General features: G+C 42.5%; 49 protein-coding genes (2 of these 49 only partly in view). 9 read left to right on the top strand and 40 right to left on the bottom strand.

Annotation, left to right across the window (positions count from 1 at the left end; translation table 11 throughout):
- The 3 genes from J0654_RS06950 to J0654_RS06940 all read right to left on the bottom strand — a co-directional run.
- Nucleotides 1-954: the 5' portion of a M28 family metallopeptidase gene (locus tag J0654_RS06950; RefSeq protein ID WP_207027093.1), read on the bottom strand. The gene continues 381 nt to the left of window position 1, outside the view; the window shows 954 of its 1,335 coding nt (coding positions 1-954); its start codon is at nucleotides 952-954; its stop codon lies off the left edge, out of view.
- 107 nt (nucleotides 955-1,061) lie between these two features.
- Nucleotides 1,062-2,588 (bottom strand): nuclear transport factor 2 family protein, encoded by a 1,527-nt coding sequence (locus J0654_RS06945; protein WP_207027091.1) that lies wholly within the window; start codon nucleotides 2,586-2,588, stop codon nucleotides 1,062-1,064.
- Nucleotides 2,585-4,795 (bottom strand): bifunctional alpha,alpha-trehalose-phosphate synthase (UDP-forming)/trehalose-phosphatase, encoded by a 2,211-nt coding sequence (locus tag J0654_RS06940; RefSeq protein WP_207027089.1) that lies wholly within the window; start codon nucleotides 4,793-4,795, stop codon nucleotides 2,585-2,587. Before J0654_RS06940 ends, J0654_RS06945 begins: the two co-directional genes overlap by 4 nt.
- Nucleotides 4,796-4,898: 103 nt before the next feature.
- On the opposite strand from J0654_RS06940, the gene J0654_RS06935 reads away from it, so the two are divergent.
- Nucleotides 4,899-6,698: a glycoside hydrolase family 15 protein gene (locus tag J0654_RS06935; protein ID WP_207027087.1), complete on the top strand. Its 1,800-nt coding sequence runs from the start codon at nucleotides 4,899-4,901 to the stop codon at nucleotides 6,696-6,698.
- A gap of 66 nt (nucleotides 6,699-6,764) precedes the next feature.
- Here J0654_RS06935 and J0654_RS06930 read toward each other — a convergent pair whose 3' ends face one another.
- From J0654_RS06930 to purL, 6 genes are all read right to left on the bottom strand, one after another.
- Complete coding sequence (locus tag J0654_RS06930) at nucleotides 6,765-8,573, bottom strand: acyl-CoA dehydrogenase family protein (protein WP_207027085.1); 1,809 nt, start codon at nucleotides 8,571-8,573, stop codon at nucleotides 6,765-6,767.
- A 22-nt stretch (nucleotides 8,574-8,595) separates the two neighbouring features.
- A complete protein-coding gene (locus J0654_RS06925; RefSeq protein WP_207027083.1) occupies nucleotides 8,596-9,786 on the bottom strand; it encodes an acetyl-CoA C-acyltransferase in 1,191 nt (396 codons plus the stop codon).
- An 85-nt stretch (nucleotides 9,787-9,871) separates the two neighbouring features.
- Nucleotides 9,872-12,277, bottom strand: coding sequence for a 3-hydroxyacyl-CoA dehydrogenase/enoyl-CoA hydratase family protein (locus tag J0654_RS06920; protein ID WP_207027081.1), 2,406 nt, complete (start codon nucleotides 12,275-12,277; stop codon nucleotides 9,872-9,874).
- 14 nt (nucleotides 12,278-12,291) lie between these two features.
- Nucleotides 12,292-12,741 carry a MarR family winged helix-turn-helix transcriptional regulator gene (locus J0654_RS06915; protein WP_207027079.1) on the bottom strand — a complete coding sequence of 150 codons (450 nt, stop codon included), beginning with the start codon at nucleotides 12,739-12,741 and terminating at the stop codon, nucleotides 12,292-12,294.
- A gap of 124 nt (nucleotides 12,742-12,865) precedes the next feature.
- Entirely contained in the window at nucleotides 12,866-14,635 is a 1,770-nt protein-coding gene (locus J0654_RS06910) for an AMP-dependent synthetase/ligase (RefSeq protein WP_207027077.1), read from the bottom strand.
- A gap of 126 nt (nucleotides 14,636-14,761) precedes the next feature.
- Nucleotides 14,762-18,427, bottom strand: coding sequence for a phosphoribosylformylglycinamidine synthase (gene purL / locus J0654_RS06905; RefSeq protein ID WP_207027075.1), 3,666 nt, complete (start codon nucleotides 18,425-18,427; stop codon nucleotides 14,762-14,764).
- Between the two features lie 543 nt (nucleotides 18,428-18,970).
- Between purL and J0654_RS06900 the strand changes: the two genes are divergently transcribed.
- Nucleotides 18,971-20,563 (top strand): amidohydrolase, encoded by a 1,593-nt coding sequence (locus J0654_RS06900; RefSeq protein ID WP_207027073.1) that lies wholly within the window; start codon nucleotides 18,971-18,973, stop codon nucleotides 20,561-20,563.
- Nucleotides 20,564-20,608: 45 nt separating this feature from the next.
- On the opposite strand, the gene J0654_RS06895 is transcribed toward J0654_RS06900, so the two are convergent.
- Nucleotides 20,609-21,823, bottom strand: a complete 1,215-nt coding sequence (locus J0654_RS06895; RefSeq protein ID WP_207028004.1) for an RsmB/NOP family class I SAM-dependent RNA methyltransferase — start codon at nucleotides 21,821-21,823, stop codon at nucleotides 20,609-20,611.
- Nucleotides 21,824-21,882: 59 nt separating this feature from the next.
- Between J0654_RS06895 and J0654_RS06890 the strand changes: the two genes are divergently transcribed.
- The gene (locus tag J0654_RS06890) at nucleotides 21,883-22,914 is read left to right on the top strand and encodes a WD40/YVTN/BNR-like repeat-containing protein (protein WP_207027071.1); all 1,032 of its coding nucleotides are present in this window, start codon (nucleotides 21,883-21,885) and stop codon (nucleotides 22,912-22,914) included.
- 58 nt (nucleotides 22,915-22,972) lie between these two features.
- Here J0654_RS06890 and J0654_RS06885 read toward each other — a convergent pair whose 3' ends face one another.
- The 8 genes from J0654_RS06885 to J0654_RS06850 form a co-directional block, all read right to left on the bottom strand.
- The gene (locus J0654_RS06885; RefSeq protein WP_207027068.1) at nucleotides 22,973-23,326 is read right to left on the bottom strand and encodes a DUF6515 family protein; all 354 of its coding nucleotides are present in this window, start codon (nucleotides 23,324-23,326) and stop codon (nucleotides 22,973-22,975) included.
- Between the two features lie 111 nt (nucleotides 23,327-23,437).
- Nucleotides 23,438-23,878 (bottom strand): hypothetical protein, encoded by a 441-nt coding sequence (locus tag J0654_RS06880; protein ID WP_207027066.1) that lies wholly within the window; start codon nucleotides 23,876-23,878, stop codon nucleotides 23,438-23,440.
- On the bottom strand, nucleotides 23,871-24,404 hold the full coding sequence (locus tag J0654_RS06875; protein WP_207027064.1) for a hypothetical protein: 534 nt from the start codon (nucleotides 24,402-24,404) through the stop codon (nucleotides 23,871-23,873). Before J0654_RS06875 ends, J0654_RS06880 begins: the two co-directional genes overlap by 8 nt.
- A gap of 33 nt (nucleotides 24,405-24,437) precedes the next feature.
- Nucleotides 24,438-24,980, bottom strand: a complete 543-nt coding sequence (locus J0654_RS06870; protein WP_207027063.1) for an RNA polymerase sigma factor — start codon at nucleotides 24,978-24,980, stop codon at nucleotides 24,438-24,440.
- Between the two features lie 228 nt (nucleotides 24,981-25,208).
- The gene (locus J0654_RS06865; protein ID WP_207027061.1) at nucleotides 25,209-27,032 is read right to left on the bottom strand and encodes an ABC transporter ATP-binding protein; all 1,824 of its coding nucleotides are present in this window, start codon (nucleotides 27,030-27,032) and stop codon (nucleotides 25,209-25,211) included.
- Between the two features lie 3 nt (nucleotides 27,033-27,035).
- On the bottom strand, nucleotides 27,036-28,742 hold the full coding sequence (locus tag J0654_RS06860; RefSeq protein WP_207027059.1) for a phospho-sugar mutase: 1,707 nt from the start codon (nucleotides 28,740-28,742) through the stop codon (nucleotides 27,036-27,038).
- A gap of 59 nt (nucleotides 28,743-28,801) precedes the next feature.
- Complete coding sequence (locus J0654_RS06855) at nucleotides 28,802-29,749, bottom strand: glycosyltransferase family 2 protein (RefSeq protein WP_207027057.1); 948 nt, start codon at nucleotides 29,747-29,749, stop codon at nucleotides 28,802-28,804.
- Between the two features lie 42 nt (nucleotides 29,750-29,791).
- Entirely contained in the window at nucleotides 29,792-30,313 is a 522-nt protein-coding gene (locus tag J0654_RS06850; protein WP_207027055.1) for a DUF4199 domain-containing protein, read from the bottom strand.
- A 159-nt stretch (nucleotides 30,314-30,472) separates the two neighbouring features.
- Between J0654_RS06850 and J0654_RS06845 the strand changes: the two genes are divergently transcribed.
- Nucleotides 30,473-30,745 (top strand): type B 50S ribosomal protein L31, encoded by a 273-nt coding sequence (locus J0654_RS06845; RefSeq protein ID WP_127137783.1) that lies wholly within the window; start codon nucleotides 30,473-30,475, stop codon nucleotides 30,743-30,745.
- 84 nt (nucleotides 30,746-30,829) lie between these two features.
- On the top strand, nucleotides 30,830-32,008 hold the full coding sequence (locus tag J0654_RS06840; RefSeq protein ID WP_207027053.1) for a GlmU family protein: 1,179 nt from the start codon (nucleotides 30,830-30,832) through the stop codon (nucleotides 32,006-32,008).
- Nucleotides 32,009-32,014: 6 nt separating this feature from the next.
- Here the strand turns inward: J0654_RS06840 and J0654_RS06835 are convergent, their stop codons facing one another.
- The 18 genes from J0654_RS06835 to J0654_RS06750 form a co-directional block, all read right to left on the bottom strand.
- On the bottom strand, nucleotides 32,015-32,368 hold the full coding sequence (locus tag J0654_RS06835) for a hypothetical protein (protein ID WP_207027051.1): 354 nt from the start codon (nucleotides 32,366-32,368) through the stop codon (nucleotides 32,015-32,017).
- Between the two features lie 113 nt (nucleotides 32,369-32,481).
- Nucleotides 32,482-33,348 carry a helix-turn-helix domain-containing protein gene (locus J0654_RS06830; protein WP_207027049.1) on the bottom strand — a complete coding sequence of 289 codons (867 nt, stop codon included), beginning with the start codon at nucleotides 33,346-33,348 and terminating at the stop codon, nucleotides 32,482-32,484.
- Between the two features lie 84 nt (nucleotides 33,349-33,432).
- A complete protein-coding gene (locus tag J0654_RS06825; RefSeq protein ID WP_207027047.1) occupies nucleotides 33,433-33,705 on the bottom strand; it encodes a DUF4242 domain-containing protein in 273 nt (90 codons plus the stop codon).
- A gap of 281 nt (nucleotides 33,706-33,986) precedes the next feature.
- On the bottom strand, nucleotides 33,987-34,844 hold the full coding sequence (locus J0654_RS06820; RefSeq protein WP_207027045.1) for a hypothetical protein: 858 nt from the start codon (nucleotides 34,842-34,844) through the stop codon (nucleotides 33,987-33,989).
- A 72-nt stretch (nucleotides 34,845-34,916) separates the two neighbouring features.
- A complete protein-coding gene (locus J0654_RS06815) occupies nucleotides 34,917-35,342 on the bottom strand; it encodes a sulfur reduction protein DsrE (protein ID WP_207027043.1) in 426 nt (141 codons plus the stop codon).
- Between the two features lies 1 nt (nucleotide 35,343).
- Entirely contained in the window at nucleotides 35,344-35,742 is a 399-nt protein-coding gene (locus J0654_RS06810; RefSeq protein ID WP_207027041.1) for a DoxX family protein, read from the bottom strand.
- Between the two features lie 9 nt (nucleotides 35,743-35,751).
- Nucleotides 35,752-37,380, bottom strand: coding sequence for a bifunctional metallophosphatase/5'-nucleotidase (locus J0654_RS06805; protein ID WP_207027039.1), 1,629 nt, complete (start codon nucleotides 37,378-37,380; stop codon nucleotides 35,752-35,754).
- A gap of 67 nt (nucleotides 37,381-37,447) precedes the next feature.
- On the bottom strand, nucleotides 37,448-37,825 hold the full coding sequence (locus J0654_RS06800) for a hypothetical protein (protein ID WP_207027037.1): 378 nt from the start codon (nucleotides 37,823-37,825) through the stop codon (nucleotides 37,448-37,450).
- 101 nt (nucleotides 37,826-37,926) lie between these two features.
- Nucleotides 37,927-38,658, bottom strand: a complete 732-nt coding sequence (locus tag J0654_RS06795; protein WP_207027036.1) for a DUF6090 family protein — start codon at nucleotides 38,656-38,658, stop codon at nucleotides 37,927-37,929.
- Nucleotides 38,659-38,781: 123 nt separating this feature from the next.
- A complete protein-coding gene (locus J0654_RS06790; protein ID WP_207027034.1) occupies nucleotides 38,782-39,531 on the bottom strand; it encodes a DUF6090 family protein in 750 nt (249 codons plus the stop codon).
- Nucleotides 39,532-39,624: 93 nt separating this feature from the next.
- Entirely contained in the window at nucleotides 39,625-40,488 is an 864-nt protein-coding gene (locus J0654_RS06785; protein ID WP_207027032.1) for a polysaccharide deacetylase family protein, read from the bottom strand.
- A gap of 130 nt (nucleotides 40,489-40,618) precedes the next feature.
- Nucleotides 40,619-41,494, bottom strand: a complete 876-nt coding sequence (locus tag J0654_RS06780) for an amidohydrolase family protein (RefSeq protein WP_207027030.1) — start codon at nucleotides 41,492-41,494, stop codon at nucleotides 40,619-40,621.
- Between the two features lie 200 nt (nucleotides 41,495-41,694).
- Entirely contained in the window at nucleotides 41,695-43,740 is a 2,046-nt protein-coding gene (locus tag J0654_RS06775; RefSeq protein ID WP_207027028.1) for an amidohydrolase family protein, read from the bottom strand.
- Between the two features lie 151 nt (nucleotides 43,741-43,891).
- Nucleotides 43,892-44,674 carry a glucose 1-dehydrogenase gene (locus tag J0654_RS06770; protein WP_207027019.1) on the bottom strand — a complete coding sequence of 261 codons (783 nt, stop codon included), beginning with the start codon at nucleotides 44,672-44,674 and terminating at the stop codon, nucleotides 43,892-43,894.
- Nucleotides 44,675-44,706: 32 nt separating this feature from the next.
- Nucleotides 44,707-45,534 (bottom strand): 4,5-DOPA-extradiol-dioxygenase, encoded by an 828-nt coding sequence (ygiD, locus tag J0654_RS06765; RefSeq protein WP_207027017.1) that lies wholly within the window; start codon nucleotides 45,532-45,534, stop codon nucleotides 44,707-44,709.
- 103 nt (nucleotides 45,535-45,637) lie between these two features.
- On the bottom strand, nucleotides 45,638-46,462 hold the full coding sequence (locus tag J0654_RS06760; RefSeq protein ID WP_207027016.1) for an AraC family transcriptional regulator: 825 nt from the start codon (nucleotides 46,460-46,462) through the stop codon (nucleotides 45,638-45,640).
- 93 nt (nucleotides 46,463-46,555) lie between these two features.
- Nucleotides 46,556-48,139 (bottom strand): DUF1593 domain-containing protein, encoded by a 1,584-nt coding sequence (locus J0654_RS06755; protein ID WP_207027014.1) that lies wholly within the window; start codon nucleotides 48,137-48,139, stop codon nucleotides 46,556-46,558.
- 151 nt (nucleotides 48,140-48,290) lie between these two features.
- Entirely contained in the window at nucleotides 48,291-49,592 is a 1,302-nt protein-coding gene (locus tag J0654_RS06750) for an alpha-L-fucosidase (RefSeq protein WP_207027012.1), read from the bottom strand.
- 201 nt (nucleotides 49,593-49,793) lie between these two features.
- Between J0654_RS06750 and mtaB the strand changes: the two genes are divergently transcribed.
- The gene (gene mtaB / locus J0654_RS06745; RefSeq protein ID WP_207027010.1) at nucleotides 49,794-51,122 is read left to right on the top strand and encodes a tRNA (N(6)-L-threonylcarbamoyladenosine(37)-C(2))-methylthiotransferase MtaB; all 1,329 of its coding nucleotides are present in this window, start codon (nucleotides 49,794-49,796) and stop codon (nucleotides 51,120-51,122) included.
- A gap of 52 nt (nucleotides 51,123-51,174) precedes the next feature.
- On the opposite strand, the gene J0654_RS06740 is transcribed toward mtaB, so the two are convergent.
- Complete coding sequence (locus J0654_RS06740; RefSeq protein WP_207027008.1) at nucleotides 51,175-51,468, bottom strand: GNAT family N-acetyltransferase; 294 nt, start codon at nucleotides 51,466-51,468, stop codon at nucleotides 51,175-51,177.
- A 167-nt stretch (nucleotides 51,469-51,635) separates the two neighbouring features.
- On the opposite strand from J0654_RS06740, the gene J0654_RS06735 reads away from it, so the two are divergent.
- Nucleotides 51,636-52,298 (top strand): alpha/beta hydrolase, encoded by a 663-nt coding sequence (locus J0654_RS06735; RefSeq protein ID WP_207027006.1) that lies wholly within the window; start codon nucleotides 51,636-51,638, stop codon nucleotides 52,296-52,298.
- A gap of 47 nt (nucleotides 52,299-52,345) precedes the next feature.
- Nucleotides 52,346-53,311: a lytic transglycosylase domain-containing protein gene (locus J0654_RS06730; protein WP_207027004.1), complete on the top strand. Its 966-nt coding sequence runs from the start codon at nucleotides 52,346-52,348 to the stop codon at nucleotides 53,309-53,311.
- A 165-nt stretch (nucleotides 53,312-53,476) separates the two neighbouring features.
- Here the strand turns inward: J0654_RS06730 and J0654_RS06725 are convergent, their stop codons facing one another.
- Together J0654_RS06725 and J0654_RS06720 are read right to left on the bottom strand one after the other, a co-directional pair.
- A complete protein-coding gene (locus tag J0654_RS06725) occupies nucleotides 53,477-54,370 on the bottom strand; it encodes a hypothetical protein (RefSeq protein ID WP_207027002.1) in 894 nt (297 codons plus the stop codon).
- 203 nt (nucleotides 54,371-54,573) lie between these two features.
- Nucleotides 54,574-55,233 (bottom strand): peptidoglycan DD-metalloendopeptidase family protein, encoded by a 660-nt coding sequence (locus tag J0654_RS06720; protein ID WP_207027000.1) that lies wholly within the window; start codon nucleotides 55,231-55,233, stop codon nucleotides 54,574-54,576.
- Between the two features lie 252 nt (nucleotides 55,234-55,485).
- On the opposite strand from J0654_RS06720, the gene J0654_RS06715 reads away from it, so the two are divergent.
- Nucleotides 55,486-56,970 carry a cytochrome C gene (locus J0654_RS06715; RefSeq protein ID WP_207026998.1) on the top strand — a complete coding sequence of 495 codons (1,485 nt, stop codon included), beginning with the start codon at nucleotides 55,486-55,488 and terminating at the stop codon, nucleotides 56,968-56,970.
- Between the two features lie 229 nt (nucleotides 56,971-57,199).
- Here the strand turns inward: J0654_RS06715 and J0654_RS06710 are convergent, their stop codons facing one another.
- A protein-coding gene (locus tag J0654_RS06710; RefSeq protein WP_207026996.1) for a DUF2892 domain-containing protein crosses the window boundary here: on the bottom strand, nucleotides 57,200-57,671 show its 3' portion. The gene runs 44 nt beyond the window's last position; only the last 472 of its 516 coding nucleotides appear in the window; the start codon falls outside the window, past its right edge; its stop codon occupies nucleotides 57,200-57,202.

The following is a 57,671-nucleotide window of genomic DNA, read 5'->3' as shown; positions in this document are numbered from 1 at the left end:
GTCTTGGTGTTGCTGTGTATAATTCTCGTGGGCCTCCATAATGCGAACACCTGCATAGCCGGCATCGTTAAAAGGTCTGTGGTGGCCACCACGTCCAAATCTATCCAAACGGTAAATCATCATAGGATTCATTTCGGGCATATAGGTTTTGGTGGTTTTGTAAATGTAGCGTGCCAACTGGCGGGAAATCCCATCAACTTCGCCGCCGTAAAAACGCCTTGCCCTGCGTTCTTGTTCCGTTTCGGTAGGAGGTACAGGTTCCGAAAAAATCCTGAAATCCCGGTTGCTCACCACACCATCGACTCCTGTGATATTTCCGATCATATCATTGTTAAGAATACCTACGATATCCCATCCTTTTTCCTTGGCGTAAGCAGCCATGCCTTTACCACCATAAAGTCCTTGCTCTTCTCCGGAAAGCCCTAAATAAATAATGCTACTTTCAAATTTATATTTGGACAATACCCGTGATGCTTCAATAGTCCCTGCCATTCCACTGGCATTATCGTTGGCTCCAGGGGAATCTGATGTGTAGTTGGTAGGGTTGCTGACACGGGAGTCGATATCCCCGCTCATAATAATAAAGCGATTCGGAAATTTGGTTCCGCGCTGTATGGCAACAACATTAACGATTTCCACATCTTTCACGATTCGCGCATTATCACCCTCTTCGATCAAGTTTTTTTGATAGAAAACCTCGAGACAATCGTTACAGTCTGCTGAGATTTTTTCAAATTCCGATTTGATCCATCTTCTAGCGGCGCCAATTCCCCGTGTCTGTGAAACGGTATCGCTCAAGGTGTGTCTTGTGCCGAAGTTGACCAGCGTGGTTACATCACTTTCAATACGTTCAGCGGAAACTGAATTGATAATGTCATATATCCTTGTATCGGTTTGCGCTTGTGAAAATGAAATAAAAAGAAATGTAAATAGTAGGGGGAAGTAATTCTTCATAATTAGTTTGAGTTGAGTTTTCCTTGAAAATTAGAGCTATAAAAATAGGAAAAACTACCCAAAGCTTCTTTGCTTATATACCGGAAGTATGTTAAAAACCCAAATATTTAGTTCTGTAAAAAGGTAACTTTCTCGATTTCTCCGTTTTCCACCTCATAAATAGCAACTGCTCTATAGATAGCACCATTTATGGTTACGGATTCTTCATCGATAACCTTGTTTCCCAATACTATCCTGTTTTTTATTTCACAATGCAGATCAGGGGTGTTTTCAAAAAAAACAGCATATTGCTCCTTTAGCTTGGAGTTTCCCTTTATGTTGAGCTTATAGGGAAATTGGTAGAGTTCAACGTCTTGCGCGTAGGTGTTGGCAAAGGCCTCGATATCCCTTTGATTATAGGCATCCAATTGTTCTTGTACAATGCTTTCCGCATCGGTCAGGGGGCCATCTGGAAAAATAAAGGTCATTGATGAGATAAGTCCGTTTTCAACTTGATAAATGGCTACTTGGTGTCCGTCCCTACCGTCAACTTTGGTAACTTCCTCATCGATAACCATATTTCCCAGGACTATTCGGTTAACTACTTCGACGCTCGACGATTTCACATTTTCAAAAAAACGTTCGTAATTCTCCTTCATTTTGTCGTTTCCCTGATACATTTTCTCATTGGGAAAACGGCTTACCTGCACATTATCCGTAAAGCAGGACACAAAACCATCCAAATCTCGCTTGTTAAAGGAATCTACTTGTTTTTGAATAATTTTTGAGGGTGACCCTTCGGCCACAAAAGCCAACCTTTTTTGGTTTGGACTGATTGCTATTCGGCTGATGTTGTTGATTTCCTCTTGTGGAAACTCTATGATGGTTTCCCAATCGGTATCCGAACCTAAATCCTTGGTCAAAAGTTTTTTGCCAGATCCGGTTATGATGGTGTTCTCATCCAACCAGCAAATATCCTCTTCTTTATCGTAGGTATTGGTTATTTTTTTTGATTCGCCCGTAATGGGATCTAGCGATAATATCTCCCACTCATTTTTCTTTTTGCTGATAAAGCTGACCAAGTTTGAATTGGGTATGTTGTACAACGACCGTCCTACATTTTGATATACGGTGTTTTGTGCATGTTCTTCTAAGTCCAAAACCACAAGGTCCATCCGATTATCCACCAACACCGTAGCAACAATTACTTGATCATCGAACCAAACATGGTATCCTATCTTTAAATCTGATATTGGGGTTGATTCGCTGGTTTCAACATCATATTCGTAAAGGCGTTGAAGCCCATCCACGTCCAAACGAATGGCGGAAATCGCGTTTTTTCCAGGAATCCGAAGGGGGGAATATTCACTGCCCGCTGTAGTATAGGTCAACCAAGATGAAGTGCTTCCCTCATTTACATTGAACCGGAGAATGTCCGTTTGGTCCTCTCTTGTAGAAGCAAACAAAACACTATCGTCATCCCAAAAGGAAGGTTGATTGTCGTAACCTGGATTGTTGGAGATATTTTTGGGGTTACTCAAAACAGGTTTTCCATTAGTCACTTCCAAATCAAAAAGATAGACCTCTGTTTCGGTCTGGGCCCATCCTTGGCCGAACGCCAAAAAAAAGCAAATAATGAAAACCTCGCGTATCATGGTTTTGTAAAACGTTTTAATAATTGCCTAACTCTTGCGGTGTTTTCCACATGGTATTTGGCTTGTGTTTTTTTGAGTCCGACTTTAACGGTAACTGCTGAATCTGGAAGTTCTTGGAACATAAACTCGTCCGTCCAATCATCGCCAATGGCAAAAACAAAGTCATAATCATCTTCACTTAATATACGAGTGGCAGCCCTTCCTTTGTTCACATTGCTGCTTTTTATTTCCATTACTTTGTTTCCGTTCAACACACTAATATCGTCATTACCGATCAAACTACGCAATACAGTATTGAGCTCCGTGGCTCTTTTTGTACCAAAATCAGGATCGGTATTTCGGTAATGCCAAGCTAGGGAATAGTTTTTTTCCTCAATGAATGATCCTGGGGTCCTGTCCACGAATGATTCCAGTACAGGTCGGATTTTGCTCATCCAATCTCCTTTTACCTGTTCCAGTAACTTAAAATCTTCACCGTTTCGGGAGATCCACACGCCGTGCTCCACGATCATATTGTATTTTTTGGGCAAAAACCAACGGGCAAAGGTTTGTTTGTCCCTTCCGCTTATTAAAAATACGGTAGTGTCTTCTTGCTGGTTCAGGTCATCCAAGAGTTCGTAAAGCTCTTCATCGGGAGAAGCTTGTTGTGGGTCCTTGTGGAATCCAGCCAGGGTGCCGTCATAATCCAAGAACAATAATCGTTTTTTGGATTTTGAATATTCTTGTTGGATGGACAATAATATTTCGGAAGACATTTTCTCGGAAATAAAGGCTTTGCCTAGGTCCCTGTTTTCTTTCAAAGCGCTCATAAACTCGTTTGCCCAAACCTCCACGTTGTAGCGTTCCAATCTTTTTTGCAGAAAGGTGTTTCGGGACACTTGCTCTTCCTTGGGCATATTAAAGGCCCTTTTAAGGGTGTCTGCTTGTTGTTCAAAATTGTTCGGATTGATCAATAATGCTTCATTCATTTCGTAAGCAGAACCTGCCATTTCGCTTAAAATGAGCACACCTGATTTATCGGTTCGGGTAGCAATGTATTCCTTGGCCACCAAATTCATTCCATCTCGCAAGGGGGTAAGCCATGCAATATCGCTGGAGGTGTATAGGTCGATCAAGCTTTCAAAGGGCAATGAGCGATAGAAATACCAAATGGGTGTCCAGTTAACCGTAGACAATTCTCCGTTGATACGACCCACCAATTCATCAACCTCTTTTTTTAACAGTTGATATTGAGGCACGTTGGAACGGGAGGGTACTGCCAAGATGATCAATCGAACCTTTTCCTTGTATTCTGGGTATTTTTGAAGGAAATACTCAAATGCATTGATGCGCTTTGCGATTCCCTTACTGTAATCCAATCGATCTATGGAAAGGATGAGCTTGGTATCGGGTGCGGATGCTTTGTGGTTGTCCAAACGGTCCTGTAAATCACTACGCTCTTCCTTGCTTTTGGAATCGTGGAGTACAGCGGCATCCCTGAACTTTTTGTAATCGATTCCCATAGGGAAGGAATCAACCTTGATGACCCTGTTGTCCAGATAAATCTCGTTGAAGCTCACATCCAGTCCTATCAGTCTACGAACGGAGCTTAAAAAATGTCTTTCGTAATCGTAGGTGTGGAAACCAATAAGGTCCGAGCCCAGCAATCCTTCCAAAATTTCTTCACGCCAGGGCAGGGTCCGGAAAATTTCGAAAGAAGGGAAAGGGATATGCAAAAAGAAACCAATGGTGGTATCGGGACGTTTTTCGCGTACCATTTGTGGTACCAGCATCAATTGGTAATCATGGACCCAAATGGTGTCATTATCATCCGAATTCTCGATGATGGCATCCGCAAACTTTTGGTTTACCGCTTTGTAGGTATCCCAATAGTTGAGTTCAAATTCAGAGTACTTCAAAAAATAGTGGAACAGGGGCCAAATGGTACGGTTGCTGAAACCGTAGTAAAACCCATCAATTTCATCCGAATTGAGTTTTACTTTGGCACAGCCATGCTCTTTTAGGGCCCTATCAATATCATCCTCTAGTTCTTCCGGGGTATCTTCATCCGTTAACCCAGACCAACCGATCCATAAGCTTTCACCTCCACTGTGTACGGATTTCATCCCTGTGGCCAGACCTCCAACACTTGGTATTGCATTGATTGTTCCATTGCTAATTTGTAATTGAACGGGTAGTCGATTTGAGATTATGATAGTTTTGCCCATAAAAGGATGATTTTTGACGTATTTTAATTTTTTGTTTCTTTAAAATTCGGGAAATTCGAGCGCAAAACCAATTCATTCTAACCCTTTTGAGAATTTTTGACCTATGGACAATTTGAATTACGGAATTATAGGAAATTGCAGGAGTGCGGCATTGATTTCCAAAGAAGGCTCCATAGACTGGTGCTGTTTGCCTCAATTTGACTCTACTTCGATATTTGCAAAATTGCTCGATGAGCATAAAGGAGGCAGTTTTGAGATACATCCAAAAGGGGATTACAGCATTGAACAGGAATATTATCGCAATACCGCTATTTTGATTACACGCTTTACCGAAGGCGAAAACATTTTTGAGCTGCACGATTTTATGCCCAGGCACCATAAAATGAACGGTAAGTATAAGGCACAGCCCGAAATTATCCGTTACGTGAAATATATTTCTGGAGCGCCGAAGTTTACGGTCAAATATGACCCCAAATTGGAATATGGGTTAGGGGCGACCAAGCATTTTGTAAAGGAGGATTTTATTGCCAGCCTTACCCATAAATTAAAATACGACACACTTTTTATGTACACTTCTTTTGATAAGAAAGGTGTTTTGGAGGGCGATGAGATTATTTTAAAGGAAGATGGCTATTTTTTGATTTGTTACAATGAAAAAATACTTATGCCATCTACCGATACCATGGGATTGGAATTGGAACGGACCAAGGTGTATTGGTTGGATTGGGCTGCGAAAACACCCAACTATCAGAAGTTTAAAGACGATATAATAAGAAGCGCCATAACGCTTAAAATGTTGACTTACGACAAAACAGGGGCTGTTTTGGCTGCAGCCACTACATCGCTTCCAGAAACCATTGGCGAAGTCAGAAACTGGGATTACCGTTTTTGTTGGATTCGTGATGCTTCCATGGTCATCAAGGTGGTTTCCGAGCTAGGACATAAGAATTCGGCCAAACGTTATCTTCAGTTTATTATTGATCTGATGCCCGATAAGGATGAAAAACTCCAGATCATGTATGGTATCAACAAGGAAAAGACCCTTACGGAGAAAACCTTGAATCATTTTGATGGATACAAAGGCTCCAAGCCGGTGCGTATTGGTAATGCAGCTTATAAACAGCGTCAAAATGATATTTATGGTATCCTCATGGATGTGATCTATGAGCAGTTGCGAAACTTTAGCAACGATATTGAAAATGTTGAAGAGCTATGGAGCATAACCAAAGGTATTGTATGGATCGTAGGTAAACACTGGAAGGAGCCGGATAAAGGTATTTGGGAGTTCCGCGGTGAGGACAAACACTTTACATTTTCAAAGGTTTTGTGTTGGGTAGCCTTGGACCGTGCCATAAAGGTGGCCAAAATGTTTGGCAAAACAAGAAAACTGGAACGTTGGACGGCCCTTGAACAGGAAATAAAAGAGGATATCCATCAAAACGCATGGAACAATGATATCAATGCATTTGTTCAAAGCTACGGTTCCCGACATTTGGATGCTTCGGTACTTTTGATGGAGCCATACGGTTTTATCCATGCCAGGGACCCGAAATATGTGAGCACAGTAAAAGCCATAGAGGAAGGTCTAAGCAATGATGGTCTTTTATATCGATATAAAAATGAAGATGACTTTGGACTGCCATCTTCTTCTTTTACGATTTGTACATTTTGGTTTATCAACGCATTGTTCAAAATTGGTGAGGAAGAAAAGGCCCTGGAGCGTTTTGAACGCTTGTTGAGCTATAGTAACCATTTGGGACTATTCAGTGAGGACATCGATTTTAAGACCAAAAGGTTGTTGGGGAATTTTCCGCAGGCCTATTCACATTTGGCACTAATAGAATGTGCTATTAATTTCTCCAAAAAGCAAGGGGACGAAAAAATATTGGAATCCATAGGTTAACAAAAAACGCCCCGATCAGGGGCGTTTTCAAATCCTAGTGGGTTTTTATCCCAACATTTATTTGAATTAGTCAAAGGTATACCCGTTATCTGCGGCAACTTTGTCGGCTATCTGCGTTCTAAGCTTCACAACATTGGGTTGATTTGTATACTTGGTAAAGCGTTTCAGTCCCATCAACATCATTCGTTGTTCATCGCCTTCGGCAAAGGAAACAATTCCTTCCTTGGCTTTTTGTTGGATGATGTCGACTGCCCTGTACAAATACAGTTTGGACATGGCGATTTGCGTGGCCTGAGCTTCTTCACCAAAGCGTTTCGCATTTTTCTCGGTTCTTAGGATAGCAGATTCCGCCATATAAATTTGGATCAAAATATCAGAAGCGGCCATCAAAAGCATTTGATGCTTTTCCAAATCGGGTCCAAATTTTTGAACAGCGCTACCAGCGACCATCAAGAATACTTTTTTCAATCTGGCTATCAGGTCCTTTTCTTCGGAAAGGAGTTCGGAAAAATCCGGTGTATCAAAAGAAGGAATGCCCATTAGTTCTTCGCCCACAGCAGTTGCAGGGCCTAAAAGGTCTACGTGGCCTTTCATGGCTTTCTTTACCAGCATTCCAACTGAAAGCATACGGTTGATTTCGTTGGTACCTTCATAGATCCTGGAAATACGAGCGTCTCTCCAGGCAGATTCCATTGGGGTATCGGCGCTAAAGCCCATCCCTCCGAACACTTGGATACCTTCATCCGTGGTATGCTGAACGTGCTCAGAAACGGCCACCTTCAGAATGGAACATTCGATAGCATATTCCTCTACACCTTTAAGCTCTGCTTCTTGGTGTGAGTTGCCACTTGCTTCGCGAATGGCAATTCTGTCCTCGATGTTTTTGGCGGCACGATAACAAGCTGCCTCATCCACATATGCGTTGGTAGCCATATCCGCAATTTTTGCTTTGATGGCACCAAAGTTTATAATAGGTGTTTTAAACTGAATACGCTCATTGGCATATTTGGTAGCTTCGTTCACGATGCGTCGTTGGGCCTCCAAACAAGCAGCAGCCAATTTAATTCTACCAATGTTTAGGGCGTTCATGGCTATTTTGAATCCGTTTCCTCGCTCAGAAAGCATGTTTTCAACAGGTACTTTGGTGTCGTTGAAAAATACCTGGCGCGTAGATGAGGAGTGGATACCCAATTTCTTTTCTTCTTCACCAAAGGAGATACCGTTTTCAGTATCGTTTTCAACGATAAACCCGGTGATGTTCTTGTCATCTTCGATTCGAGCAAAAACAATGAACATATCGCAGAATCCCGCATTCGAGATCCACATCTTCTGACCTGTGATGCTGTAGTATTTGCCATCATCGGAAAGAACGGCCTTGGTTTTACCTGAATTGGCATCCGAACCTGCTCCCGGTTCTGTTAAGCAATATGCTCCGAACCACTCTCCAGTGGCCAACTTGGGAACGTATTTCTGCTTTTGCTCTTCGGTTCCATATAGGGTAATTGGCATGGTTCCAATACCCGTATGGGCTCCAAAGGCAGTACTGAAAGACCCTGTGGCTCCTGAAATATAATCACAGACCAACATGGTGGAAACGAATCCCATGCCCATACCACCATAAGCTTCGGGAACTGCCACACTGAGCAAGCCAAGTTCCCCTGCCTTTTTCATGCATTCCTCTGTGTATGCGTAATCTTTTTTCTCGAAACGCTCCCAATGTGCCCAAAGCTCTCGGTCTACAAATTCCTTGGTGCTATCGCGCATCATTTTTTGTTCCTCGTTGAGGTCCTCTAGGGTGAACACGTCCTCACATTTGGTCTCCTTGACCAAAAATTGACCTCCTCTCAATATGTCTTTTTCTTTTGTATCGCTCATGATAATTTTTGTTTAGTAATTTTTAGTTTAGGAATTCGAATATACCTGCGGCACCTTGCCCAGTACCCACGCACATTGTGACCATGCCGTATTTGCCTTTCATGTCGCGCTTTCTCATTTCATCAAAAAGCTGAACGGACAGTTTTGCTCCGGTACATCCGAGAGGGTGTCCAAGTGCTATGGCTCCTCCGTTCACGTTTACGATGTCTTGGTTGAGGCCAAGTTCACGGATAACAGCCAAGGACTGTGAGGCAAAAGCTTCATTCAGTTCAATAAGATCTATTTGGTCTTGTTTCATCCCAGCTTGCTTTAAAGCTTTTGGGATGGCTTTTACAGGCCCAATGCCCATTATCCTTGGTTCCACGCCAGCTGCAGCATAGTTCACCAAACGGGCAACTGGTTCCAGGTTCAATTCTTTCACCATTTCCTCGCTCATTACCATTACAAAAGCAGCACCATCACTCATTTGTGAGGAATTCCCGGCAGTTACACTGCCTCCTTCGGCAAAAACCGGTCGCAACTTGTTCAAGGTTGGGATATTGGTTCCTTTTCTTGGACCTTCATCTTTGTTGACGGTGTATGTTTTGGTTTCTTTTTTCCCTGCCTCGTTCACAAAGGTGTGCTCCACCTCAATGGGAACAATTTGATCTTGAAAACGGTCCTCTTCTTGGGCTTTCAAAGCTTTCATATGGGAATTAAATGCAAATTCGTCCTGATCTTCGCGGGACACCTTGAATTGTTTGGCTACAGCTTCGGCTGTAAGCCCCATGCCCCAATAGTAATCTTCATGGCCTTCTTTGGCCGTGGCGTAATCCGGGGTTGGTTTATAACCTCCCATGGGTATGTAACTCATACTTTCAGCACCACCGGCGATAATACAATCAGCCATTCCAGATTGTATTTTTGCCGTAGCTATTCCTATGGTTTCCAATCCTGAGGCACAATAACGATTAACGGTAACGCCAGGTACGTCTTCTATCTCAAGTCCCATTAAGGAGATGAGCCTTCCCATGTTCAGACCTTGTTCGGCTTCTGGCATGGCATTTCCGACGATAACGTCATCAATACGTTTTTTGTCCAGTTGAGGGAGCTCGTTCATCATGTATTCGATGGTTTCGGCCGCCAGTTCGTCTGGTCGCTTAAACCTGAACAGACCTTTTGGTGCTTTGCCCACGGCCGTTCTATATCCTTTTACTATATATGCTGTTTTCATTTTTCTTTGGATTCTGTGTTTATCGGATTTTTGGAGGGTCAGTTTGCTTTATCGATCAATCGACAAATCTAACGTTCCAAATCATCTAATTTCTAAGTGGTTTTCCTGTTTTCAACATGTGCTGGATACGTTCCAAAGTCTTTCTTTCGGTACATAGCGATAGAAATGCTTCTCTTTCCAGATCCAATAGATATTGTTCGGTTACCATTGTCGCTTCAGAAAGATCACCACCTGCCATTACATAGGCCAGTTTATCGGCAATCTTTTTGTCGTGCTCCGAAATGTAATGTCCAGCTTCCATGGAGTCCGTTCCCACCAAGAACATACCCAAGGCCTGTTTTCCAAGTACTTTGACATCTTTTCGCTTTACCGGCTTGGTGTAACCTGCATCTGCCATAAGTTTGGCATAGGCCTTTGCCGTTGCGATCTGACGGTCTTTATTGACCACGACTACATCTTTTCCTTTTTGAAGGATGCCCAAGTCATAGGCCTCATAGGCCGAAGTTGAAACTTTGGCCATTCCGATAGTAAGGAAATACTCTTGAAGCACATTGAGTTCTACATCGTTTTTTCTAAACGTGTCCGAAGCGCGAAGTGCCATTTCTTTGGAACCACCTCCACCAGGAATCACACCAACGCCGAATTCCACCAAACCGATATAGGTTTCGGCCGCGGCCACAACTTTATCGGCATGGAGCGAAAGTTCACAACCACCGCCCAAACACATACCGTGTGGTGCGGAAACTGTTGGGATGGATGAATATCGCATGCGCATCATGGTGTCTTGGAACATTTTGATGGCCATGTTCAGCTCATCGTATTCTTGTTCTACGGCCATCATAAAAATCATTCCGATATTGGCACCAACAGAGAAATTTGCGGCTTGGTTACCAATGACCAATCCTGCAAAATCCTTTTCAGCTAAATCTACAGCTTTGTTCAAACCAGCTAGTACATCGCCGCCAATAGTGTTCATTTTGGATTGAAATTCACAGTTAAGGATCCCATCACCCAAATCTTCGATCACAACACCGCTGTTTTTGAAGACTTCTTTAGTTTTTCTGATGTTGTCCAAAATGATAAACGCATCCTGACCTGGAACTTTTTCCATGGTCTTTTTAGGAATATCATAGAAGTAGGTATTCCCTTCTTTCACCGTGTAGAACGAATCAATCCCCGCTTCTTTCATTTCGGAGACCCACGGAGCAGCTTCCAAAGCTTCCGCCTTGATGAATTCAAGACCTTTGTCGAGTCCTACGGCATCCCAAATTTGGAACGGTCCATGCTCCCAACCGAAGCCGGCCTTCATGGCATCATCTATTTTATATAATTCATCGGTAATTTCAGGAATACGGTGGGTAACATAAGCGAAAAGTGCTCCGAAGCTCTTTCTGTAGAATTCTCCCGCCTTGTCTTTACCATCAACGAGTACAGGGAAACGGTCAATTACCTTATCGATGGTCTTTGTGAGCTCCAAAGTGGCGAATTTAGCACTCTTTTTGGAGCGGTAGTCCATGGTATCCAAATCCAATGTCAGGATTTCGCTTTTGCCATCGTCGCCTTTAATTTTTTTGTAAAATCCTTGTCCAGTTTTACTACCCAACCATTTGTTGTCCATCATGGTTTGGATGAAATCGGGCAATTGGAAGAGCTCATGGCGCTCATCGTCCTTACAGTTTTCACTGATTCCATTGGCCACATGTACAAGGGTATCCAGTCCTACCACATCCACGGTACGGAAAGTGGCGGATTTAGGCCTTCCGATGACGGGACCTGTCAATTTATCGACTTCCTCGACTGTCATTCCCATTTCTTTTACCGCGTGGAAGAGACTTTGAATACTGAATATTCCGATGCGGTTACCTATAAACGCAGGGGTGTCTTTGGCGACCACCGAGGTTTTGCCCAAGTATTGCTCACCATATCCGTTTAGGAACTCTAAAACCTCATTGGAGGTTTTTGGACCAGGTATAATTTCGAAAAGTTTTAAGTATCGGGCAGGGTTGAAAAAGTGCGTACCACAGAAGTGTTTTTGGAAATCATCGCTTCTCCCTTCGCTCATAAATCGGATAGGAATACCTGAGGTGTTCGAAGTAATCAACGTGCCAGGTGAGCGGTGTTTGTCCAAATTCTCAAATACCTGCTTTTTGATGTCCAATCGTTCCACTACCACTTCAATGATCCAATCTACTTTGGCCACTTTGGAAATGTCATCTTCCAAGTTTCCTGTGCTGATTCGATCAGCGAATTTTTTGTGATAAATAGGGGAGGGTTTGGACTTTAATGCAGATGCGAGCGATTCGTTCACCAAGCGATTGCGGACCGCTTTGTCTTCCAAGGTAAGCCCTTGGGCTTTTTCCTTGTCGGTCAGTTCACGAGGAACTATATCCAATAAAAGAACTTCGACCCCAATATTCGCAAAATGGCATGCAATGCCACTTCCCATTATTCCGGAACCGATTACGGCAACTTTGTTTATATGCCTTTTCATGTGCGATTTATAAATTAATTATTAGTTGTTTTTGTATAGATTTTTTTATCTGTAATCAGCTTGTTGATGGTTTCTATGATCCTAAAGAAACCCACCAAATCTTCTTGTGTGGTATTTTCTTTTACCACTTCATTGAAACGCAGCACCACTTCTTTGGACTCCTCACGTTTTTCCAAACCCAGTGGTGTTAAATAAATCAGGACTCCACGTCCATCCTTAGGATTACGTTTACGCTGAATGTAACCTCTTTGTTCAATATTTTTTAAGATTCTTGACAAACTAGTTGCTTCCATTCCCATTTTTGGTCCTAAGGTGGTACTTGGTGTACCTCCTTTTGGATCAATACTTAATAAGGTAAATCCAATGGCCATTGTAAGCCCGTAGTTTTTCGCTTCCTCATTGTACATTTTGCTAACAGCCTGCCAGGTGGCCCTAAGGGCATAATCAATGGTCAAATCTTTCATAGAACTGGTTTGATCTTCTCAAATATATAAAAATTTATTATGCATGCATAATAAATTTAGATTAAATAGTAGCAAAAAAAAAGCCTGCAATGTGCAGGCTTTATATTTTGATGAAATGGATGGATCAATGTCCGTAAATATCATTGTACAGGGATGTGTATTTTTCCTTGACAATTTTTCGTTTAAGCTTCATGGTAGGGGTGAGGTGGCCTTCTTCCACGCTCCAAACATCGGGGGTTAGTCTAAACTGCTTGACTTTTTCCCATTTGGCAAATTCTTGATTGGCCCAATCCACTTCCTCTTGCACGCGCGCAATTACTTTCTCATTTTTAACTATTTCGGTATTGGATCCTAAATTAAGATCATGGCGTTTGCCCCACTCCTTTACAAATTCGAAGTTGGGTTGGATCAAAGCGGCGGGCATTTTTTCACCTTCTCCCACAACCATGATTTGTTCTATGAACCGGGATTGCTTAAAGCGGTTCTCCAACAATTGGGGAGCAACATATTTTCCACCGGATGTCTTGAACATTTCTTTTTTACGATCCGTAATGCGTAAAAACCCTTCTGCATCGATCTCACCTATGTCACCCGTATGAAAATAGTCGCCTGTCATTACTTGAGCAGTTCTTTCGGGGTCTTTGTAATAGCCCATCATTACATTGGGTCCTTTGCATAGGATTTCTCCGTCTTCTGCTATTTTTACTTCGACCCTATCTATAATTTTACCTACAGTTCCAATTTTCCAACCTCTATTTCGTTGGTCGTTTACTGCAATCACGGGTGAAGTCTCCGTTAGTCCATAACCCTCCATCACAGGCATATCAGCAGCACCGAAAATACGTGCTAATCTGGGTTGGAGCGCAGCACTACCAGAAACCATTACAGATAAGTTTCCACCAAGACCTTCCTTCCATTTACTGAAAATCAATTTTCTGGCAAGTCCTAATTTTTTTCCGTACCACCAACCATTTGCACCATAAGGTTCAAATTTAAGTCCCACTTCTACGGCCCAGAAGAACAGTTTCTTTTTTATGCCCGTGAGCGCAGCTCCTTTGGCAATGATGGCGTCGTATACTTTTTCCAATAAACGAGGCACCACGGTCATTACATTGGGCTTTACCTCCTTGATGTTATCACTGATTTTGTCCAGACCTTCGGCAAAGTAAATTTGGATCCCGCAATATTGATAGAGGTAAAGAATCATTCTTTCGAAAATATGGCAAACGGGTAAAAAGCTTAAAGCGACCCCGCCGGATTCAAAAGGTACCCTTTCTTCACTGGAAATTACATTGGATACAATATTATCGTGCGAAAGCATTACTCCCTTTGGTTTACCTGTTGTGCCAGAGGTATAAATCAAGGTGGCCAAATCTTCAGCCTTGACCTTAGCTTTTAATTTTTCAACTTCTTCTTGATTTGATGTGTCAGCTCCCGATTCCAACAATTCTTTCCAATTTTTACAATTTTCAAGTTCATTGAAGGAATATACTTCCTCAAGATTTTTAATCTTTGAGCTTACGGCAAGTACCTTTTCCAGAACCTCTTCACAGGACACAAAACAATATTTGGCCTCGGAATGGTTAAGGATATATTCATAATCCTCTTCCGAAATAGTAGGGTATATCGGAACCGTCTGAGCACCGATCTGAAGGACACCAATATCCATTATGTTCCATTCCGTACGATTGGTCATGGAAATAATGGCAATCTTATCGTTTGGTTTAACACCCATACGCAACAAAGCCCTACTCACCGCATTCGCTTTGTTAATGTACTCCTTTGTGGATGTACCGATCCATTTGCCGTCACTTTTGGTGACCAATGATTTTTCTAAGGGGTATTTTTCAAGCTGATAATATGGGAAATCAAATAATCGGGTAACGGTTTGCATAGTAAGTATGTGTAAAGCGTTTGCAAAATAGCAAATCAGCCTTTAAGAATGAAACAGATTTAACAATTACCTAGGGTAAAATTTGCAAAATCCCCAATTTTTAGCTTACGAAAGTACTATTTAATACTAATCTTCCAAGTTCTCCAACCATTCCCTGGCATTCACAAATGCCTGCAGCCAAGGGGTAACCACATCGGTTCTACCCTTTGGGTAGTGGGCCCAGTTCCATGGGAAGGTGGATCGCTCTATGTGTGGCATGGTCACCAAGTGTCTACCTGTTTTATCGCAAAGCATGGCAGTGTTGTAATCACTTCCGTTTGGATTTGCCGGGTAGCCTTCGTATCCATATTTTGCCACAATATGGTATTGATCTTCCGTATGTGGTAGACTGAATTTACCCTCACCATGACTGATCCATACACCCAAAGTGGTTCCGGCCATGCTGGAAAGCATCACTGAATTGTTTTCTTGGATCTTTACTGAAGTAAAGTTGCTCTCGTGCTTATGGGAATCGTTATAGGTCATTCTACCATGGGTTCCGTGTTCTGGATTGATAAGGTCCAACTCCATGAACAATTGGCATCCGTTGCAAATCCCTACGGATAAGGTATCTGGCCTTGCAAAGAAGTCCTTTAAAGCCTTATTGGCCTTTTCGTTGTACTTAAAAGCACCTGCCCAGCCTTTGGCGCTCCCCAATACATCGGAGTTGGAGAAGCCACCTACCGCACCGATGAACTGGATATCTTCCAAGGTCTCCCTACCTGTAATAAGGTCGGTCATGTGTACATCTTTCACATCAAAACCGGCCAAGTACATCGCATTGGCCATTTCACGCTCGGAATTACTTCCTTTTTCGCGAAGAATGGCTGCTTTGGGTCTTTTTGAGGTCGGAACTTCCGGTATAGTACCATTAAATTCGGTTGGGAAACTATATTGCAAGGGCTGCTCCTTGTAGTTGTCATAGCGGTCCTTGGCCAAACCATTGGCGGTTTGCTTGTTGTCCAACAAATACGAAGTTTTGAACCAAGTATCACGCAAGGAGGTAATGTTCAATCCTATTTCAACACCGTTGTTTTTGATTTTCAAGGTGCTTTCTGATGTTGGGGCACCTATTTTGGAGAATTCAACCCCTGCAGCTTTCAATTTATTTTCTACCGAAGCATCTTTAGCCTGGAACACCACACCAATATTTTCAGAGAACAATAGTTTGATGATGTCCTGCTCGTTCAAACTGGATAAATCCAAGTTGGCGCCCAAATCGTTGTCTGCAAAGCAAAGTTCCAACAAGGTGGTAATCAAACCACCTGATGCCACATCGTGACCTGCCAATAGCTGACCATCTTTGATGAGTTCTTGCAAGGCGTTGAAAGCGGTTTTAAAGTATCCCGCATCCAAAACGGAAGGAGCTTCGTCTCCAATACCGTTCAAAATCTGAGCAAAGGAAGAACCACCCAGTTTATGGCTATCTTTGGATAGGTTGATGTAGTAAATATCACCGCCATCTTTCTGTAAAACAGGCTCCACCACTTGGTTGATGTTATTGCAATTGGCTGCGGCGGAGATAATAACCGTCCCTGGAGACAGTACTTCACCATCCTTATATTTCTGTTTCATGGAAAGCGAATCCTTTCCAGTGGGCACATTGATGCCCAAATCTATTGCAAATTCCGACAAGGACTCCACGGCCGAATACAAACGGGCATCTTCCCCTTCATTTCTGCAAGGCCACATCCAGTTAGCTGATAGGGATACGGATTGTAGACCATTTTTTAACGGTGCCCAAACTATATTGGTCAGCGATTCCGCTACACTGTTTCTGCTTCCCGCAACAGGGTCTATCAAAGCGGAGATTGGGGAGTGGCCAATACTGGTGGCAATACCTTCCTTTCCTTTAAAATCGAGAGCCATTACACCACAATTGTTCAAGGGCAACTGTAAGGGTCCTGCACATTGTTGCTTTGCAACGCGTCCGCCAACACATCGGTCCACTTTATTGGTCAACCAATCTTTACAGGCAACCGCTTCCAATTGCAGTACTTGCTCCAAATAGTCGTGGAAATGTTCCAGGGAATAAGCAAGTGCTGGATATTTTTGTTGGGCGGTCTTATCCTCCATAATCGTTTTGGGAGAGCTTCCGAACATATCGGAAAGTTCCAGGTTCATTGGGGTTTCACCCGTTTTGCCAGAAGTAAATTTGAAGGTGTGGTCGCCAGTAACTTCGCCCACATTGTACATTGGGGATCGTTCACGGGCCGCAACTCGATCCAAAAGGTCCAAATCTTTTTCGCCTATCACCAATCCCATTCGTTCCTGGGACTCGTTTCCGATCAACTCCTTTTTGGAAAGCGTAGGGTCTCCAACGGGCAACTTGTCCGTATCTATCGTACCCCCTGTTTCCTCCACCAATTCAGATAAACAGTTAAGGTGTCCGCCGGCTCCATGATCGTGAATGGAAACGATAGGGTTGTCATGACTTTCAAACAATCCGCGAACGGCATTTGAAGCTCGTTTTTGCATTTCAGGGTTGGAACGTTGTACCGCATTCAACTCAATGGCAGAACTAAATTCACCAGTATCTGCGCTGGATACGGCAGCTCCGCCCATTCCAATACGGTAGTTGTCACCACCTAGAACAACTATTCTGTCTCCTTTATGTGGAGTATCTTTTAGGGCTTGGTCCTTTTTTCCGTAACCAATACCTCCGGCCATCATAATTACTTTGTCAAAGCCCAATTTTCGTGCTTCTTCCTCATGCTCAAAGGTTAGAACTGAGCCAGCGATCAAGGGTTGACCGAATTTATTTCCAAAATCGGATGCACCGTTTGATGCTTTGATCAAAATATCCATCGGAGTCTGGTACAACCAATCCCTTTCTTTCATTCCTTTTTCCCACGGACGGTTTTCCTCCAAGCGAGAGTAGGAAGTCATGTAAACGGCTGTTCCCGCCAACGGCAAGGATCCTTTTCCTCCGGCCAAACGGTCCCTGATTTCGCCCCCTGACCCTGTCGCAGCGCCGTTGAATGGCTCCACAGTGGTTGGGAAGTTATGGGTTTCCGCTTTTAACGAAAGCACCGAATCAAACTCTTTTTCTTCATAAAAGTCCGGCCTGTCCGCACTTTTGGGTGCAAACTGGACCGCTTTAGGCCCTTTAATAAAAGCAACATTGTCCTTATATGCCGAAACAATATCGTTGGGGTTGGCTTCGGATGTCTTTTTGATCAGTTTGAATAGGGAAGAGGGTTTTTCTTCTCCATCGATCACAAAAGTTCCATTGAAAATTTTATGTCTGCAATGCTCGGAATTCACTTGACTGAAACCAAACACTTCGGAATCCGTCAACTTACGGTCCAATTTTTTGGCCAATCCTTCTAAGTATTCCACTTCTTCAACGCTCAACGCCAATCCTTCCTTTTCGTTATAAGCAGCAATGTCATCAATCTCTTGGATGGCCTCTGGAACAATATCTATGGTGAACAAATCCTGTCCCAAAGACCTGTATTTTTGGGAAAGCATTGGATCAAAATCATTAAAACCCTCTTCAACGGCATGGAATTCCTCGATTCGGATAATTCCTGTAATGCCCATATTTTGGGTGATTTCGGTGGCGTTGGTACTCCAAGGAGTCACCATGGCGGCACGGGGCCCAACAAAAAAGGCGTCGAGTGACGCCGCTTCAATCTTAGGCTGGTTGCCAAACAACCATACCAGTTTGTTAGTGTCTTCCTGAGCGATTTCCTGAGCGGTTTGGACGGCAAAAACCTTGGTAGCCTTGTCCCCAAAAAAATGGATCATACAATCTTTGCGTTGAACGGTTTAAGAAAGTGCAAATTTACGATTTTGTAACGTAATCCATCCTACAGAAAAGGTGTTTTGTTAACGAAGTGCTGTTGATAGCGCATTCATCCATCCAAAAGAGGGATAGGTCAATTCCGCATCCTATATAAATTTCTTCTTTCTTAGGTTTGAATCCATATGAAACCCATTAAAAAATCAAACCATCAGGACAAATGGGTGAAAGCTATCTTGGTTGTCTTGGTCTATATCGTTATTGTAATTCTACTGAATGATGAACAGGAGTGGCGTAATTTTCTGAAGCACTTTCTAAAAAACATAATCAGGAGTATTTTTTAATGATTGAATTCCGCATCGCACTTCGACTATACCCAGTAACCGTTCGAAATGACAGCTTGGGGGTGCAGGATGATGTCATTCTAAGCAAAAAGACGAATCTTTACTAACCTATATGGTCAAACAATCCAACATTCCAAAGTTTGGCACGAATTGAAGTTGTTTTTCCTATCTTAGGAGCATAATAGCTAACTCAAAACCAACCTTATGAAAACAACTAAAATCCTGTTATCAGGGATTATGCTGTTCGTCGGAGTAGCCACTTCAACAGCACAGAAAAAGTACTCCAAAAATCAAGTCAAAAAACTTAAAGCCGAGGTAGAGGCCATCGTGGAAGCCAATAAAAAGCAGACACAGGTCATGGTGGACAAAATTTTCAGTTTTGCCGAACTGGGCTTTCAAGAAGAGGAAAGTTCCAAATACCTTACGGGCATCTTGGAAGATAATGGCTTTACCATTGAGCGTTCCATTTCCAATATCCCTACAGCGTGGTTCGCTACTTGGAGCAATGGGGAAGGGCCTGTTATCGCATTGGGCAGTGATGTGGATTGTATCCCAAAAGCATCCCAATACCCCGGTGTGGCTTACCACAAACCCATTGTGGAGGGTGCTCCTGGTCACGGAGAAGGCCATAACTCCGGGATTCCATTGAACATCACATCCGCATTGGCCGTTAAAGAGGTGATGGAAAAAGAGGGCATTGGGGGCACCTTGATTCTTTGGCCTGGAATTGCCGAGGAATTGGTGGCTGCCAAAGCATGGTATGTGCGCGATGGCCTTTTTGATGATATTGATATGTGCATTTTTACCCATGTGAGCAGTAACTTGAGTGTTTCTTGGGGACCTACCCGGGGAACTGGACTGATTTCCGTGGAATATATGTTTGAAGGTGAAGCCGCACATTCTGCCGGAGCTCCTTGGAGGGGACGCAGTGCCTTGGATGCCGCGGAACTTATGAATGTGGGATGGAATTACAAAAGGGAGCATTTGCACCCATTAAAACGTTCCCATTCCATTTTTACCGATGCAGGAGACCAACCCAATGTGGTGCCCTCCAAAGCTGGAATTTGGTTCTACTTTAGGGATGTGACTTATGAGGGAATTATGGAAATGTATGCCGAGGCCAACGATATTGCCAAGGGTGCGGCCATGATGACCGGAACTACAATGACATCCCGTGTGTTGGGTACAGCATGGCCAAGACACTACAACAAAGTGATTGCCGAGACCATGTACGAAAACATTAAGCAAGTAGGACTCCCGGAATGGACAGAGGCGGACCAACAACTAGCTAAAGCGGTTCAAACTCAGGTTGAATCCAGAAAAATAGAAGGGCTGCCTACCGAATTGTCCGAAATAGGCCTACCAGTTTTGGAACCTGTTAGCGGAGGTTCTGATGATATCGGAGATATTTCTTGGAAAGTGCCTACGGTTACCATGCGTTTTCCATCGAACATACCTGGATTACCTGGCCACCACTGGGCAAATGCTATCGCTATGGCTACACCGATCGCACATAAAGGGGCAACCGCAGGGGCAAAAGCCGAGGCTATGACCATTATGGATTTCTTGTTGAAACCAGAACTATTGACCCAAGCTTGGGATTATTTCAACAATGAGCAGACCAAGGAAACAAAATATGAACCTATGATTTCTGCAGATGATATGCCACCAACCTTCTTGAACAAGGATAAGCAGGATATGTTCCGACCAGCTTTGGAAGCATTCTACTATGATGAAACCAAGTATGATACCTATTTGGAACAATTGGGTGTGGAATATCCTACGATAGAGGAATAGGAACTTACTCCAAGATAAGTTGAAGCCCTGAAGGTCGAAAGATTTTCAGGGTTTTTTCTTCAATAAGGCCATATAAAACCCATCAAAACCCGTTTCCGAAGCAAATACGTTTCGCTCTCTAACGAACTCAAAATCCTTTCCACTTTCGGATTCCAAGAACTTTTTGACCTGTTCCGAATTTTCTTGTGGCAGAATGGAGCAGGTGGCATAGACCATTTGCCCTCCTTTTTTCACCATTTTACTGTAGTTCTGAAGAATATCTTGTTGAACTACCATTATCCGGTCTACAAATTCGGGTTCCAGTTTCCATTTGGAGTCAGGGTTTCGTTTGATCACCCCCAAACCTGAACAGGGAGCATCGAGTAATACACGGTCGGCACTATTGTGAAGTTTCTTGATTACTTTGGTGGAATCGATCACTCTCGTCTCTACATTGTGTACACCATTTCTTCTGGCTCGTTTCTTTAGTTTTTTCAATTTACTTTCATAAATATCCAAAGCAATTAACTGTCCTTTGTTCTGCATTTGAGAAGCTAGGTGAAGGGTTTTTCCACCTGCACCCGCACAGGCATCTATCACACGTTGTCCCGGTTCTACCTCCAAAAATGGAGCGACCAACTGGGAAGAGGCATCCTGGACTTCGAACAATCCATCTTTAAAGGCCTGGGTCACAAAAACATTTTTCCGCTCAACAAGCTTCAAAGCATCGGGATAACCCTCTATAAACTCGGTCGCGATATCTTCTTTGGCCAAAAATGATTTCAACTGTGGCTTAGGTACCTTGAGCGTATTGGTTCGTAGAATTACGTCTGCTTGTTGATTTTGGGCGGCAATTTCTTTGGTCCAAAGTTCGGTGCCCAACGATTTTTCCCCGAGTTCATCCATCCAATCGGGAATCGACTCCCTGAACTTTCGGATTTTGGATAATTCATCGAACCTACCTTTAATACGACGTTCGGGGGTGCCTTCCAACTGTTTCCAATCTGGAATTCGGATACCTCGCAATACGCACCAAACACCGAACAATCGAAACAAATGAGGTTTGCTATAAGGTTCGTGCACTTCGGCTATTTCGGAATACAGGCGTTTCCATCTAACAATATCATAGGTGGTCTCAGCTATGAATCCACGATCGCGAGAACCCCAGCGTTTATCGTAGCGCAATACTTTTTCAATCACCTTATCGGCATATTCCCCCTCGTTAAAAATCATGTGAAGGGCATCAATTACGGCAAATACCAAGTTTCTGTGTAAACGCATCATATTAAATAAGGTTGCAAAGGTATGATTTCTCCTTACTTTTGAAGAAAATAAATATCATGAGGTCCATCCTTTCCCTTTTAGTTGTTCTTGTTTTGTTTTCTTGTGCCGAAGAACCTAAAAAACAACCCTTTCAATCTGTGGAAATAACCCCGGTTTTTGAGGACACTGTAAGTATACGGGCAATCACATTTTTAGATGGTAGAACATTGGCCTTTGCAGGTAGCAATGGAATTTATGGAACAGTAGATGTAAATTCCGGAAAGGTCAGGACCAGTACACAGTATTATGATTCCATCACCCCAAGTTTTAGGGCGGTCGGAGGAACTGCTGAGGATTTTTTTATGCTTTCGGTGGAAAGTCCTGCATTATTGTATAAAACCGGTGACCAAGGAAAAATGGAATTGGTATATACCGAAGCGGGTGAGGGTGTTTTTTATGATAGTCTTGCTTTTTGGAACAATACCGAGGGTATTGCTGTTGGCGATACTGTAGATGGATGTCTCTCGATTATTATTACTAGGGATGGTGGGAATTCCTGGACCAAACTTTCTTGTTCGGATTTGCCGGAAGGTATTGAAGGTGAAGGTGCTTTTGCGGCCAGCAATAGTAATATTGCCGTACAGGGGAACAAAGTTTGGATCGGTACCACAGAGGGAAGGATTTATTTTTCCAGTGATAAAGGGTTGACATGGGAAATACAGGAAACCCCAATAATTTCGGACAAACCTACGCAGGGAATTTACTCCATGGATTTTTTTGATGAAAATCTTGGGTTTGCGATAGGAGGGGACTACACCGACCCTGAGGCCAACAAAGCCAATAAGATAAAAACAGTTGATGGTGGCAAAACTTGGGAGTTGTTAGCCGATGGCCGGGAACCCGGTTATAAAAGTTGCGTGCAGTTTGTTCCCAATTCCGACGGAGAAGCATTGGTAGCTATTGGATTTACAGGAATTTCCTATTCTTCAGATGGGGGTGCAAATTGGAAACAGATGAGCGAAGAACCTTTTTTCACGCTTCGCTTCCTGAATGATTCCACGGCTTTTGCTGCGGGAAGCAAGAGCATCGCAAAGTTGGATTTTAAATAAAAAAAGCGGTGATCTACCCACCGCTTTTTGAACTAACTAAAAACTAATCAATCAAAAACTAAACGTTCACGACCACATAGTGCCTTCCTCTTCTTTTGTACCATATGCCACGGTATTGGTATAGCCTCCTCCCATTCCTATAAAACACTTTACTGCCTCTGGGCAAGGTTCTTATTTTAATTTCCCTTGGTGCAGCCGTGACCACATATTTTTCCCCATGGGCTTTATACCATATGCCATCAGCGAAGTAATAGTTTGTTCTCTTGTGAACTATCACTCTTGGTTTGGATACTGTTCTTACCACCGTTCCATGTTTTGGATAAACCTTTACCACCATTCTTGTTTGTGCTGATGCGCCAATTATGGTTCCCAAAAATGCAGCGATGACCAAAAACACTTTCATTCGTTTCATAACATTGGATTTTTATGGGTTTCTGATGGTAAGACTGTGGTTTTTTGGAAAGGTTTAATCAAAAAAAGAAGCCCGGAGGCTTCTTATCATTTTTTGTTGATTCCATACGGGTTATCTTCCTCCACGCCGTTTACGGAACTGTTGGATCATCTGTCTCTTAAAATCCTCTTCGGCCTTCACCAACAACAATACTTTTTTGGCAGGAATTACCGTTCGTAATCTAGTCAAAAATTCCCGATCTGCTTCTTGCTTGTCAGATTGGAGGGCAAGAAGGTGGTCCAATAACATTTCGGACTCGTTTATAGAAAGCTCTTGTGCACGAACGATGTTGGCGTGCAGTTCCGCGCGTTCCTTTCTACGGATGTTCTCCATGGTTTCCTCGTGTGCGTTGTATATGGGCCAAAATTGTTGGGCCTCTTCGCTGGTCAATCCTACTTGTTCTGTAATAAAAGCCACTTTAAGTGTTTTAATACGATTACGCCCAGGCCCTTGGCCATGCATCAAAAAGGTACCGAACAACAAGGTGCAAAGTATAAGTGCTCTCTTAATCATAATCAATGTCTTCTAAATTTAATTCTTCAATGTCATCGACATTCTCATCCAAATACTCCATAATGATGTCGTCTTCCAAATCATCACCGAGTATATCGTTCAACTGTATTTCCTCCAAAGAAACCACCTCTGCAATCTCATAAGAAGTCATTTCCAAATCGGTATGCTCAAAATAAGCCTCTATTTCCGCGTTTGCCAAATCATCAAAAGTCAGGGGTTCTGGATTTGATTCCCAGGTAAGACTGAACATCACTATGAAAATTGCGGCTGTGGCAGCTATACCGTAGTACAAACGTCTATTGATCTTCAATGGAATGACCTTGGGTTCTTTTGTGTTGATTTTGGATAGAACAGTTGGTGTTACTTCATCAAAATAGCCATTGGGAACCGCAAAGCCATCGGTTTTGGGGATTATGGAGCCAGCTTCGTTCGTCTCTTCTTTTCGGATTCGGTCCATAAGCCGATCGTTAAAGCTCTCGAAGTAGCCTTCCGGTGTATTGAAACTATTTTTTTTGTCCTTTTTCATTGTGTTGTTTTGACTGCTCAACTCGTCAAAGGTTTAATTTTCTTTAAGATACGCTTCTATTTTTTTAGCCGCCAAATGGTAGGATGTCTTCAATGCACCTACGGAAGTGTCCAGTGCCTCGGAAATATCGTTGTATTTCATTTCCTGAAAATACTTCATGGTAAAAACCAGTTTCTGTTTGTCCGGCAAGGTTGCCAAGGCTTTTTGCAGTTTGAGTTGGATTTCATCTCCTTCAAAATACACATCGGCCTGAAGGTTTTCTACCATTTTATCCTTCAATTCTTGGTCGCTAATGCCCATTTTCCGTGATTTTTGCTTTAAAAATGTCAAGGATTCGTTGGTGGCAATACGGTACATCCAAGAATAAAGTTTGCTCTCCCCTTTAAACTTCTCAATATTCCTATAGACTTTGATAAAGGTATTCTGAAGCACATCATCCGTATCGTCGTGGTCGAGGACAATCCTTCGGATATGCCAATACAAGCGTTCCTTGTAAGTGTTCACCAACACCTCAAAGGCCTTTGGGCGACTTTCTCCCCTTTGCAGTTCTTGGACTAAGGTTTCCTCGGCGATCAATGTTTCTGTTGTTTGATGCTTTGACTAAGGTACGGGGAAAAGGTTTAATTTTTATTGGTGAAGGGTGAAGGGTGAAGGGTGAAGGGTGAAGGGTGAAGGGTGAAGGGTGATGGGTGATGGATGGGATGATCGTGGTCGAGAAATCTTTTTTTCAGGAGTTAGGAGCCAGAATCCAAATATCCAATCATCCATTAATCCAATTATCCAACAATCCAACTCACTGGTCTATCAAGTGAATGATTGCATCTCTACCAGCTTCTTATAATTTTTGGCGGATTTCATCAACTCTTCGTGGTTTCCCTGTTCCACGATTTCCCCTTTGCTCATCACCACAATGCTATCGGCGTTCTGGATAGTGGACAGTCGGTGTGCAATAACGATGGAGGTGCGATTTTGCATCATTTTCTCCAAGGCATCCTGAACCAATCGCTCGCTTTCGGTGTCCAGAGCAGAGGTTGCCTCATCCAAAATCATGATAGGTGGGTTTTTAAGCACTGCCCGTGCGATCGATAAGCGTTGTTTTTGTCCTCCACTCAATTTATTTCCGCTATCACCAATATTGGTGTCGTAGCCATTGGGCAAATCCATGATAAAATCGTGTGCATTGGCTACTTTGGCAGCTTCCATAATTTCGTCCATTGTGGCATTTTCCTTGCCTAAAGCTATGTTGCTCTTCACGGAATCGTTAAAGAGGATGGAGTCTTGCGTGACCAGCCCCATCAATCCACGGAGTGATTTTTTGGTAATGTTTTTGATGTTGGTCCCATCAATCAGGATTTCCCCTTTATTGACATCGTAGAATCGGGTCACCAAATTGGCCACGGTACTCTTACCACTACCTGATTGCCCAACTAAGGCTACTGTCTTGCCTTTGTCAACCTTTAGGTTGAAGTTTTTCAGTACGTAATCGTCTTCATACTTGAACCCAACTTCGTTGAGTTCTATTCCCGAGGTGAAATCTGTTTTTTCTTCGGCACCTTCAATGTTTTTGATCGGGTTTTCGGATTCGAGTATCTCCAACACACGTTCGGCCGCAGCATTTCCCTTTTTAACCCCATAAGATGCTTTACTGATAGCCTTGGCAGGGGTCAAAATGTTGAATGCCAAACCCATATAAGAAATAAATGAGGCGGCATCAAGGGTTCCTTCCAATAATACCATTCGTCCTCCAAACCATAACAGTACACCAAAAACAACAATCCCAAGGAATTCACTGGTCGGAGATGATAGGTTTTGACGGTTCAACAAGGAGTTGGAGAATCTAAAGAATCTCGATGTGGAATTTTTGAATGTATTGTAGAATTTGGATTCTGAATTAAACGCTTTGATGACCCGGAGTCCACCCAATGTTTCTTCCACAATAGAGAGAAATTCTCCTTGTTCTTTTTGGACCCTATCTGATTTTTTCTTTAGGGATTTACCGATTCTAGAAATGATCATTCCGGCAATGGGAATAAAAATGAATACGAATATGGTCAGTTTTACACTGATCAAAAACATCACAATAATCGTAAAGAGTATGGTAAGTGGCTCTCTGACAATCAATTCCAAAATAGAAAGAAAGGAGTGTTGTATTTCCAATACATCCGACGTGATTCGGGCGATTACGTCCCCTTTCTTTTTCTCGGAGAAGTAGGAGATGGGCAAATCCATGATTTTCTCGTACATCTTGTTTCGGATATCCTTCAGTACGCCATTCCTTAAAAAAGTAATGAAATACATGGCCAAATAGTTGAAGATATTCTTAAAAAGGAATAAAAACAAGATGAGTCCAACGGCTAATAGAAGTCCTTTCATGGGGTCATCACCGGAATATTGGGTCACTTGATAATTCATGTAGTCCATGAAATAATCCTTAAGCTTACCAATACTTTCCAATTTTGGGGGCTCGTTGATCTGCTGGGTCTGATCGAACAGGACATTGAGCATTGGAATAAGTGCAGCATAGGACAATGCACTAAACAATGCATAGAGAATATTGAAAAAAATATTCAGAAAACCGTATTTACGGTATGGAACCGCAAATTGGAGAATCTTTTTAAAGTAGTTCATTCACTATAAATTCAGCTCGGAAAGGATACCTTCAATTTTGGTTTCCAACTGCGAATTTACGGATTTATAATCGGCGGCCTTGTCCAATTTTGTATTTGTACTGATGTAGAACTTTACCTTTGGTTCCGTTCCACTGGGTCGAGCGGCAATTCGGGTACCATCCTCCGTTTCATAAATCAATACATTGGACTTGGGCAAATGAAGGGTAAACTCTTCGTTTGTCTGTACATTTTTAACGATGGATGTGTTGTAATCTTCAATGTACAACAGTTTTGAGCCTTGCACCGTATCTACAGGATTTTCTTTGAAATCCTTTAGCATTTGCTTGATTTCCTCTGCCCCGCTCATTCCTTTTTTGGTGATGGAGATCAATTTTTCCCTGTAAAAACCAAACTCTACGTAAGCGTCTATCAAATCTTTATAAAAAGAACTTCCATTGGCCTTGGCATTGGCAGCAATTTCACAGGCCAATAGGGTGGAGGTTACTGCATCTTTATCCCTTACAAAATCACCGACCATATATCCAAAACTCTCTTCACCGCCACCTATGAATTGGGAGCTTGGAAAGTCCTTTATCATTTTACCGATCCATTTAAACCCTGTCAAAGCTGTTTTGAACTCCACACCGTATGATTTGGCCATTTGTTGCATCATTGGGGTGGAAACTATGGTCGTGGCAATAAACTCGTTGCCCTTAAATCCTTTTTTCTTGTATTGGTCCAAAAGGAACTTGGTCATAAGCACCATGGTTTGGTTCCCGTTCAACAGTTCCATTTTTCCCTCGAGGTTGCGAACGGCAATACCCAAACGGTCGCTGTCCGGGTCGGTGCCCACCACCATATCCGCACCTATTTCCTCTGCCTTGGCGATTGCCATGGACAATGCTTCGGGCTCTTCCGGATTTGGTGATTCCACTGTTGGAAAATCGCCATTGGGCTCGGCCTGTTCCTCGATGATGGTAACGTTTTTATAACCTGCTCGTTTCAATACCTCTGGAATAGCGGTAATCGAGGTTCCGTGCAAGGAAGTGAAAACGATTTTAAAATCATCTTTTCCCTTTGCATCAAAACTGCCGTTACTTACGGAAGCTTCAAAAAAGGCCTCGTCAACTTCTTTATCAATCAGGTGAATCAAGCTTTCATTCTTGTCGAACTTGATGTCCTCAAAAGAAAGGGCATTGATTTCGGCAATAATTTCACCATCCTGAGGAGGTACAATCTGTCCGCCATCGGCCCAATATACTTTGTATCCATTGTATTCTGGCGGGTTATGGGAGGCCGTAAGCACGATTCCTGCATGGCACCCCAAATACCTTACTGCAAAAGACAGCTCAGGTGTAGTTCTTAAATCCGAAAATAAGTGAACCCTAATTCCATTGGCCGAGAATACCTCTGCAACGGTCCTTGCCAAGGATTGCGAATTATGTCTGCAATCGTAAGCGATTACGACTTTCAGGTCGTCGTCAGTGTACGATTTTTTAAGATAATTACTGAGTCCTTGGGTGTTTTTCCCCAAAGTGTATTTGTTGATTCTATTGGTACCAACCCCCATTACACCACGCATTCCGCCGGTTCCAAACTCTAAATCTTTATAAAAACGTTCCTTAAGTTCCTCTGTATCGTTGTTTATCAAGTGTTTGACTTCCTTCTTCGTGTCTTCATCAAAAAAATCGTTTAACCAAGATTGTGCTGTCTCTGTAATGGGATCCATAGTGTCTATCGTTTGTTTAGAGATTTAAAAATACAAAGTTTGTAGGGTTTAAGAATGGCCTAGAGGTTAATTTTGTCGGAGATATTGTAACGCGTGTCGTTTTTTCTAGATCGTACCATGATCTCTCCAATAAAACCTGCCAAAAACAATTGCGTACCTATAATCATGGCAGTCAATGCTATATAAAATTGAGGTCGTTGTGTGATCAGTCTCCCAGTTGGGTTTAAAAATAGTTTGTCGATTCCCAAATAAAGCGAAAACCCAAAACCAACAAAGAACATAAGTACGCCCAATGCTCCAAACAAATGCATGGGCCTGCGTCCAAATTTGGAGACAAACCAAATGGTTATCAAATCCAAGAATCCATTGATAAAGCGTTCTGCACCGAATTTGGTGGAACCATATTTTCTTGCCTGGTGCTGAACCACTTTTTCCGTAATATCTGAAAATCCGGCATTTTTGGCCAAAACAGGGATGTATCGGTGCATTTCTCCAGATACTTCGATGGTTTTTACCACTTTTTGGTTGAAGGCCTTGAGGCCACAGTTAAAGTCATGGAGTTTTACCCCAGAGGTTTTACGTGCTGCCCAATTGAATAGTTTGGAAGGTATGTTTTTGGTGATGACGGAGTCGTACCGCTTCTTTTTCCAGCCCGATACCACATGATGTCCCTCTTGGGTAATCATTCGGTACATTTCTGGAATTTCTTCGGGATTATCCTGTAAGTCTGCATCCATGGTAATGACTACCTCTCCTTCTGTAGCCTTAAAACCGGCATGAAGAGCCTGCGATTTACCAAAATTTTTTAGGAATCGGATAGCTTTTACATTTTCATCAGCTTTGGAAAGTTCTGAAATAATCTCCCAAGACCCATCGGTGCTACCATCATCGATAAAGATGATTTCATAAGAAAAATGATTGGATTGCATCACTTGTACAATCCAATCATGTAGTTCTTTTAGAGACTCACGCTCGTTAAGTAAAGGAATTACAATGGAAATCTGCATTGTTCGATTCTGGAATTCCCTTCAAAAGTAGCATTTTTTGTTTTAGTAATCCGCTTTGGACTTTTTCAAGATCAAGCCTGTGATTAGACCTATGATCAGACCCAGCACGGAGTTCATGATCAAGAGTACGGGATACTGAATCCAAGCAAAGCTTTTCTGCATTTCCACACCTTGTTCCCACTGTTCCTCCGTCATATTGGGGTTTTGGGCCATTGCTTTTGGTTTGGCAAGTTCCATTGCCTTGTCCATAAAGTCGGGCTCAATAAAGTTGGTCAGTATAAATTGATAGACCAAAGAAATTATGGCACCAACCAGGGCAACCCCCACCGCAACTTTTAGAGCTTCGGAAATGGTTAAATAACCACCATTGGCTTTTTTAAACGCTTGGACGGCCAAAAAAATGATTGCCGCTAAGATTAGAATAGAGATTACGATTACGGCAGTGCTTGTCTCGTAGTGCATTTTCTGGGTGTAGAGCATAACTCCAAACACCACAGAAATCAGACCTGATAATAGTCCGTAATTAAGCGCGAATTTTCCAGTTTTTGCTTTTTGTTCTTCCATGATTTTTAAATTAGTGTTGCTTATAGAAGGTTAGTTATTGAATGCTTACATTTGTTACATATAAATTTAACTTTATTTTTTTAGTGATTTTAAGTTGGAGGTGTCAAAGAAATCATTAAATTTGCACCCTGAAAATTCTGAGATTAAGCATTTAAGACGATGAGAAAAGGTATACACCCAGAAAACTATAGATTGGTTGCTTTTAAAGACATGTCCAACGATGACGTGTTCATTACAAAGTCCACTGCTGAAGCGAAAGAGACCATCACTGTTGATGGTGTTGAATACCCTTTGGTAAAATTGGAAATTTCAAGAACTTCTCACCCATACTACACTGGTAAGACCAAATTGGTCGATACCGCTGGTAGAATTGACAAGTTCAAGAACAAGTACAAGAAATTTAAGAAGGAAGATAAGAAGGAGGCCGAGTAGGTCGTACTTTTTAACGAAATATAGGAACGCTCTCGATACTTTTCGAGGGCGTTTTTTTATTTTTATCCTATTCAAAGCTGCGCTATGAACTATATCCTTTCCGACGGTAACCACCGAGAAGACCTGTTTCCCTTTACATTCACACGCCCCGTATCCGAGATTCGGGTGGGTATTTTGACCATTGGCGAAAAATGGGAAAAATGGTTGAACGCTTCTGTGAGCCATCAAACAGAGGAATACCTTTCTGAAAAATTTCCGTTGACTGTTACTGCCGAAAACACCGTGATCAATGGTAGTTATTTGCCCAATGAAAAGTTGGTGGATGCCATCAATAATTTAAAGATGGGCGAAGCTTTGATCGGGAACGACAGCTATATCGCTTACGTTACAGAAAACCTGGAAACAGGCTTTGAGGAATCGGCATACACGGCTATTCTATTTGAAGACGAAGTTTTGACCATAAAAAATACCTGGGATATCTTTTCCAACAACGCAGCTGGCCTCCAAGCTGATTTTGATTTGATCACGAAAGGAAGAAAAAGTCAACCCATACCCGATACGAACCAAGTAAAGAGTCCCGAAAATATTTTTATCGAAGAAGGTGCCACAGTGGAGTTTTGCATTTTAAATGCTTCTACGGGCCCCATTTATATTGGTAAAAATGCCTTGATGATGGAAGGTTGTATGGTCCGCGGCGGACTCGCCCTTTGCGAAAATGCCATTTTAAAAATGGGTGCTAAAATTTATGGAGCGGTAACCGCTGGACCTGGTTGCAAATTGGGCGGTGAGGTCAACAATGCGGTACTTTTTGCCAACTCCAACAAAGGCCACGATGGTTTCTTGGGGAATTCTGTGCTAGGGGAGTGGTGCAATATCGGGGCGGACACCAATACCTCCAATTTAAAGAACAACTATGCACCCGTGCGACTGTGGAACTACAAAACCGGAGGTTTTGCCAAAACAGGGCTGCAATTTTGTGGACTCATGATGGGCGACCATAGCAAGTGCGGCATCAATGTAATGTTCAATACGGGGACCGTGGTAGGGGTAAGTTCCAATATTTTTGGAAGTGGGTTCCCTAGGAACTTTATCCCCAGCTTTAGTTGGGGCGGGGCAACGGCAGGCTACACCACTTTTAGGACCAACAAGGCTTTTGAAGTGGCCGAGGCCATGATGAAACGTCGTCATATGGAATTCAACGATACCGAGGCCAAAATTTTGGAGCATGTGTTCGAGTTCACCCAAAAGTGGCGGAACTACTAGAAAAATCTAATCTTTCAAATATACCAAGAGCATTTTGGTGGGTTGTTTACTTAAATTGATGGCTGAATGCGTTTCTGATTCAAACCAGATAGATGTTCCTGCACTGACCTCCACAACCTGAGACTTTCCTTTTTCGGGGGTTATTCGGACTTTTGCATCGGATAGGACAACGGTTAAATGTGGGGCATGATGGTGCATTCCCTTTCCGCAAACATCGCCATTACTTGTACTGACATGTTCTATTACTTGCATTTTATCATTGTCGATAATGACTTTTTTCCCTGTTTCAGCAGTTACTGAAGTTTGAGCAAATAAGTTTCCGCAGAAAAATAGTAGGGGTATTGATAATACATACTTCATGACTTTGAATTTTAAGGTTACAAAGCCAAATTAGATTGATTTTCAGAAACTTACTTTACTGTAATGATCAAACTTTTTACTTTACCGTTCAATGGGTAAAAGAAAAAGACGTATTATCGATGTTGTTCTCTATACTGGGTAGGGTATAGGCTGTAACGTTCCTTAAAAATGCGACTAAAATGGGACATGTTCTTGAAGCCGCAACTGAAGATGATGTCCCCAATGGATTTATCAGAACTTTGAAGCAGTAATTTTGCTTTTTCAAGCCGTTTGGAAGTAAGCCATTTACCTGGTGTGGTGTGGTAATGTGCCTCAAAATCACGGCGGAAAGTTGCAAGGCTTCGATTTGCAATTTTAGCAAAATCAGCGATGCTTAGTTCGTAGAAATAATTAGCTTCCATGACCTCCCAGATAGGAATTAGGTAGTCTTCTGAAATTTGATTGATGTAGGCCAATATATGCCTATTGTTGGGATGGGAGATTATGGAAAAAAGCAGTTCTTTGAATTTGCCTTCAAAAATGGAATCTGGGAATACTTTCGATTTATCAAAATAGGGTAGGAGACTCTCATAACTGTTACGAATCTGGTCGTTTATTTCGAACTCCTCTATCATTTCTGTACTCACTTCGGGCAAATTGTTCAATGGAAGGTACTGCCTAAACTCCTCAAAAATATTTTTTAGATAATTATCCTTGAGGTAGAGCACCAACACTTTCCAACCAGAAAAATCATGTGTTAATTCTTGATGAAAGGCACCTCGCTTCAACAAAAACCCCTGATCGGCACTCAACTCCCATCTGTGGTCTCCATGTTGAATGATGCGCTTGCCACTAATGGTAAAAGTAAATTGGTTGTGGTTGGAGTATAATTGTAGCACCTGTTCCTTTTGGGGACATTCGTAGTAACAGAACAACAGGTCTTTAAGGGAGAGCTGTGTGAATATATCGGGATTTGCCTTATGTGCCTCGTAAATGTTCATGGTTTAATGACACCGTAAAAAGTCACAGATTCAATAGCGGTGGAATCTGTTGGAATCACATGGATTAAAATCAAACAGAGAATTTTATTCAGCTGTGGTGGGATCGATAATGGTTGCTACCTTATTGACAACATTGGCAGGGAAACCTCCTTGACTCGCATGTTCACGAACCATTTCTTCGTTGGGGGCATTATAAATGCAATAGATTTTGTCTCCAGTGACATAACTGTGCACCCATTGGATTTCGGGTCCCATTTTTCTCAATACCCCGCATGAGGTTTCGGAAATTCCTTTTAATTGTTCCGGAGATAAATCACCTGCTCCGGGAACTTCTCTTTCGATGACATATTTTGGCATGAAGGTAAAGTTTTAACTCCTACTCTTTTGGTTTTTCGGACCCCACCCCGTTTTTAAAATGGTCTCTGGATTCCATTTTTGCTGATATACAAGGTATTAAAAAAAAGGAGTTATATCAAGACCGCTCCATTTTATCAACCTAAAAAGGGAGCTTTTTACAGCATAAGCGTCAAAAAAATGCTTATGCAGGTTCAACTTATATAGAACGCATTAGCTATAACACGCATTACCTTGATGAAGTTTTGTGCCGTCCAGTCTCAAATTTTTTCAAGATTAATGTACTATGAAACCTTTTCCGCAGTAAGGGTGATGTCCGGTTCTGTGAGGGTCAGCGATGTAATATCTCCTTTTTTCATATTGAATGAGATGGTCACCGAAGGTGTGCCATTATAAGTGAAAAGATTATCCCCAACTTTGTACAAAGCACCTCCAAATCCACCAATAGGACCTAGTGACAACAGTTTTCTCATATTTACACCGATAGTGAAACCTTCATTGTCCCCGTTCCCATATTTGTAATCCCCCAGATACTTTTTCTGTTCTTCGGGGCTTACATCCATATAATCTGTGCCGCTAGCGTTGCCCAAGCCGGATAAGTAATCAATGGTCTGCTCCAGGGATTCAATTTCAGATTGGCTCATGTTGTCCTTCATGCGCTCACCGGCATAGGCATGGTCCAACAAGCTAATTCCGTGGGGTCCTGTGGTTTCCTGTATTCCGGGTGTTGCTCCAATAGCTGATTTTACCACATTTAAATGGCCCAACATTGCAAAAGTGAAAAGGGTAGGGCGAGCACCTTTGCTCATCAAATACAGGGCGATATCTCTTCTACCTACATGGGATGCTGCTCCAATGGCCGATTCAAAATCACCAAAACGCCACTCCCATACCGACCTTGACAGTTCAGGTCTTTTACCGACCAAGGATTTTACCCCTTCCAAATCAAAATGGGATTTTCCTACCACCTCTTCAATAATTTCAGGAGGTATATTGGGGAAGTGTTTGGGCACATTAACGGTATTAGGGTCATTGGTTTTACCAGCGGCCCATGTTACAGTTGGAATTGACAATCCCAGCATGGTCAATGCCGATGTCTTCAACAATGTTCTCCGATTGATTCTATTTGTTGTAGTATCCATTTCCTTAAAAGTACCAAAAAAGAAAAAGGGACAATGTTTCCATCGCCCCTTTAACAACAAAACCAGGTTTTTTTACAACGTAATGCTCAAAAAACCATCTTTTTGTAGCTTAAAATTGTATAGGATACCATTGTCCACTACACCCATTTCCTTGGGTAATTTACTGGCGTCCACCCCGAATTTTTTCAAGGAAAAACCGCACCCCAACAGTTTTATCTTTTCACTTTTTGCCATATCCAAAAACGGTTGCATTTGTTCTATGTCAGTAAGACCTTTTACGGTCTCTCCGCAGATGACTACGTGAAACTCCCCGAACTTGGCACCATCACTTGTAGCTAGTTCATCCGCGGCTGATAAAATCGCCTTTAATTGCGGGATTTTACGGGTAAGCACAATGTAGTTGTTCTGTTCTTTGTTGTATGTTGTTTGGGCACTGACTTCGGTAAGCCCTCCAAACAGGGTGATAGCCATTACGGCCAGAGTGATTAATTGCTTCATTTTATTGCTTTTTAAGTTTTGGATTCAGTACAAAAAATAGGAGTCCGCCCAAAATGGCGATGTTCTTGAACAAGGGTCCCACAGTGGACATTTGTCCCACTTGAATGGTCAAAGTAATGGGAATCAGCATAACGATCAATAATATGGCCGCCCATTTGGTACGAAACCCTATAGCCAGGGCAATACCCGCTAACAGCATCACCACTCCAGAGGCAATTACCGAGACTTCTGGTGAACCTAACAAGTTGCCAAGAACGCCAAACTTGGCATTTTCGATTCTAGCTACTGCTTTATCTGTATTGATCAAATGGTTTAAACTGGCTACGATGAAAATCAAACTTACCATGACCCGTAGCACCGAAATGGAGCTACGGCTGACTTCAACAGTATTGTTTTGCATGACCCTGTTTTAATGGAATTGATAATCGGTTCCCGGTAATTGGGACAATACATTTGGACCTAAATCCAACGCTTTGGCCCTTCCATCCAAACTTGGTGCAATGGTGCCTTTTTCTTTGAGATATTCCTCAATGACATCATGGATCGTATAGTCCATCACCTCGGTCTCAACAGTATTGGGCATACGGCAGAGCGTATGTAATGGTTCGCCTTCTCTACGACACGCCGACATGGTATATAGTTTATCGTCCTGAATGGGCTCTCCTCCAATTTTTATGGAGGCTACGCGCTCTCCTTTGGGCTTATTGGCATAAAAGGTAAGTTCCATGCCCGAAAAACGTACCAACCAGCCACCAAAGCGTTCTGTGGGGTTTTGAGCGAATACATTGTGCAGTTCTTTTTCCAACCAATCTTTGATTTGTTGACCGCTGGCCTTTCCAATTTTCACTTTTTCGTTTACGGGGAGCATGCTCCATAGGTCTGCCTTGGTAATAGGGGATTTGCCGCCTTCTTCAACCGAAATTGGCGTACTGAACCGGAATCCGTTGGAAATGGAAACATCCACACCTGTTTTCCATCGGGCAGCATCGGTGATAAAATTGTCCATTGGGTTTTCCACCACAAAATAGCGGTAGAGTGGAACACTCGTATATCCTAAAACCTCATTGGCTTCCTCTTGGTACGGAGCGGTAGCTGTTTCAATGATTTGGGCCACTTTTTCGTCAGCAGCGTATTTTTTGGGGTCTACTTCCAAAAGATCATAAGCTTCGCTCACTACTTGGCCATCTTTTACGGTTAAGGTAAGCTTGCCCACAAAGGAGGCAAAAGCCCCTGGCTCGGTAACCTTGGTGTATTTGGCCTGCAAAGGTTTACGAATGCGTTCGTGGGTGTCGTTCCCGAGCAGGTAGTCTACCCGTTCCAAAGCGGGGTTGTTGGCCAAATCGTATTGTTTACTGATGCCGATATGTGTCACCAAAAACAACACATCCACATTTTGATTATCCTTGAGTTCCGTAATCAGGGCTTCCAAATTTGCATCGATGGGGTCAAAACGAATGCCCTCGCTGAAGGATGGATTCTGACGCACCGGAATTTCGGGGTCGTTATAAGAAATAAATCCGAGTTTTACACCTTTCAGTTCTTTTACAAAATACTGGGGAAATAGGGATTCTCCCGTGGCCTCGTGGTACATATTGGCGGAAATCACAGGGGTGTCGTACTGAGTAAGTACGTCCATCATGGTTTGTTTGCCATACACCACCTCCCAGTTACCGGGAATTAGAAAGTCGTAACCCATTTGTTGAATAATGGGGGAAAAGGCTTTCCCTTCGGATAGGGCGGCATACGCGCTTCCTTGGATGAGGTCGCCACCATCCAAAATTAGAGTGCCTTCGGGGTTTTTACTGCGCTCGTCCTCAAAAAGGGTTTTTACATGGGCCAATCCGCCCAATTTCCTAAAGGTGATCTGTTCGTCTTCCCAAAACAGTTCGTCGTGGGGAAACAGTTGACCGTGAATATCAGCGGTCTGTAATATGGTTATAGTTTGCTCGGAGTCCTGTGCAGGAGTTTTACCATCCTTGCAAGCGGATAGGGTTCCAATGAGCAGGGCGATAAGGCCCCAATGTTTTACTGATTGCATGTGTTGTTTTTTATAATTCGACTTAAGATGAGGGAGTAGGCGATGCCTAATATGGAAAAGTTACTGTTTATGAATAGATCTTGAATTGCCTATATAAAATATAAAGGGGAACTACCGAAGCTACTTTGTGCTGTTGGGTAGCAAAAAAGCTGTTTTCGCTGTTTAATGTAGTATCAAATGAATCCATGGATACGGCACGTAAAAGTGCTGTGACCATGCCCTGAGCATCTGTAGGTGAGTCCTCGGTGAGTTGAATGGCCTCGTAGGAAGCACAGGACTCGACCGACACAGTGGTTTTGAGTTTGTTCGAAACCTCTGATTTTTCCAAACCTAGCGAGCGTTCCAAGGAATTACGAACTTTGCAGGGCGCCACCAATAACAAACCTGCCAACAAAGCGATGGACAGGATGCGAATATCAAATGTGGTGTTGTGGACGGGCTGCATACTTCAAAATAAACATTTATCAAGCAAAAAAGGTGTAACAAAAGTTACATAAACAGTGAATTGATTGTATAGTTGGCCCTGTACTATCGCTATTGAATTACTTAATTTAAGTTGTCTATTTCCAATTTTAATTCTTTTGATAATCGGTTAACACGCTCCATAAAATAGACAAAGCCTCTCCAATGAATTGTCATTCTCGAAAACGTATTTATAAAAACGTTGTCCTTATACAATTCGCTAAATTGATAGTTAAAGGTGATGTCTAAAGTTTCAGGGTCTGTATGTGCCCTAATTTTGGTGTTGTATACCCCAAATTGGTTTTCAATATCTTGACTTAATTTATCATAGATTGATTCTACTTGTCTAAGGTAACTGTAATATTCGGCCAATTTGTTTCTTACTTCTATATCATCAATAAGATATAAATCCCCACTCTCTTTCATTTCTTCGTAAGTGAGCATCGTTGGAAGTTGGTAAGTTGTTCTTGGAAACCATAAAAAAGCATAATCCACTATTTCTTTTTCCTCAGCACTCAATTCAGTTCCCCGTTCTAAGAATTTTTGAGTATCAGTTACGGATTTCAAAATGGATTTATTAAGCTGAACTAGGCTTTCGCTTGTTTTTATAGACCTTTCTAAATCCTCAGAAATCCTATCAATATAGTTGGAGGCTCTCACATCATCCTTCCTTTTTTCATTCCAATTGTTGATCTGCAAGGCTATAAGAATGCCAATAACCACAAGTACGATTTCTCCAATGGCATATTTGAGATATTTCCCGGTTTTGCCCTCAGAAAGTAAATTTTGCCTAATTTTTCTAAAGAATTTTATCATTGAAATATGTTGGTTTACATCATTTTTGGCGACAACTAATGAGGTATAGCATAAAAATGTTCAAATTCAATTAGTAGAGTTTTCTGTTTATTCTTTGCGAACAAGTAATTTGTAAATTTGATTTTAAGGTATATCCTCGTAGGTTTCACATTGTGCGATAATGGCTGTTAGGCGTGCTTTAGCTTCTTGGTAAAATCCGAACATAAAAGCATTATGGGTTACACGGTGCACCAATATATTTTCGAACTCAGGTTGTCGAAGTAGCGCTTCGTTACTGAGATCAAATTTAGATTTGCTGAATTGGATAGGTCCTATCATCGATAGGTTTCGGTTATTGCTATGCTCCATCAAATAATCAAAATAGGTATTGCCACGTTCCACATAAAAACTTCCCCAATCCAATAAATTGCTGTAAAAACTTTCCCATTCAATCAATAAAATCTTTAATTCCTCGTTGGACAGGCTGGACAGTTTCCCCGAACTTTTAATGTTGTTCAATGTATATAGACTGGGGTCCCAGACCGCCATTCGAGGTGTTACGCTAATTAGGCTGTCCACATGTTGCAACGTACCGAATTCATAATCGGGACCAGTGTGTTCAAGAATTTTATTGCCAGCGCTTATAAAAGCCTCCACGGCTTGAATGTCCACTTCGAGTTGGGTCAGGTTTTTTTGGAATTCGAGTTTAAGACTGGCAAGGGTGGCTTTTTCTTCCTGTAACAGTTTTTGGTTTTCGTTCCAATTGTTGATGCGTAGTGCGATCAATATCCCAATGACCACAAGTATGATTTCCCCGATGGCATAAATCAGGTATTTACTGAACTTGTTTTCGGACAGTAAACGCTGCCTAATGGTACGGAAGAATTTAAACACGGGTGGTTGGTTTCCCTAAAGATATGATTTTAATACGTTTAGATGCGGTAAATTGTATCAATGGTCCTTTAATTTATTCGGATGGCCAGTGGATTATTTTAAAATATCTTTAATAGCTCCCCACGTTACCAGTTGAATTTGCTGCTTTTTAAGGGTTTCCTTTGTTTTTTCACTGGTAAAAAAGTCAAAGTCCTGCTGCCGCCATGCGGCCCCAAAATTGGGATGGTTGATGGTTACGCCCTGCATTTCGTGCTCATCAAAAGCGGGATGGATCAAAATGAGGTTTGCACCAGGGGTCAAGTTTTCCAAGACGGATTGATAGTAGGCGGCCAAGCCTTCTTTTTCAAAATATGGGAACTCACCAACGTAGGTACGGTCGATTACAAAATCCCCTTCTTTGATGTGGACTTTTGGATCCAGACCTACCATTTGCATCAATTGCTCGTTCACTAAAACGGGAAGCTGGTATTGATCGCCCAATTTTTGATAAGTTTTAAAGAACTCGGGGTGTGATCCTACACTGTACATGTGCGAGTCCATGTGGGTAGGGGCAAGGCCATAATCGAGGGCTTTTTCCATTTGTGCCCGGAGTTCTTTTTCCACATCTTCGGGAGCTGCATTTTTGCATAGTTGCTCCCTTTTTTTAAAGAAATGACCATGTTCATCTACCAAGCTGGGTACTTCGGAAACGGGCAAAACGGGTCCAAAACGGTAATTTTCCCATTCGCAGGTCAGGGTCAAATGAATCCCGAGATCGTATTGTGGATTGTTTTTGGCGATCACGGCCATTTCGTGAAACCAAGGACAGGGCACCATAATGCTGTAAGAGTTTACGATGCCTTTTTCCAGTGCCCTAATTGTGGCCATATTCTCGGAGTGGGAAAGTCCTGCATCGTCCGCATGGATGATCAATAATTTGGTGTTTTTGTCAAATCCCAGTCTTTGCGCTGTATTCATTCGCTATCCTGTTTTAGGGTTGAATCGTGGATATGGTGATGGAAAATACCGAATTCTTTCGGAATCGGCCATAAAAAAGCCAGTAACCCAATGTTACTGGCTAACAAAAAACATGTTTTAAAGTCAACGGTTACTCCTCTAGGTGTAAAAACCGTACCGCGTTATCGTAGAAAATTTTTCTTTTGTCGCTTTCAGTCAAAAAATCATAACTGTTTAATTGATCGATACTTTTTTTAATAGCGTGGGGCCACACCATTTGATCGGAGCCATACATTACACGGTCTATAAGGCCGTATTTTTTCGCTTTGCGTAAAAACTGTTCTGCATAATCCTTGGGTTGCTCGTCCACCCATAGAATCACTCCCAAATCGGTATAAAGATGGGAGTATTGTAGCATTAAGCGCAGGGCATTTTCATAAAATACCTCCCCAGCGTGCATCATGTAGATCTTCAATTTTGGATGTTTGGCCAGCACATCTTCCAAGGTATAGGGGTCTCCTAACTTAATTCTAAAATTAGGACAACAGCGGTAGGTGATGTCCATAGGTCCGCCACCGGTATGTATGGCAACGGGTATGTTATAGCGCTCACAGATGTTTAGATAGGGTTCAAATTCGGGATTGGATAGGGTATAGCCATCATACACGGCCCCAATTTCCCCAAAAAACTTGAGTTTTCCTGAAGTGATCAAGGCTTTGAACGCCACAGTATCGGTTGGGGGCGAATTGGTGTAGTATCCGGGAATAAAAATGCCATTGTCATCCAAAATGTTGTCTCCGCCAATGGTGCTTACCACAGCTTTCTTAATGTTGTGAGCTTTTAGCGCTTTGAACAGTTCTTTTTTATAGGTTTTATAATCTTTTGGTGAAAAAACACCATCTGGTGCAGGAGCTACGTAATACGTTTGTTCCACATAATCGTGCAGGTGCATATCAATAATTGGTTGATCATAGGCCTGAGCATAACTGAGGAGAGGTAGAATCAATGTAAATACAATTTTTTTCATTTCGAATATTGATTATGGTGCAACAAAGCAGCAATCGACTTTAGTTGTGCCTTTTTAATTGGGGGAGATTGATACAAGTAACAAAAAATAAATAGAAACCCACATATTCAGTTATTTAGAACCAATTTTATGCTATATCTCAATCAAAAAAGCCAGCAACATTGGGTTACTGGCTTTTCAAGTTTATCTGATGAACTTGTTTATTCTATCACTTCCGGTTTGTCCGTAAAAGGGGTTATGCCAAAGGCTGGATATACTTCGGTCGGGAAATAAAAAGTTCCCCCGCGCGATACCATTCCAATGGTCTTAATGGCCTTGATATCCTCCACTGGATTGCCGGGTACCAAGAAGAAATCGGCCAGTTTTCCAGTTTCAATACTTCCCAAACTTTCGTGCCCCAAATATTCTGCCATGTCGTAGCTTGCCAATTTCAATACTTCGGCAGGGCTATAGCCCAATTGTTCAGTATAAAGTTCTAGTTCACGGTGCAGGTTAAAGGCGCCGCCCAAATCGGTTCCGGCCACAATTAAAATGCCTTTGTCCTTCATGAGTTTCAGGGTCTCCACAATCTTATCGTAGGCTTCGCGGTAGGCTTTGTCCTCTTTTTCATCCGCAATCTGTGCCAAGGCCACTTTAAGGCTACGTTGTTCGTTAGGGGGCATGTGGTCCACATAATCCCGGGCACCGGGGGTAACTTCCCCGTTGCGGGAAAGCATCAAACGCTCGTGGATGGCCAATGTCGGGTCCATTGCAGTCTCGTTGGCAACGAACAGGTCAAGTGTTTCCTGTACCCTATCGCTGTTCAAATCCAGTTCTGGAAAACGTTTCATGGCGGTCAAGCGCAATAGGGTACGGGTGTCTTCGTCGGGCTCCAATACCCAGCCCAGCATGGTCTGGTTAATGTGGGTCATCTCATCAAAACCAGCACTTAACATGGCATTGGCATTGGAGAAAGCGGGTACGTGACCTGCCACGAACAAACCTTGATCGTGTGCTTTTTTTACGATGGCAGGGGCCCAATCGCCGTTCATGCTGTTGTATAATTTCACTCCGTAGAACCCAAGGCTATCATAGGTATCCACAGCGGCCAATGCTTCTTCTTGGCTTTCCACCAAAATACCGTTGTTACTGCTGTACGGGCTTTTTCCTTCAATAAAGCCAAGTCTGGTAACTCGTGGGCCAGCCAATATGCCGGAATTTATTTTCTCGATCAAGTTGCTCAGTACTTCTGTATTGTTACCCATATCACGGAAAGAGGTCACACCTGCCAAAATGTTCAGTAGGGCCCCGTTATCACCGGTGTGGGCGTGCATTTCGTACAAACCGGGAACCAAGGTCCCACCATTGCCCTCTATGGTTACTTCATTGTCGCCAGAGGCATCGGCGGCTTCGATGGCCGTAATTTTTTCTCCTTCCACTACCACGGAAACGGGGTCTGTCAAGGATAGGGTCTTAGGGTCAAAAATCTTCACATTTTTGATGCGTACCTTTCCATCGTAATTGTGGGCATATTCTTTTTGTAGTTTTTCGAATCGCTCGGCAGAATAGTTTTCGGCCAATTCCCGCAAGCCTTTTTCTTCGGCTTCGTATCCATCCCTGATCACAATATATCTTGGGGATATTGCCGCAAAGAACTCTTCGTTTTCATCCATGATAAAGTAGGAGGGGTTCATCTCTGCACCGGAAAGCGCATAGGTAGTCAGGGCCAATTCGCCCTCGCCTGATGCTTTTGGAACCGTCAAATCCTCCATTTTGGTCAGGGTCAGATTTCCTGCTGGTAGAACGGGAAGGGTGTTTTCGGGGGCATCCAAAAGTAAACGGGCTGCCAACACTGCGGTATAAGGACTCCCAAATTGGTTGACATAGATTTTTGGAGCATCTACAGAGGCGCTTTCCGAGCCAGTGGCATCGGTCCAAGAGGCCTCAGTGCCCTCGAGGGAGAACTGTTCATCCACGGCATTACCGAAAGTAGTGTTACCCGTAACTTCCCATGTTACAGGATAGCCTTCGGCGTTAAGCACAATGGTCTCTTTCATGGTAGGGCCACGACCGTTGTTTTTGTAGTCGTAATCAATGTTGATGGTGTCCCCAGAAGTATTGGCTTTAAGAAAGCCTACTTTGGTTTCACTAACGATTACGGAATAAGTTTCCTCCCCTTGATGGTTGGCCAAGGAAGAAGTAGGTTCGGTTTTACAGGAATAACCGGCAAGGAGTACCAAGCCGATAAGGAATAATCGAAGTTTCATACAAGTTAGTTTATTTAAGAGCTTCAAGGTAGGGAATTTTAGTGGTTTAAAATTATATGGGCTGACTGCTGAAAACAAAAAACCCCAGCACCACTGGTACGTTGGTAACTGGGGTTCCCATCATCAATCAAAGTAAAGAGGCAATATACTTTTAGGAGTTTCCGTATATGTTGGATTCTCCTCCGTCTATGGCGATGGTTTGGCCACTTACATAGCCATTTTCTTCACTCAATAAGAACGAAACTACTGTGGCGACCTCTTTGGGCAACCCGATTCTTCTGGTGGGATTACGTTTAGCGTATTCTGTTTCCGCTGCTTTTGGGTCATCGGGATTTACTTGCTTAAAGGCTTCTTCCACCATTGGGGTTAGAATGGCACCTGGAGCTATGGCGTTGGTTAAAATGCCATCCTGTCCATATTCCAAGGCTGCGTTCTTCGTCATACCGGAAACGGCATGTTTGGAGGCTACGTAGGCCGTTTGGTTCTGCACCCCTCGAATTCCCCCTACGGATGCTACGTTTAAAATTTTTCCGTATTGCTGTTTTTGCATAACGGGAATCACATAACGCATTCCGTAATAAACGCCCATCAAATTGATATCTATCACTTTTTTGAATACCGCTAAATCGTACTCGGTCATAGGAGCCTGTTTTCCTTCGATACCGGCATTGTTGTAGAATCCATCGATACGACCAAAGGTCTCCACGGTTTTTTCTACGTAGTTTTTTACTGCTTCTTCGTTGGACACATCTGCTTCAATGGTCAATAGTTCCACATCTGCATTGATGTCTTTCAGTTTTTTGACAGCATCTTCCAAAGCTTCACCATTGTAGTCCACTAGTGATAATTTGGCGCCTTTGGCGGCGAGGTATTCGGCTGTGGCAAGACCCAGTCCCATGGCTGCTCCCGTTATTATGATGACTTTATTTTTCATTGTGTAAAATTTATATGTGTTTCCCATTTGGGTTAATCTATCTTAAGTGACAACATGCCTATGGAACCACCAACCATTTTATCGTTGAACAGTGCTACGGATTCGTTTTTTTTCTTCAGCCCCAAAACATAAAGAAGGGGCAAATAATGTTCGGGTGTTGGTATGGACAAGGCAAAACTGCTACCCTGTTTTCCATAGTCGACCAAGGCTTGGTAATTGCCGTCCAAAATGAAGGATTTCATTTTTTCATTGGCCTCTTCGGCCCAATCCCAAGCATAGGTATCGCTCAATTTGTTCCATTTTACCTTTCGTAGGTTATGCACCACGTTGCCACTGCCCACGATCAACACCCCCTTGTGCCGTAGTTTTTCCAATTCTTGCCCCAGTTCAAAGTGGTATTTTGGTGATTTCGTATAATCCAAGCTCAATTGAATCACAGGAACATCGGCATCTGGGTACATGTGCTTTATCACACTCCAGGCTCCATGGTCCAGTCCCCAGTGGTGGTCCAATGCTACATCGGTCTTTGTGATGAGTTCCTTGGTCACTTGGGCCATTTCGGGACTTCCCGGGGCGGGATATTGCACATCGAACAATGCTTGCGGGAAACCACCAAAATCGTGAATGGTAGGTGGATGCTGCATGGCAGTTACCTTGGTTCCTTGGGTTTCCCAGTGCGCAGATATGCAAAGAATCACTTTTGGCCTTGCCACTTCCCTGCCCAAACGTCTAAAATTGGAAACGAATTCGTTTTCCTCAATGGCATTCATAGGACTCCCGTGCCCCAGAAATAATACCGGCATTTTCTGTGTAAAAGGAAGGCTCTTGTTGAGCGTACGTAAAGTTTTTAAATCTGACATAGGCTAAATTACATCGCATTAACCGATGATTTAATTGTGTTTTTCAAAGGTTGAAAGAATTGAAGGGCGGGCGGTAATACCTTTGGGAATAAGTGTTGTACTTTTAAGAAATGAGCTGTTTCATTTCCTTTCTAAAAGCGGTAGGGGTATGCCCTGTTTTGCGCTTGAACACTTTGGAGAAGTAAGCTTTTTCATTATACCCCAACTCAAAACCAATTTCTGCAATGGTCTTGTTACTGTTAATGAGCAGATTTTTGGCTTCCGTAAGTTTGCGGGTCTCAATGATTTCGCCAGCGCTTTGCTGCATTACCTCGTGGCAAACAATGTTAAGATTTCTTTCGCTCATGAAAAGCTTTTCCGCGTAGAATGAAATTTTAACGTTCCGCCTAAAATTTTCCTCCAAAATATGCAAGAAATGAGTGTAGGTTTCTGAGGCCGAATTGGCGGAGTCCGATTGGATATTGGTCGGTCTTTCGTGGTTGATGATGGTGAGCAGCGTCATAAACAATTGCTTGATTACAGCTAGACCAGGCGAAGGGCGCTGGGTTTCGTCGTACATCATCTGGCAAAGTGCGGTCAGTCTATCGAAGATTTCGTCCGTGGGAAGGGTAACGTTGGCCCTATTATGAAAATAGCCGTACATCTTAAAAATAACTTCGGACATGAATTCGCTACGAAAACGAATCACCCATAGGTCGCATTCATCGTCATGGGTCTGTGGCCTTAACAAATGTGGTTTTCCACGGGTTACAAAACTTACAAAGGGAGCATATACGGTTTCATCCTCAAAATCGATAAAGTGGGAAATTTTACCCTTGGACCCAATGATCAATTCTTCAAAATCATGCACATGGGGTTCAATGCTTTTACCTTCCAAGGCTTTGGCATCTTCTGTTGTGAACCGAAATATGTTGAAGAGTTGCTCCAAGGTTGCATCAATTTATCTTTGATCAAGAAAATAGCATGCAGCAAATTTACACCAAAAGCTAAAAAGTTGATTCTTGTTCCGAAGAAGCACCCTCTATTTAATGGTGATGATTACCCGCTGGTACCGAGTTAAGCTTGGTGAACCTGAATCCGTTGCTTCTAGAACAATATGGATGGTCTGTCCGTGGATCACATCTTCCGGAATTACAATTTCGGCATTCATGGTTTCCGAATTATTGATTTTTACCTTATTGGGATATGTACCCACTTGAAACTGCCACCATTTTACGGTCACCCTATCGCCATCAGGGTCTATTACTTCTCCGAACAAAGGCACTTTTTGGCCAGCGGAAGCCAAAACATGCAAAGGTCCTTGAATGGTTACTTTTGGCTCATGGTTGGCCTTATTGTACTTTTTGGTGACGGACCATTGTAAACGTGCGGCAAAATCGCGCTGCGCCTGCGGAAAGAAATTCGGGTATTCTGGATTTCCCCCATCGTTTTGAGAACTCAACATTTCCGCCATTTCTTCTGCACCGCCTTCTGTGGAAAAATTAAAAATGGTGCTGTCTCCTTCATTGGAGCGTCCTCCCCAACCACCATAGGTCCCATGTTCATAAGCTCGGAGTCCATTACCGAGCATGTTCATAAAGGTATGGTTGTCGCCTTCGCCCAACCAAGAGCCTTTTTCCTGAACGGGCAACCAAACTATATACCCCATTTCCCGCAATTCTTCATTGGTGTAGCCACTGAATCCAAAATAGTCCACTTTATCGCCTTCTACCATTTGCTTGCCATCACCCCACACACGATATAGTTCTCCAAATGGTCCTTGGTCGGATACGTTCTTCTTCATCCAGTCAGAAGTTAAGTAAGGCGCATTTTCTGGACTTGCATTTATTTGTGCCCCATAGGCATAATGTGGTCCATTTTCAAATTGGCGGTATTCAATATCGGGCCAGTTGGGTTTAATGTATTTGGCATAGGTATCATCTTGATCGCCGGAAGGTAGTAGTACCACTTTGTCCGATACCTTTTTTTGAACGGCTTCCCATTCCAGGGTGTTTTCATATTCTTCCTCAATGGATTTTAACGCCCTGGCAATGGTGCTTTGTCCACCCCATGCGGTGATGAACAGGGGACCGGGTTCATTGTCCATTATCAGTGATTTGATGAGTTCCGAGCCAGGGGTGTCCTTGGAGAAATCCCCATCGAACTCCACATTACCCATTCGTATTTTTGACTTCAGATAGTCAGGGGAAGGGTAGTCCGGGTTATGCACCGTAAGATTGGAGTACACTTTGGCGTATGCTTCCACTACATCGTGTATAAAGCGTTCGTCCTCGTTCCAGCGCCAAGATTCACAGGGGCAAATATCCATTTTAAAACGGTCGTACTCCCTTCCTGGCACAAACCATTTGGTGCCTTTGCCATCTCCTTTCCAATGGTAGCCGCTACTGGCATAGATCAATCCTTCAATTTGCATATCCGTACTGTAGAGCAAAAAGCGTATCAAGGAATTGTTGTCGTCCAATTCTGGATCTGCAGTAACAATTATTCTTGGTTTTACGGGTTCGTTAGGGGATTGCGCTATGGCAAATGAAGTGAAGACGAGGCTAAAAAGAGCAAAAAGGAACAGTATTTTACTGCCTTTCACAAAGGTTTGGTTGGTGGTCATTTGTTAGTTTTTTAAGTGCTAAATGCTGTAATTTCTTGTGCTAACAGGTTTCTAATATACTAAATCAATACACATCGGAAAGGTTGCTATACTTTGTTTATTGGTATCAACCCAATCATGACTTCTACTTTTTTTCATAACAAAGGACTTTTTATTTACTAATGACCTCCAAAACAAAATCAGCTGCATCGTAATCGCGATTTTTTGGTAGTTCCACTAAAGTGCCATAAGAATTTGTGCTGTATTTCAACTTTTTCTTGGATTGAAAATCGACCACAGCGGTAATTTTACCTTCCACGGTCGGGAAAAAGAAGTTATCGGTTTTCCAATCCATGATATGAATGTAGATTTTATCCTCTTTTTGCGTGGATACACCCCAGCTTTGTGGTGGAATGGGGCCGCCTCTTGTTCCATAAATGGTTTGGCCATAGGTACTGGTCCAATCCCCAATGACTTTTAGTGTTTCAATAAATTCTGGTTGAATCTTTCCATTGGGCATTGGGCCCACATTAAGGAGAAAATTGGAATTGTAGCCTACTGCTTTTACCAAATATTGAATCAGCTCCTTAGAGGATTTATAAGCGTTGTCCTGCAACGAAAAACCCCAACGCTGCGCCATGGTTTCAGCAGTTTCAAGAGGTAGACTGCCCACCTCGGAGTCGCCGCTAAAGCCACCTTTGTTCTCTCCGGGCAGGTCTTTTTCGAACATTTGGAAATCCTCACCCTCATTCGGGGCTTGGTGATGATTACTGCCTATCATGGCTTGGGGCTGTAGCTCGTGGATGAGGTCATAGGTTTTTCTAAGTTGCCAATCGGCTTCTTTTTTGTCCCACCAGCCATCAAACCAAACACCTCCGATTTCTCCGTAATTTGTAAGCAATTCGGCAAGCTGTCCGTTCATATAGTCCAAATAGTTTTTCCAATTGCCGTTATCGGGCCTTCCCGTTTTTTTTCCTGTGTCTCCTCGCGGATAATAATCGTTATGGTGCCAATCCAATTGTGAATAATACAGGTAAAGTTTCAGGTCATGTTTTTTGCAGGCTTCCGCCATTTGTTTGATGACATCTTTTTTGTAGACCGTTCTGTCCATTATGTCCCAATCCGTCAATTTACTGTCGAACATGGCAAAGCCATCGTGGTGTTTCGTGGTGATGGTGATGTATTTCATGCCTGCCGATTTGGCCAATAGGACCCATTCTTCGGCATCAAATTCGGTAGGATTGAAAAATGCCGGGATTTTTTCATAGGTTTTTTTGTCGATGGACTGGGTTTCCATGACCCATTCATGTACTCCCAAAACGGAATACACACCCCAGTGAATGAACATTCCAAATTTAGCATCTTGGAACCATTCCCTGTTTTCGAGGTTCTCTTCAGCGGGCTTGTATTCTTGCGCTATTGATGGGTTGCCGACAATTAGAACAATAAAGATCAGGAACGAGAACTTTTTCATATGGTTGTTTTATGGTTGGTATGTGCGAACAAGTTACTTAAAAGTTGATGGAAAGGAAATTGGCCCATTGTTTAAAACTTGGATTTATCGACTACCCTCGAAATGACATATTCATTTAACATTCAACTCTAAACTCTGAACCCTTTGCAGTAACTCCCAACAAATCACTATCTTTGCGCCCCTAAAACGCACGGCAGTTATATGAGCAAGAAAGTCGCATTTTACACCTTGGGTTGTAAACTCAATTTCTCCGAAACTTCTACGATTGCGAGAGGTTTTGAAAAGGAGGAGTTTGAGCGCGTGGACTTTTCCGAAGAAGCCGATGTATATGTAATCAACACTTGCTCGGTGACGGAAAATGCCGATAAGCGTTTTAAAACTATCGTAAAACAAGCTCAAAAGTCTAATCCCGAGGCCTTTGTGGCCGCAGTAGGATGCTATGCACAGCTGAAACCAGAAGAATTGGCAGCGGTTGATGGTGTCGATTTGGTGCTTGGAGCTACAGAGAAGTTTAAAATTACGGATTACCTGAACGATCTAACCAAAAACGATAGGGGGGAGGTACATTCCTGCGAAATTGAGGAGGCTGATTTTTATGTGGGCAGTTATGCCATCGGCGACCGCACCCGTGCTTTTTTAAAGGTTCAAGATGGTTGCGATTACAAATGCACGTATTGTACCATTCCCTTGGCCCGCGGGATTTCAAGAAGCGATACGTTGGACAATGTGCTGAACAACGCCAAGGAAATTGCATCTCAGGATATTAAAGAGATTGTGCTGACAGGTGTTAATATCGGTGATTACGGAAAAGGAGAGTTCGGGAACAAAAAACACGAGCATACGTTTTTGGATCTGGTAAAGGCTTTGGATACGATTGATGGTATTCATCGTCTCCGAATCTCTTCCATTGAACCTAACCTGCTCAAGAATGAGACCATAGATTTTGTGGCCCAGAGCAATTCCTTTGTGCCCCATTTTCACGTGCCCTTACAAAGTGGCAGCGATGAGATCTTGAAAAAGATGCGTCGCCGTTATTTGTCCAATCTTTATGTTGATCGGGTCAAGCGCATCAAGGAAGCTATGCCGCATGCCTGTATCGGGGTAGATGTGATTGTGGGCTTCCCGGGAGAGACCGACGAGCATTTCCTGGAGACCTATCATTTCTTGAACGAATTGGATATTTCCTATCTGCACGTATTTACGTATTCCGAAAGGGATAACACGGTGGCTGCTGAGATGGATGAAGTAGTACCCAAAAAAGTACGTAGCAAACGGAGCAAAATGCTTCGTGGATTGTCTGCTAAAAAACGAAGGGCATTTTACGAGAGTCAATTGGGCTCTGTTCGAACAGTTTTGTTTGAGGGGGAGAACAAAAAAGGCTATATCCACGGATTCACCGAAAACTATGTTAAGGTAAAGGCGCCATGGGACCCATCTTTGGTGAACACCTTGCACCAAGTTGAACTAAGGGACATTGATGCCGATGGTCTGGTGCGGTTCGAATTTGTTTCCAATGAAATCATGGCATAAAAAAACCTCCCGATCTAGGAGGCTTAAATGCTTTTACCGATAATCGATTAGATCAGATTCGGATACCAACTGGTAACATTTCCTTGTATTGCCTATTTTTTCTCAAAAATCCTGCAATTTGTGGACTTGTCGGTACAACTCTAAGGTTGTTCTCTTGGATTTCATTTAAAACCGCTTTAATAAAATCCTCTTTAAAGCCCTCTTTTGTAATTTCTTCAGGAATAACCAGTTTGGTCAAAAATACTTTACGCTCTTGTGAAGAGTACTCAATTTTGGCTAAATGCCCATTGACCTTAGTTTCAAATTGACGTAAGAAACTATTGTCAGTGATTTCCATTGTTGTCATACAGTACTTGTTTTTTTAATGACTCGCAGAAATACCTTGAAAAAAGGCATATCTAAATTCCCCTGTTTATAAAAAATGTATCCATTAGGCGGGGTTGGCTGCAAAAGGGTTACAAAATTAGTCAAAATATTGCTAATTTCCTAGTCCTTGTCGATATTTGGTACGATATGTCCGACAATAAAATCCATGTGTACCTGATGCCGGGAATGGCTGCCAACTCCTCAATTTTTGAAGGAATCAAACTTCCAACAGATCGGTTTACGCCCCATACCTTGGAGTGGTTCGTGCCAGAAAAAGGAATGAGTATTTCGGATTATGCCGAGAAAATGTGTGAAAAGATCGAAGAACCCAATCCTGTTTTGTTGGGAGTTTCATTTGGAGGCATGTTGGTGCAGGAGATGGCCAAAATTATACCAGTGAAGAAAGTTATTGTGGTGTCATCCGTAAAAAGCAAGCACGAATTGCCGAAAAGAATGATTTTTGCCAAATACACCAAAGCACACAAATTATTGCCCACTGGGTTAGTGAACAATGTGGAACTGTTGGCTAAATACGCCTTTGGAGAAACGGTGACCAAGCGATTGCACTTGTATGAAAAGTATTTATCCATTCGTGATAAATGTTATATTGATTGGTCCATAGACCAGATTGTGAATTGGGACCAGGAGGTTCCAGCAGAGCATATCGTGCACATTCAAGGAGAACGCGACGCTGTTTTCCCGATAACCAACATTAAAGATTGCATCCCCGTAAAAAATGGGACCCACACCATGATCATTCATCGCGCTCGATGGTTCAATGAGAACTTGCCCACAATTATTTTGGAATAATTTCGTCTATATAATAGTATCTTTACATTAATATAAATAAGGAAGACATGAAACAGATGAAGAACATTTTGGCATTTATTGGATTGATCGCCATAGTGAGCACGTTAATTTTTGCCGTGCAGTCGAATGAAGAGGAACAACCTACTGTAAATGGGTCTGAATCTGAAACAACGGATAAGAATGTAGCGGATACCTATCAGATTAGTGCTATAGAGATACCAGAGGACCTGAATTTTGCTGGTGAAGCTGTTCCGCAAGAAGATCCAGAGATCATGGAGCGTGTGGACCGTGAGTTTTTGGTGAATACCTATTGGCAGTCCAATGCACTTTTGTTAATGAAAAGGGCCAACAAATACTTCCCGATCATTGAACCAATTCTTAAAAAGAACGGTATCCCCGATGATTTTAAATACTTGGCCGTTGCGGAGAGTGGTCTTCAAAATGTGGTATCGCCCGCTGGAGCCACTGGTTTTTGGCAGATTATGCGAGGAACAGGAAGGGAATATGGCCTTGAAGTGAACGACAATGTAGATGAACGTTACCACGTGGAAAAAGCCACCCAAGTAGCCTGCGATTACCTAAACAAATGGAAAGATCGTTTTGGCAGCTGGACATTGACCGCTGCCGCTTACAATGCAGGTCCAGCGGGAATTCAAAAATACATGGACATTCAGCAAGTGGATGATTATTACGATTTGCTATTGGGGCAAGAGACAGGGCGCTATGTGTTCCGTATTCTGGCCATAAAAGAAATTCTATCCGACCGCGACAAATATGGTTTCCAGTTGGAAGAGGATGACATGTACAAAAAAGTGCCCACCTTTACCGTTGAGGTAGATACCGCCGTTACCAACTGGGCCGATTTTGCAGCGCTCTATGAAATCAACTACAAAGTTTTGAAGCGCCATAACCCTTGGTTGCGCGAACCGCATTTGAACAATGCTTCCCGTAAAAAATACACCATCGAAATCCCGAACAAAGGGTATTATCGTGTAGGTAGTACGGGTAAGTAGGAAGGGTTCTGTAAACTGGAGAGGTGACATAGCTGCTTTAATGTGGACTTGTTTCGATATTGGAAGTTTCCTCCTGTTAAAGCCAGCTCGGCTACACTGTTTTAACCTTTAAGATTTGTATTATGGACAAAGGGTCGTGTAAGGTACGTTCCATTTTCCATAGTTTTATCTAGTTTTGGCATTAGCCATAATTTTTTCTACATAATCTCTGTTGACACCTAGTTTTCCCCTCCATGCAGAAATCGGAAATTCCACTTCTGCTCTTGACGGAGAGTTTTTGTGAATATCCAACTCCCATTCCAACTTTTGTTCATAATGGATAAATGGATTCATAATACTGTAATTGGCATCGTATCGATTTTTGAGTATGCCTAATTCGGCGAGGCATTTCACAATCCAAACACGGGAAGTATTGTTGCTTCCCGGCAGACATTTTTCTTTAGCTAAACGCTTTATCAATTTAGAGGGTGTTTCATCATTCGGAGCGTTTTCAATAATTTCAATAACTTTTAAAAAAACACTTTTTTCGTTATCGGTAGCTGTAATATTTTTAAAAGTCAATACTTCTTTCAGGTCTAAAAGCATCTCGGCATAACCACCAAACCTACAATATCCGATATATAGATCATATAGATTTTCACTGTCATTATGCCACATCTTTTTATTTATACCACAGATCTTGCAGGTATTTTCGGTTCGATATCCTTTTCTGGTCAATAGATCAAAATCATGAAGAGGCATGTTTTGGGCAAAATAATAACTGAAAATAGATTGTATGCCCCTGTTAAAACCTGACCCTACAGCTTTTATGAACATATTGGAAACAATATATTCCAGATGGGCATTCTCTACAATGCCTTTTAGTTCTTTTATAACGTTATCATGATTATGCTCTCTTACTCGGTTGAGTTCAAAATTACTGGCTTTCAGGAGTTCTTTTTGTTCATTTGATAGGCTGTCGGGGATTTGATATACGTCAATTTTCTTATCAAAATCATACTCGGAATTCTCATACCTGTAGACCTTGGATAGCACTTTTACTAAATTATTGTTTAGCATGATTGAATTGAATTTGGATAACAGTGAAGCTAATGGATTTGGCCATAGAGCAGCATAATGAATTGACGAATGACCTATATCAATTGGCGGAATTATACTTTGTATGAATTTATACCACTAAATGGTTGCGCCCCAGTTCTCAAAACATAGGGTGTTATCCGATAGGGCCAGTACGGGGAAATAGGATCTTAGGTAACCTTCTTTTAGTATTTGAACAGAAAGTAAGGCGAAGGAAAATATGTTTCCACCTTTGGCAGTAATGCCGGAGAAATGTATCCCCAATCGGCATAACCATCATCAATGGCTTGTTGGGTGAGAATTTGCAGGTGCACGTGGCAAAACCAACCACCGCTATCACTTTCTTGTCCTATATATGCAAACTTTTGACCCGCCTTTATCTTGTCACCAGAATTTACCGGAAGGGGCGTTTTCAGGTGTCCGTATAAAGAAAAGAAGACCACTCCGTTGACACTATGTTTTAGGATAATATATCCGCCGTAATTGCCAACAGTAGTTTCTTTGCCCGTTTTATAGACTTCGGCGTCCAAAGGGGAAAACATGGGGGTATCGTAAGGTACTATAATATCCAATCCGAGGTGATAATACCGTTTTTCTTCAATAATATTGGGGTAGGCCCTTAGCAGCGTTTTCCGTTCTTCCAAGTATCTGCCAATGCCCCATTGGTGGGATGAGCCATCCAACTCATTAAAAACCATATCGTTGAACTCTGCGAAATCGAAAAGGTTGTATTCCAGTGTTTTTGGGTTATTGGATGAAAAATCAAAGATGTAGGGTTCTCCTTTTAGGAAATTACCAAATAATGGGTGGATTTTGGCACCATTAAGGCATAGCGGATAGTACATAAATATGCAGCATAAAATATAAACGTTCACAAATGTAGCTATACCACGATTACCTAAACATGAATTCCATGATTTTTAGTGGATGAGAGAGAACAATGGTTATTGCCCTATTAAGAATTCAGGGAAATGGGCGTTAAAATTTTATCATAATCACATTAAAGTTCTTTGAGTTAAAACTGCCTTGGGTGATTTTATGATTTTTTTAAGAAAATTAGTATACTTAGGCACTTGAAATTTTAGGGAACAAAAATTATGAAGAAAAGAATTATTGCCATTTGTCTTGTTGCAGGGCTGCTTTTGGTTGGTTTTCAGGTAGTAAATAACCAGTTGCACTTGCTACAATCCCCCGGAGTGGTGATTTCGGATTATGTAGAACCGGATTATGAACTAGGTCCAAGCCATGTTGATTCACTATTGCCATTTCCTGATGTAAAAAAAGGAGAGCGTACCCCATTTGATCTTTGGCGATACGGTGGCAAGGGAAAAACATCCTTCACAACCCCTGATTTACGCATGTCGTGGGAAGAGTGGTTGGCCTTCAATAAAAAACAGAAGCCGGAACTTATGGCAGATGTGAGGGAATACATGGACTCACGTTACGATTTCAACGGTGAGGTACATGAGGGCAAATTCATGTCGGGTGGAAGAAATCCGATCATGAAAGGCCCAATTGCCAGGTTACCTAAGGGAGTTAAGTCCTTTGAGGAACTGTCCGAACTTACGGCCCGGGAGATAAGGGAAAGGGATTTGTTCCCTTTTAAACCTTTGGCCCATCCGCTGGCGTCCACCGCCCATATGGTATTTCCAGACAATTGGAACGAGGCCCATCCAGAGCATGTAAGAATCGATATGGACCATGATTTCCCAGTGGAATACCTTCCCGAGTTTCCGCCCCCAATGTTTTTGACAACACACAGGGAGTTGGGCGATGTTACCAAGGGCAGGGAGGTAACCATTGCCAATTATTATGAGATTTTCAATGGTCTTCTCACTCCAGAACAAATGGAGGGATTAAAGGAATTGTTGCGTCCATCTCCAACCACATGGTTCAACCATACGACACATAGGGTAACTGAGGCTCCCAGTGCAGGGGTATCCTGTTTCTCGTGTCACGTGAACGGGCATACCAATGGTGCTTTTGAACTAGGTCCGGACAGTCGTCCGAACTTGGCGAGATTAAGAGTGGGAACCCCGACCATGCGCGGAAATTACAATTTAATGCAGTTATCCTCTAAAAGATCTATTCGCAGTATGGACCACTTTGCGGAGGTTGAGGAATATTTTGATGGTGATCCAGGCATGCAGCAGCATATTGGTCCGCGCAGTCAAAAGCGAGAAGTTACCAATCGTATGGGGGATTTTAATTCTATCCTTGATTTTCCACCGGCTCCTAAACTTGACGGTATGGGGAACTTGATTCCAGAAAAATCCACCAAACAAGAACTGTTGGGGCAAGAGTTGTTCCGTGGGAAGGCCAAATGTGTTCAATGCCATTATGGTCCCGCTTTTGTTGATGATTATATGCACGATTTAAAGGTAGAGCGTTTTTATAAAGGTCGGCCAGAAGGACCGATTAAAACCTTTCCTTTGAGAGGGATTAAAGATTCGCCACCTTATCTTCATGATGATAGATTGCCTACTTTGGACGATGCCACCGAGTTTTTCAACATAGTACTCGAGTTGGGCTTGACCAAAGAGGAGAAAGATGCCATTACAGCTTATATGATGTGTTTATAAGACCAATTGAGGTTCTATAATATTCTTAATGAAAAATGAAGAAGCTTTTTTGTTTCGCTTGATGATTTATGGAAATTTTATAGCGAACGATGCCGAACCAGATTGGTCAGCTAAGTGAAGTTAGTTTTTTTCTGGCTATATTCCTTCCAATAATTGACCAATGGGGTGATTAGGGATGGGGACTTAGATCAATTACAAAGAAAAGTGAGTTACAAGGAGTGAAGAATGATCAAATCTTCTTCATCTGCTGCTGCATCATCTTGATCTGGTCGGTAAGCATGTTGTTCTTATCCAGTTTCTTGGCCTCCTTCAACAATTGGGTCGCTTCACGCTTTCTACGCTTTTGCATAGCGATGCCCGCCAGGCTCAATTTGGCCATGGCCACATCATAATCCATGGTCAAGCCATATTTTAAGGCCTTTTTAAAGAATTTTTCGGCCTGTGTCAGGTTTTTCTGTGAGTAGATGATACCGTGTAAATAGTTATAGTATCCCACTTGTTTTTTGATCAAAGCGGACTCCGGGTTCTTTATTTTATCAAGCCAAGCCTGCACTCCTTCCAGATCCTGCTTTCTCATTTTAAGAAATGCCAAAAGGATAAACTCATTCCTAAAGTATAGAAAAATGAAAACGAGGGAGAGCAAGATCAATGCGATTCCGTTGCCTATGTTGCCTTCTACAAATTGGTAAACGGCATAAGCA

Origin of the sequence: Flagellimonas profundi, from assembly GCF_017313275.1 — a bacterium.
Classification (GTDB): domain Bacteria; phylum Bacteroidota; class Bacteroidia; order Flavobacteriales; family Flavobacteriaceae; genus Flagellimonas; species Flagellimonas profundi.
The sequence above is the reverse complement of the archived record's forward strand: the minus strand, read 5'-3'. Positions and strand labels throughout refer to the sequence as shown.

Bases quoted from the DNA above. Each gene is read 5' to 3' on its own strand.
- J0654_RS06945 (WP_207027091.1), bottom strand. From the start codon at position 2,588: ATGATACGCGAGGTTTTCATTATTTGCTTTTTTTTGGCGTTCGGCCAA.
- J0654_RS06940 (WP_207027089.1), bottom strand. From the start codon at position 4,795: ATGGGCAAAACTATCATAATCTCAAATCGACTACCCGTTCAATTACAA.
- J0654_RS06935 (WP_207027087.1), top strand. From the start codon at position 4,899: ATGGACAATTTGAATTACGGAATTATAGGAAATTGCAGGAGTGCGGCA.
- J0654_RS06930 (WP_207027085.1), bottom strand. From the start codon at position 8,573: ATGAGCGATACAAAAGAAAAAGACATATTGAGAGGAGGTCAATTTTTG.
- J0654_RS06925 (WP_207027083.1), bottom strand. From the start codon at position 9,786: ATGAAAACAGCATATATAGTAAAAGGATATAGAACGGCCGTGGGCAAA.
- J0654_RS06920 (WP_207027081.1), bottom strand. From the start codon at position 12,277: ATGAAAAGGCATATAAACAAAGTTGCCGTAATCGGTTCCGGAATAATG.
- J0654_RS06915 (WP_207027079.1), bottom strand. From the start codon at position 12,741: ATGAAAGATTTGACCATTGATTATGCCCTTAGGGCCACCTGGCAGGCT.
- J0654_RS06910 (WP_207027077.1), bottom strand. From the start codon at position 14,635: ATGCAAACCGTTACCCGATTATTTGATTTCCCATATTATCAGCTTGAA.
- purL (WP_207027075.1), bottom strand. From the start codon at position 18,427: ATGATCCATTTTTTTGGGGACAAGGCTACCAAGGTTTTTGCCGTCCAA.
- J0654_RS06900 (WP_207027073.1), top strand. From the start codon at position 18,971: ATGAAAACAACTAAAATCCTGTTATCAGGGATTATGCTGTTCGTCGGA.
- J0654_RS06895 (WP_207028004.1), bottom strand. From the start codon at position 21,823: ATGCGTTTACACAGAAACTTGGTATTTGCCGTAATTGATGCCCTTCAC.
- J0654_RS06890 (WP_207027071.1), top strand. From the start codon at position 21,883: ATGAGGTCCATCCTTTCCCTTTTAGTTGTTCTTGTTTTGTTTTCTTGT.
- J0654_RS06885 (WP_207027068.1), bottom strand. From the start codon at position 23,326: ATGAAACGAATGAAAGTGTTTTTGGTCATCGCTGCATTTTTGGGAACC.
- J0654_RS06880 (WP_207027066.1), bottom strand. From the start codon at position 23,878: ATGATTAAGAGAGCACTTATACTTTGCACCTTGTTGTTCGGTACCTTT.
- J0654_RS06875 (WP_207027064.1), bottom strand. From the start codon at position 24,404: ATGAAAAAGGACAAAAAAAATAGTTTCAATACACCGGAAGGCTACTTC.
- J0654_RS06865 (WP_207027061.1), bottom strand. From the start codon at position 27,032: ATGAACTACTTTAAAAAGATTCTCCAATTTGCGGTTCCATACCGTAAA.
- J0654_RS06860 (WP_207027059.1), bottom strand. From the start codon at position 28,742: ATGGATCCCATTACAGAGACAGCACAATCTTGGTTAAACGATTTTTTT.
- J0654_RS06855 (WP_207027057.1), bottom strand. From the start codon at position 29,749: ATGCAGATTTCCATTGTAATTCCTTTACTTAACGAGCGTGAGTCTCTA.
- J0654_RS06850 (WP_207027055.1), bottom strand. From the start codon at position 30,313: ATGGAAGAACAAAAAGCAAAAACTGGAAAATTCGCGCTTAATTACGGA.
- J0654_RS06845 (WP_127137783.1), top strand. From the start codon at position 30,473: ATGAGAAAAGGTATACACCCAGAAAACTATAGATTGGTTGCTTTTAAA.
- J0654_RS06840 (WP_207027053.1), top strand. From the start codon at position 30,830: ATGAACTATATCCTTTCCGACGGTAACCACCGAGAAGACCTGTTTCCC.
- J0654_RS06835 (WP_207027051.1), bottom strand. From the start codon at position 32,368: ATGAAGTATGTATTATCAATACCCCTACTATTTTTCTGCGGAAACTTA.
- J0654_RS06830 (WP_207027049.1), bottom strand. From the start codon at position 33,348: ATGAACATTTACGAGGCACATAAGGCAAATCCCGATATATTCACACAG.
- J0654_RS06825 (WP_207027047.1), bottom strand. From the start codon at position 33,705: ATGCCAAAATATGTCATCGAAAGAGAAGTTCCCGGAGCAGGTGATTTA.
- J0654_RS06820 (WP_207027045.1), bottom strand. From the start codon at position 34,844: ATGGATACTACAACAAATAGAATCAATCGGAGAACATTGTTGAAGACA.
- J0654_RS06815 (WP_207027043.1), bottom strand. From the start codon at position 35,342: ATGAAGCAATTAATCACTCTGGCCGTAATGGCTATCACCCTGTTTGGA.
- J0654_RS06810 (WP_207027041.1), bottom strand. From the start codon at position 35,742: ATGCAAAACAATACTGTTGAAGTCAGCCGTAGCTCCATTTCGGTGCTA.
- J0654_RS06805 (WP_207027039.1), bottom strand. From the start codon at position 37,380: ATGCAATCAGTAAAACATTGGGGCCTTATCGCCCTGCTCATTGGAACC.
- J0654_RS06800 (WP_207027037.1), bottom strand. From the start codon at position 37,825: ATGCAGCCCGTCCACAACACCACATTTGATATTCGCATCCTGTCCATC.
- J0654_RS06795 (WP_207027036.1), bottom strand. From the start codon at position 38,658: ATGATAAAATTCTTTAGAAAAATTAGGCAAAATTTACTTTCTGAGGGC.
- J0654_RS06785 (WP_207027032.1), bottom strand. From the start codon at position 40,488: ATGAATACAGCGCAAAGACTGGGATTTGACAAAAACACCAAATTATTG.
- J0654_RS06780 (WP_207027030.1), bottom strand. From the start codon at position 41,494: ATGAAAAAAATTGTATTTACATTGATTCTACCTCTCCTCAGTTATGCT.
- J0654_RS06775 (WP_207027028.1), bottom strand. From the start codon at position 43,740: ATGAAACTTCGATTATTCCTTATCGGCTTGGTACTCCTTGCCGGTTAT.
- J0654_RS06770 (WP_207027019.1), bottom strand. From the start codon at position 44,674: ATGAAAAATAAAGTCATCATAATAACGGGAGCAGCCATGGGACTGGGT.
- ygiD (WP_207027017.1), bottom strand. From the start codon at position 45,534: ATGTCAGATTTAAAAACTTTACGTACGCTCAACAAGAGCCTTCCTTTT.
- J0654_RS06755 (WP_207027014.1), bottom strand. From the start codon at position 48,139: ATGACCACCAACCAAACCTTTGTGAAAGGCAGTAAAATACTGTTCCTT.
- J0654_RS06750 (WP_207027012.1), bottom strand. From the start codon at position 49,592: ATGAAAAAGTTCTCGTTCCTGATCTTTATTGTTCTAATTGTCGGCAAC.
- mtaB (WP_207027010.1), top strand. From the start codon at position 49,794: ATGAGCAAGAAAGTCGCATTTTACACCTTGGGTTGTAAACTCAATTTC.
- J0654_RS06740 (WP_207027008.1), bottom strand. From the start codon at position 51,468: ATGACAACAATGGAAATCACTGACAATAGTTTCTTACGTCAATTTGAA.
- J0654_RS06735 (WP_207027006.1), top strand. From the start codon at position 51,636: ATGTCCGACAATAAAATCCATGTGTACCTGATGCCGGGAATGGCTGCC.
- J0654_RS06730 (WP_207027004.1), top strand. From the start codon at position 52,346: ATGAAACAGATGAAGAACATTTTGGCATTTATTGGATTGATCGCCATA.
- J0654_RS06725 (WP_207027002.1), bottom strand. From the start codon at position 54,370: ATGCTAAACAATAATTTAGTAAAAGTGCTATCCAAGGTCTACAGGTAT.
- J0654_RS06720 (WP_207027000.1), bottom strand. From the start codon at position 55,233: ATGTACTATCCGCTATGCCTTAATGGTGCCAAAATCCACCCATTATTT.
- J0654_RS06715 (WP_207026998.1), top strand. From the start codon at position 55,486: ATGAAGAAAAGAATTATTGCCATTTGTCTTGTTGCAGGGCTGCTTTTG.